Genomic DNA, 55,232 nt, shown 5'->3' with positions numbered 1-55,232 from the left:
GCGGCTACTGCGCCCTGAAGATCGCCCTGCACCATCCGGGGCAGTTCGCGGCGGGCGCCGGACTGTCCGCGTACTACAAGGCCGCCGAGGACCCGACGACGGGCGACCTCTTCCACGGCGACAACCGGGCCCGGCAGCGGGCGAACCTGCTGTGGAGCCTGGACCATCTGCCGCAGGGCAGGTCGTCGTTCCTGGTCACGACGTCCCGGCAGGGGGAGGGCAATCTGAAGGGGACCCGGGACTTCATCGAGAAGGTGAAGGCGCCCGCGCGGGTGTCGTCGATCGTGCTCGACAGCGGCGGGCACAACTTCACCACGTGGCGGCGTGAGATCCCGCCGGCCCTGGAGTGGCTGAGCGGCCGGCTCAGCGCGACGTGACCCCTGCGCGGCGCTCCCGGGGCGCGCCCGCCGCCGTCAGGGCTTGTCCACGGACAGGGACGCCGGAACCGTGCCGATCGACTCCAGGGCGACGTCGGCCCGCGCGATGTCGTGGGCGTCCGCGTCGATCGAGCGGCGCAGCGCCTCGTGCAGCCGGGCCGGGGTCAGCACCCCGAGGAACCGGCCCGTCTCCTCCTTGTCGATCACCGCGATCCAGCCCGCGTCGTGCTGGAGCATGGTGGCGAACGCCTGCTTGAGCGAGGCGCCGACCGGTAGCCACGCCTCCATACGGCGGGCGTGCTCGCCCACCGAACCGCTGCGCCGCGCCTGTTCTGCGGAGATCCAGCCGTGCAGATTGTCCTCCCCGTCCAGGACCACGGCCCAGCGCGAGCCGAGTTCGCGGGGCAGGGGGTCGTCGAGGTGCACCACCGGGGGCTGCTCCAGGTCGCCTTCCTCGATGGGCGTGACCGAGAGCCGCTTGAGCCCGCGGTCGGCCCCGACGAAGTCGGCCACGTAGTCGTTGGCGGGGGCGCCCAGCACGACGGCGGGAGCGTCGAACTGCTCGATCCTGCCCTGGCCGTAGACGGCGATACGGTCCCCGAGGCGCACGGCCTCCTCGATGTCGTGCGTGACGAACAGGACCGTCTTGCGCACCTGCGACTGGAGCCTGAGGAACTCGTTCTGGAGGTGCTCGCGCACCACCGGGTCGACCGCGCCGAAGGGCTCGTCCATCAGCAGCACGGGCGGGTCGGCGGCGAGCGCGCGGGCGACGCCGACGCGCTGGCGCTGGCCGCCGGACAGCTGCTCGGGGTAGCGGCCGCCGTAGACGGACGGGTCGAGGCCGACGAGGTCGAGCAGTTCGGCGGCGCGTGCACGGGCCTTGGCGCGGCCGGTTCCGAGGAGATGGGGAACGGTGGCCGTGTTGTCGAGGACGGTCCTGTGCGGGAAGAGGCCGACCTGCTGGATCACATAGCCGATACGGCGGCGCAGTGCGACGGGATCGACGGTGGAGATGTCCTGTCCGTCCACGAATATGCGCCCGCTGCTCGGTTCTATGAGGCGGTTGACCATCTTCATCGTGGTCGTCTTGCCGCACCCCGAGGGGCCCACGAGTGTCACCAGCTCGCCCTCGGCGACCTCGAAGGAGAGGTCGTCCACGGCGGTGGTGCCGTCCGCGTACCGCTTGGTGACATTGTCGAAACGGATCATGGCTCCCCATTGTGACGGCTGCTGTATGAAAGCCATGTTGCTGCAATGTGCCGGTCCTCGGCGATTGTCGGTGGCGGGAGTTAGGGTCGAAACCGTCGATCGTCAGACATGCGTTCGGCATGACGGGGGAGGCGGGGAGGGATGAGTACGGAACGGGCCGCGGGCAGCTGCCTCGCGGCGAACGACTGGTTCTGCGCGGAGTATCTGCGCAGCCGCAGCGGCGAGTTGACCGACGCGACGGTCCAGCACGTCTGGATCACCGTGGCCTCGGTGCTGATCGGCCTCGCGGTCGCGCTGCCCCTCGCGCTGCTCGTGCGCGCCCGGCCGCGCTTCGCCGGCCCGGTGCTCGGCCTGACGACCCTGCTCTACACGATCCCCTCGCTGGCGATGTTCTCGCTCCTGCTGCCCTTCTTCGGACTGTCCGCGGCACTGGTTGTGACGGGCCTCGTGCTCTACTCCCTCACCATCCTCGTGCGGAACATCCTGGCCGGGCTCCAGGCGGTGCCCGCCGAGGCACGTGAGGCCGCCCGGGGCATGGGCTACGGACCCGTCCGCCTGCTGTGGGAGGTCGAACTGCCCTTGGCCCTCCCTGCGTTGATGGCGGGGGTGCGCATAGCCACGGTGTCGACGATCGCGCTGACCACCGTCGGTGCCCTCGTCGGCAAGGGCGGCCTGGGCAACCTCATCGACGACGGGGTGCAGACCACCTTCAAGGCGCAGGTGCTGACCGCCTCCGTGCTGTGCGTGCTGCTGGCGGCGCTCGCCGACCTGCTGCTCCTCGGCGCCCAGCGGCTGCTCACCCCCTGGACCCGCATACGCACGGCGGAGGCGACGGCCTGATGGGAGTGCTGGCCGACGCGTGGACCTGGCTCGCCACCGGGTCCAACTGGTCGGGGGAGAGCGGCGCGTGGCACCGGCTCGGCGAGCATGTGTACGTCAGTGGCGTGGCGCTGGCCCTGGCCTGCCTGATCGCTCTGCCGGTCGCCCTGTGGCTGGGGCACATCGGCAAGGGCGGCGCCCTGGCGGTCAACATCTCGAATGCCGGCCGGGCGATCCCCGTCTTCGCCGTCCTCGCGCTCTTCATGCTCACGCCGCTGAGAAGCGCCGGCTATGTGCCGACGATCATCGCCCTGGTGCTGTTCGCCGTGCCCCCGCTGCTGACCAACGCGTACGTGGGGATGCGGGAGGTGGACCGGGCGGTGGTCGAGGCCGCGCGGGGGATGGGCATGTCGGGCGGCCAGCTCTTCGTCCGCGTGGAACTTCCCCTCGCCTACCCGCTGCTGATGACCGGGCTGCGGTCGGCCGCCGTCCAGGTGGTGGCCACGGCGACCATCGCGTCGATGGTCGGCCAGGGCGGTCTGGGCCGGATCATCACCGCCGGATTCAACACGTACAACACCCCGCAGGTCGTCGCGGGCGCGCTGCTCGCCGCCCTGCTCGCGCTCCTCGTGGAGGGGCTGCTGGTCGCCGCCGACCGGCTGCTGAACCCGCTGCGCAAGGCCGCGGTGCCGTCGGGCGGCTGACGCGGGGCGGAGCGGATGAACCCTTTTGTTCGATGTGTCGGTTGCAAGGACGGAGACCCTGATGAACAAGACCTCCCGCGTCGCGGGCGCGGTACTCGGTGTGGTGACGCTCGTGGGCTCTCTTGCCGCGTGCGGCGGTGACAGCCTGGAGAAGGAGAAGGGCGGCTCCGCCTCGGCCGGCGGATCCGGGGAGAAGGGCACGCTCGTCGTCGGTGCGGCGGCCTTCACCGAGTCCAAGGTGCTCGCCGAGCTCTATGCCCAGCTGCTCGCCGACGCCGGATACAAGACGTCGGTCACCACGGTGAAGAACCGCGAGCTGTACGAACCGTCCCTGGAGAAGGGCGAGATAGACGTCGTACCGGAATACGCCGCCACCGTCGCCGAATTCCTCAACGCGAAGGTGAACGGGCCGAAGGCGCCCGAGGAGAAGCCCGTCGCCTCCAGCGATGTCGACGCCACCGTCGCCGCGCTCACCAAGCTTGCCGAGCCGCGCGGACTGAAGGTCCTCGACGCGGGCAAGGCCGTCGACCAGAACGCGTTCGCGGTCTCCCGGGAATTCGCCGAGAAGAACAAGCTCAAGACGCTTTCGGATCTTGGTGAGTCGAAGCTGAAGGTGAAGATCGCGGCGGGCGACGAGTGCGAGGTCCGGCCCTTCTGCGCCCCCGGCCTGAAGAAGACGTACGGCATCGACGTCGCGGGCGTGGACCCCAAGGGCGTCGGTACGCCGCAGGCCAAGCAGGCGGTCAAGGACGGTGAGGACCAGCTCGTCCTGACCACCACCACCGACGCCACTCTGGAAAGCTTCGGACTCGTCCTGCTGGAGGACGACAAGAAGCTCCAGAACGCCGACAACGTCCTTCCGGTGGTCAATGCGCGGGACGCCGGCGACAAGGAGATAGCCGAAGTCCTCGGCAAGCTCACCGACGTGCTGACGACCGCGGATCTCGCCGAGTTGAACCGCACGGTGGATGCCGAGCGCGCGAAGCCCGAGGACGCGGCGAAGGAGTATCTCCGGTCCAAGGGGCTGATCGAGAAGTAGGGACGCACCGGCCCGGCGTTCTCGTCCAGAGATTTGCCGGGCCGACACCCCATAGGACCTCTACGCACGGTAAATTTCAGGCCATGCCACGTGGACGCCACCGCCATTCCCCACCCCTGCACAAGCTGCTGCCGCCCTCGGCCGTGGCCGGAGCGTCGGTTCTGTGCGCCTCCGGCGCGTGGTTCGTCGGGGACGCCGTCGTGCTGCGCACCCTGGTGGCGGCCGCCGCTGCCGCCGCGGTCACCGGCGCGGTCCTCATGCGCAGTTGGGACCGGAGCGCGGGCCGCCGGGTCGCGGAGCTCACGCGCGCCCGCTCCAGCGATCAGTGGAAGACCGAGGAGCGCATAGCCGAGCTCGAGGCGGACGTCGAGGAGTCGCGCGAGCTGCGCATCAAGCTCGACGCCAAGCTGCGCGCCAAGCGGGTCGAGCTCGCCGCGCTCCGCGGCGAACACGCCGCCCTGCTGCGGCGCTACGCGAACGCCGAGACGGAGCGGGCCAGCGCCCTGGAGGGCCGCAGGCAGCTCGCGATCGAGGCGGCCGCGCCCTCCAAGGCCCTGCCGCCGGCCGGTTCGACGCCCACCCCGGCCACGTTCCTGCGGGCCGCCAAGGCGCTGGAGGACCTGTCCCGCAACGCCGCGGCCCAGGAGGCCAGGCGTACCGTCGAGGAGGCCCGCGCCCGGGACCTGGCCGAGCGGTCCCAGGAGGCGGACGAACCGCAGGGGAAGCACGCGGCGGGCGCCGGGACCGGGCAGCACGCCCGTCCGGCGTCCGCCCTGCCCGCGCGCCGTCCCGTCCCCGCCGCATCGGCGATCGTCCCCTACGGCGCACAGCGTGCGCGTGCCAAGCGCCCCGAAGGCGGCTTCGACTTCTTCGGCACGGGCGCGGGCGCGGGAGCGGGTGCCGGCACGGGGACGGGCGCGAGCGCGGCCTCCGCGCCGGCGGACCCGCAGCCCGTACAGAAGGCGATCGAGGCGGTGCAGAACGAGGACCTCGCCGACGTGGTGGGCCAAGAGGCCCTGGCGGCCGTGCGCATGAAGGACACCCGCGCGATCGGCAAGGTCATCGACCTGACCGCGCACGACGAGACGGAGCAGCTGGACGTGGCCCAGCTGCGCAACGCCGTCTCGTAGGAACGCCCTGGCAGAAGGCGCAGCCGTTTTGCAGAACGCCTGGCAGAAGGCCGCTCGCGCGGAAGCACCCCGCGCAGGGCGGCCTTCCGCGACTACTTGTCGATGTCGCCGACGACGAAGAACAGTGAACCGAGGATCGCCACCATGTCGGCGACGAGCGTCCCCGGCAGCAGCACGGTCAGCGCCTGGATGTTGTTGTAGGACGCCGAGCGGAGCTTGAGCCGGTACGGGGTCTTCTCGCCCTTGGACACCAGGTAGTAGCCGTTGATGCCGAGCGGGTTCTCGGTCCAGGCGTAGGTGTGGCCCTCGGGTGCCTTCAGCACCTTGGGCAGCCGCTGGTTGATCGGGCCCGGCGGCAGTTCCGCGATGCGGTCGAGGCAGGCGTCGGCCAGGTCCAGCGCGTTGTGCGTCTGCTCCAGCAGCACCTCGAAACGGGCCAGGCAGTCGCCGTCGGCGCGGGTGACCACCGTGAGCGTGTCCTGGAGCTCCCCGTACGCGAGGTACGGCTCGTCCCGGCGCAGATCGAAGTCGACGCCCGACGCCCGGGCGATGGGCCCGCTGACCCCGTACGCGTGCACGGCCTCCGCCGACAGGACGCCCACACCGCGGGTACGGCCGCGGAAGATCTCGTTGCCGAGGACGAGGCGGTCGTAGATGTCCATCCGGGAGCGGACGTCCGCCACCGCGTGCCGGGCCCGGCCGAGCCAGCCGGCCGGAAGGTCCTCCTTGAGGCCGCCGACCCGGTTGAACATGTAGTGCATCCGGCCGCCGGAGACCTCCTCCATGACGGCCTGGAGCTCCTCGCGCTCGCGGAAGGCGTGGAACACCGGGGTGATTCCGCCCAGTTCGAGCGGATACGACCCGAGGAACATCAGGTGGTTGAGGACCCGGTTGAGCTCGGCGAGCAGTGTGCGGGTCCACACCGCGCGCTCCGGGACCTCCATGCCGAGCATGCGCTCGACGGCCATCACGACGCCGAGCTCGTTGGAGAAGGCGGAGAGCCAGTCGTGCCGGTTGGCCAGCACGACGATCTGGCGGTAGTCGCGCGCCTCGAAGAGCTTCTCGGCGCCGCGGTGCATGTAGCCGACGACCGGCTCCGCGTGCCGGATGCGCTCGCCGTCCAGCACGAGACGCAGCCGCAGCACACCGTGGGTGGAGGGATGCTGGGGACCGATGTTGAGCACCATGTCGGTGCTCTCCGCCGCTCCGCCGATGCCGACCGTGGTCTCCGTCATGGTCACCAGTCTGACAGAGGCCCCGCGAGCCGTTCCGGCCCGATCCGCTGCACCAGCCAGACGAAGTCGCCCAGGCCGCCCGTCGCCGTCAGCTCCGCCGCCTCGCCGGTCCGCGACAGGGCGCGGACGTACGCCGCCGGGTCGGACGACGCCAGGGACAGAGGCGGGCGTCCGGCCGTCACGCCCAGCCGGCGCAGGGCCTCGCGCTGCGTCAGCAGCTGTGCCCCGGGCGCCGCGGCGGCGCACGCGTCCAGCGCCACATGCGCCGTGACGTCGCAGCTGCCGTCCGGGACCGGGCGCACCTCCCGGCCGTCCCTGAACCCGGTCAGCGTGCCGAAGGGGGGCCTGGCGCCGGCCGTGTGCGCGTAGTCCACCGCCACGGCGAGGCCCGATGCCACCTGGCCGGCCGCCCGTGCCCACGCCTCGTCGCGCGGCCGGCCGATCTCCGCCCGGCAGCCCGGATCCGTCAGCGGCCACCAGCGGGCCAGCCACGCGGCGTCGGCGCCGTCGACTTCGTCGCCGAGCCGCTCCTCGCCCGCGGCGTCCACCAGAACCCTGCGCACCACGCCCCGGTCGTCGGCCTCGGCGACGTCCACGGGGACGTTGTCCAGCCACTCGTTGGCGAACAGCAGTCCGCGGATCCCTTCGGGGGGCGTGTCCGTCCACGCGATACGCGGATCGAGTCCTTCGGGCCGCGCCGCCCGCTCCACGGCACAGGCGCGCACCGGGTAGCCGGGCGGCAGCGCGGCCAGCACGCCCGTGAGCAGTTCGCCGCGGCCCGCCCCCATGTCCACGAGCGCGGGCTCGTCGATTCCGTACGCGGCCGCCACGTCGAGCAGCAGCCGGGCGACCGCCGAGGCGAACAGCGGGGAGGCGTGCACGGACGTACGGAAGTGCCCGGCCGGTCCCTCGGGCCGCAGGTAGAAGCCGTCCGGCCCGTACAGCGCGGCCTCGGTCGCGGCCCGCCACCCGCGCGGGCCGGAGCCCACGACAGGGGGCCCGGCAGAGGTTTCATACGTCACGCGCACCAGTCTCCACCTTGCGGAGTACGCCTCCGCCGACCGGATCGCCCCTCCGGTTGACTCCGGCACCTATCTCCCTTCCTTACGCTTGGTGACGTGCAGCGCCTCTACGACTTCCTCCGCAGACACCCGACGGGCGTCGACTGCTCCTGGGCCGTCGTGCTCTTCGGGTTCGCCATGTTGTGGGCGGTCCAGGACCCCGTCGGTACGGCGGCCCGCCTCACGGCGGTCGGGGTCGTGCTGGTGCTGAGCGTCGTGGTGGCGCTGCGCCGCCGTATGCCGGAGAAGATGCTGGTCCTCGCGGCGCTCACGGGCGTCGCGCAGCTGGTGCTGGACGTCGAGGTCAACCCGGCCGACTTCGCGATGATGGTCATCATCTACACGGTCGCCGCGCACGACGGTCCGCGCTGGGCCTCCCGGCTCGCCCTGGCCGGCGGCCTGTCGGCGGCCACGCTGGCGCAGATCCGGTGGCCCGCGGAGGAGCAGAGCGGCCTCGGCCGGATCTTCGTCACCGTGATCATGAGCCTGCCGTTCGCCCTCGCGTGGGTCCTCGGCGACTCGATACGCACCCGGCGCGCGTACTTCGCCCAGCTCGAAGAGCGGGCCACCCGGCTCGAGAAGGAGCGCGAGGCGCAGGCGAAGGTCGCGGTCGCGGCCGAACGCGCCCGTATCGCCCGCGAGCTCCACGACGTCGTCGCCCACAACGTCTCCGTCATGGTGGTCCAGGCGGACGGCGCCGCCTATGTACTGGACGCCGCGCCCGACCAGGCCAAGCAGGCGCTGGAGACCATCTCCAGCACCGGCCGGCAGGCGCTCGCGGAGATGCGGCGGCTGCTCGGCGTGCTGCGCACCGGGGACGCCCCGGAGAGCGGCGAGTACGTCCCGCAGCCCGACGTCGAGCAGATCGAGGAGCTGGTCGAGCAGGTCCGCGGCTCCGGACTGACCGTCGACTTCAGGATCGAGGGCACCCCGCGGCCGCTGCCGAGCGGCGTCGAGCTCACCGCGTACCGCATCGTTCAGGAAGCCCTCACCAACACCCGTAAGCACGGCGGCCCGGAGGCCGGCGCCAGCGTGCGGCTCGTCTACTTCGACGACGGACTCGGCCTGCTCGTCGAGGACGACGGGCGCGGCTCGTCGCACGAGCTGTACGAGGACGGCGGCGCGGACGGCCGCGGCCACGGACTGATCGGCATGCGCGAGCGCGTCGGTATGGTCGGCGGCACGCTGGACGCGGGGCCGCGCCCGGGCGGCGGTTTCCGGATCAGTGCTCTGCTGCCGCTCAAGCCCGCCCACTAGGACTCTCGACCACCGCAGCCCCTCCAGCCCTCCTACAGACCGAGGATGCCGACCGTGATGCCCATCCGAGTGATGCTCGTCGACGACCAGGTGCTCCTGCGCACCGGATTCCGCATGGTGCTCGCCGCCCAGCCGGACATGGAGGTCGTCGCCGAGGCCGGGGACGGCGCGGAGGCGATCGAGAACCTGCGCTCCACCGCGGTGGACGTCGTGCTGATGGACGTCCGCATGCCGCGCCTCGACGGCGTCGAGGCGACCCGCCGCATCTGCGCCGAGCCGGACGCACCGAAGGTGCTGATCCTGACCACCTTCGACCTCGACGAGTACGCCTTCTCCGGACTCAAGGCCGGTGCCAGCGGCTTCATGCTCAAGGACGTGCCGCCCGGCGAACTGCTCGGCGCCATCCGCTCCGTGCACAGCGGCGACGCGGTCGTCGCGCCGTCCACCACGCGGCGGCTGCTGGACCGGTTCTCGCCGATGCTGCCGAGCACCGGCGCGGAGCCGCAGCACAAGGAGATCCAGCGGCTCACCGAGCGCGAGCGCGAGGTCATGATGCTCGTCGCGCAGGGCATGTCGAACGGCGAGATCGCCGCCCGGCTGGTGCTCTCCGAGGCCACCGTGAAGACCCATGTGGGCCGGATCCTGACCAAGCTCGGCCTGCGCGACCGGGTCCAGGTCGTGGTGCTCGCCTACGAGACGGGGCTCGTGCGCGCGGGCGGCGGCGGACAGGTCTGAGCGCCGTGCCGCTGTGGATCAACGGGCCGCTGAGGGACCGGCTGCGCAAGGCGTGGACGGGCGTGCGGCACATCCGCTTCGGCTGATCCGGCTGATCCGGCCGATCTAGCGCAGCACGGTCTCCAGGAAGTCGCTGCCGAGGCGGGCCACCGCCGGTACGTCAAGCTGGTGCAGCACGTAACGACCGCGCCTGCGGGTGGAGATGAGCCCCGCCTTCTTCAGCACGGCGAGGTGCCGGGACACCTCGGGCGCCGTGATGCCGAAGCCGTCCGCGAGTTCGCTCGTCGTGTACGCGGCCCGCGCGAGGTTGCGGCACAGCCGCATCCGCATGGGGTGGGCCAGGGCCTCCATGCGCAGCTTGAGCAGCTCGACGGAGGCCGGGCCCGGCAGATCCGGGGCGCCGACGGGATAGTGGACGACCGGCCGCCAGCCCGGGGCGTGCAGCACCATCAGATGCGGCCAGCCGAAGCTGGACGGCAGGAAGGTGAGGCCCCCGCCCACCGCCGGGTCGACGGCGGTCGTCCGGCCGTCCGCCAGCTTGTCCGCGCTGATCCTCCCCCGCGCCTCGTCCAGCGTCAGGGCCGGGGAGACGGCGTGCAGCGCCTCGGCGAGACCCTTGCGGCGCAGCACCTCGGTCTTGTGGCGGGCGTCGGCCGCGAGCTGCGGGGAGACGCGGCGCCAGGTGTCGGCGAAGAACGCCTCGTCGCAGTCCTCCAGCAGCCGCCGCAACCAGGCCCGCATGGAGACGGGGTCGTCCAGCAGCCGCCGGGTGAAGTCGAGCTGGCGCGGCCCCCGGGTGGCGGCGAGGTCGAGCGCGCGCTCGCGGCGGGCCGGATCGGTGAGCGGGGAGGGGGCGCCGGTCCCGTACGTGGAGGCGCAGGTGAACTCCAGGGCCGAGGCGACGAAGCGCTCGTCGTCCAGCCGGTCGAGCAGGTCCAGTTCCTCGGCGACGGTCGCGCCGGTACGGCCGGCGCCGCCGGGCAGCCCCGCGAAGGGCATGAACACGTCCGAGAACGTGGACCGCCACAGGAAGTCGGCGTCGTGCAGCCGGTCGGCGAGATCGGGCTTGAGCGAGGCGGCGGTCGCGGTGGCCCAGCCGTGCAGCCCGGGATGGTGGCCGGGCTCGGCGAGCGCGTGCAGCGCCACGCCCAGCTCGGCGAGGGGGGAGATCTCGAAGACGATGCGTTCGGCGGGCAGCCCCGCGATGTCGATGGTCACGCTCACGCACCCATGGTGCGCTGCCCGCGGGCGTGTCCCGCGCCGTTTGACGGGGCTCGTCAATCGGCGCGACGCGGGCCGGGGCCCGGACGCAGCGTGAAGCCATGAACGCGATGCACCAGCACATGATCGACAACTACCGCGCCGCCGTGCACGGCGATCAGGCCCCGCCCCAGCCGGGCCGCCACGACTGGCAGGTGATCCGCGAGGTCGCCGACTACCGGCGGTTCCGACGAGTGGTGGCGGCCCGTCCCGCGGCCGGGCCCCTGCGCCGCGCACTCGCCACGGTGCGTGCCGCGCTGCGGGGGGACCGCCGCCCGCGGACGGCCGGCGCGCGCCCGGCGGGCCGGGGGCGCCCCGCGGGCTGCGGCTGAGGGGCGTGGTGGCCTGCCGGGGCTCACGGCCGCACCGCGGATACGGGCCGCACCGGGGATACGGGCCGCACCGGGGATACGGGCCGCACCGGGGATACGGGTGGCGGCGCTGCGGCGGTCACGGGCGGATGCGCGCCGTCACCCCACCCTGCGGGCGAACTCCGCCGTCGCCTCCCGCACGTCGTCCGCCGTCCACGCGAGGCCCTCCGACGACACGGTCATCTCCGTCACCGAGACCCCCGGCGGACAGCCCTCCGAGAACCAGCGGCGGAAGAGCGTCACCCCCGTCTCCTCCGACTGCGCCAGCGCCGCCTCGTTCAGTACGTCCGTCTCGTACGGCAGCCACACCTGGAACTGGTGCGTGTGCGGGACCTGCGGATGGACGCGCGACCACGGGACGCCCGCCGCGCCGAGCGCGTCCGTCAGCGCCGCGGCGACCACCTTCGCGTGGGCGACGTACGACGGCAGCCGCGGCAGCTCCCGCTCCAGGCCGATCAGGGCCGACAGTACCGCCGGGTACTGCTGGAACAGCTGCCCGCCGTACCGGTGGCGCCAGGCGCGTGCCTCGTCCGCGAGCGACTCGGGCCCCGCCAGCACGGCACCCGCCAGGCCGCCCAGGGACTTGTAGAAGGACACGTACACGCTGTCCGCGAGCGCCGCGATCTCGTCCAGCGGGCGGCCGAAGTGCGGGGCGCATTCCCACAGGCGCGCGCCGTCGACGTGCACCACCGCATCACGTGCCCGGGCAGCCTCGACGGCGGCCACCAGGTCGTCCCACGACGGCAGGACGAAACCGGCGTCCCGCAGCGGCAGTTCCAGCATCAGGGTGCCGAAGGGCTCGTCGCACTCGGCCACCTCGTCGGCCGTAGGCAGCCGGGGCAGTTTCGTCGGATGGATCGTGCGCAGGCCGCTGACCACGGAGAGCGCCGAGCGCTCGTGCACCTCGGGATGCGCCTGCGGATGCAGCGCGACCGTCGGGTTGCCGATGCGGCCCGCCCAGCAGCGCAGGGCCACCTGCTGCGCCATCGTCCCGGTCGGGAAGTACACCGCCGCCGGGAGGCCAAGGAGGTCGGCCGTGCGCCGCTCCAGCTCCTCGACGATCCCGTCGCCGTACAGGTCGGCCGGCTCGTCGAGGTCGTACACGGCGGCGGCACCCGAGGCCAGAGCCGCGAGGCCGTCGCGCATGCGCAGTTCGGCGGAGGTCCGCCACAGCACGCGCTCCGACGTACGCCACGCGGCGAGTCTGCGCCGCCGTTCACTGTGCTCGTCGTGCCCGCTCGTATCCGTCACGGTCCGATCATCGCCCACAGCCTGTGGACAACTGCGGGGGCGGTGGAAACGCTGGCGTAGCATCGTGACGAGAAATCGTCCGGTACCCCCCGCGGACTGGAACGGAAGGCACCGCCGCGTGAACGCCACACCACCACAGGAACCGCTCGACCCGCGGGACCGCCCCGCCCGGCTGACCGTGGGCGTGGTCGGGGCGGGCCGTGTCGGCCCCGCCCTCGCCGCCTCGCTCCAGCTGGCCGGGCACCGGCCGGTGGCCGTCTCGGGCGTCTCGGACGCCTCCGTGCGCCGGGCCGCCGAGCTGCTCCCGGACGTGCCCCTCGTGCCGCCCGCCGAGGTGCTGGCCCGCGCCGAGCTCGTGCTGCTGACGGTTCCCGACGACGCGCTGCCCGGCCTCGTGGAGGGCCTGGTCGGCACCGGCGCCGTGCGGCCGGGGCAGCTGCTCGTGCACACCTCGGGCCGGTTCGGCGCCACGGTGCTCGACCCGGCGACCCGCGTGGGGGCGCTGCCGCTCGCGCTGCACCCGGCGATGACGTTCACCGGGACGGCCGTGGACGTACAGCGGCTCGCGGGCTGCTCGTTCGGCGTCACCGCGCCCGAGGAGCTGCGGCTCGCGGCCGAGGCGCTGGTCATCGAGATGGGCGGCGAGCCCGAGTGGATCGAGGAGACGGCCCGCCCGCTGTACCACGCGGCCCTCGCGCTCGGCGCGAACCACCTCGTCACCCTGGTCGCCCAGTCCATGGAGCTGCTGCGCGCGGCCGGGGTCGCGGCCCCCGACCGGATGCTCGGCCCGCTCCTCGGCGCCGCCCTGGACAACGCGCTGCGCTCGGGGGACGCCGCCCTGACCGGCCCGGTCGCCCGCGGCGACGCGGGCACCGTCGCGGCGCACGTCGCCGAGCTGCGCAAGCACGCCCCCGGCGCCGTCGCCGGCTACCTGGCCATGGCCCGTACGACGGCGGACCGGGCACTCGCACACGGCCTGCTCAAGCCGGAGCTCGCCGAAGACCTGCTGGGCGTCCTCGCGGAGGGGGACCTGCGATGAGCCGTCAGACCAGGCACGACGTCGAGCTGGTGCCCACGCGCGAGGACCTCCGGTACGTCGTCGGGCACCGCGCAGTCCCCGGCCGCACCGCCGTCGTGATGACCATGGGAGCCCTCCACGAAGGCCACGCCGCGCTCGTCCGGGCCGCCCGTGAGCACGTCGGCGACGAGGGCTTCGTCATCGTCACCGTCTTCGTCAACCCGCTGCAGTTCGGAGCGGGCGAGGACCTCGACCGCTACCCGCGCACGCTCGACGCCGACCTCGCGGTGGCCCGGGACGCTGGCGCCGACGTGGTGTTCGCCCCCTCGGTCGACGAGGTCTACCCGGGCGGCGAGCCGCAGGTGCGCATCAGCGCCGGTCCCATGGGGGAGGTGCTGGAGGGCAGGACGCGCCCCGGCCACTTCGACGGCATGCTCACCGTCGTCGCCAAACTGCTGCACCTCACCTCGCCGGACGTCGCGCTGTTCGGCCAGAAGGACGCCCAGCAGCTCGCCCTGATCCGCCGCATGGTCCGCGACCTGAACTTCCCCGTGGAGATCGTGGGCGTGCCGACCGTCCGCGAGGACAGCGGCCTCGCCCTCTCCAGCCGCAACGCGTACCTGTCGCACGCCGAGCGCCGGACAGCCCTCGCACTGTCCCGCGCGCTGTTCGCCGCCGGCGACCGCCTCGCCGCGCAGCAGGCGCTGCACGCGCGCGCCGAGGCCGTTCCCGCCGCACCCGCCCGCGCCGCCGCCCTGTCCGCGATGGGCGAGGCCAGGGCCGCCGCCGACGCCCACGCGGTGGCCCTGTCCGCCCCGCCGGGCGGTGCGGACGCCGTGCGGGCCGCGGCCCGCACCGTGCTGGACGAGGCCGCGCAGGCCGATCCGCCGCTCCAGCTGGACTACTTGGCGCTCGTCGACCCCGCCACCTTCACCGAGGTCCCCGACGACCACACCGGTGAGGCGGTCCTCGCCGTCGCCGCGAAGGTCGGCACGACCCGCCTCATCGACAACATCCCGCTGACCTTCGGAGCCCAGCAGTGACCGGAATACGGCTGACCGCCCCCGCCCCCGGCTGGGCCATCGAGGCCGACGTCGTCGTGGTCGGCTCCGGCGTCGCGGGCCTCACCGCCGCCCTGCGGTGCGCCGCCACCGGTCTGAGCACCGTCGTGGTCACCAAGGCGCGCCTCGACGACGGCTCCACCCGCTGGGCGCAGGGCGGCATCGCCGCCGCGCTCGGCGAGGGCGACACCCCCGGGCAGCACCTCGACGACACCCTCGTCGCGGGGGCGGGGCTGTGCGACGAGGAGGCGGTGCGCACTCTGGTCACCGAGGGACCGGACGCCGTGCGGCGGCTGATCGCCACCGGCGCCCGCTTCGACAAGAACCCCGCGTCGGGCGAGATAGAGCTCACCCGCGAGGGCGGCCACCACCGCCGCCGCATCGCCCACGCGGGCGGCGACGCGACCGGGGCCGAGATCTCCCGCGCCCTGGTCGACGCGGTCCGCGACCAGGGACTGCGCGCCATCGAGAACGCCCTGGTCCTCGACCTGCTCACCGACGCCGACGGCCGCACGGCCGGCATCACGCTGCACGTCATGGGCGAGGGCCAGCACGACGGCGTCGGCGCCGTCCACGCCCCCACCGTCGTGCTCGCCACCGGCGGCATGGGCCAGGTCTTCTCGGCGACCACCAACCCCGCCGTCTCCACCGGCGACGGCGTGGCGCTGGCGCTGCGCGCCGGGGCCGAGGTGTCGGACCTGGAGTTCGTGCAGTTCCACCCCACCGTGCTGTTCCTCGGCGCGGACAGCGAGGGCCAGCAGCCGCTGGTGTCCGAGGCGGTACGGGGCGAGGGCGCGTATCTCGTGGACGCGGCCGGCACGCGCTTCATGGTCGGGCAGCACGAGCTGGCCGAGCTCGCCCCGCGCGACATCGTCGCCAAGGGCATCATGCGCCGGATGCAGGAGCAGGGCGCCGCGCACATGTACCTGGACGCCCGCCACTTCGGCGCCGAGATGTGGGAGCAGCGCTTCCCCACCATCCTCGCGTCCTGCCGCGCGCACGGCATCGACCCCGTCACCGAGCCGATCCCCGTCGCGCCCGCCGCGCACTACGCCTCCGGCGGCGTGCGCACCGATCTGCACGGCCGCACCACCGTCCCCGGCCTCTACGCCTGCGGCGAGGTCGCCTGCACCGGCGTCCACGGCGCCAACCGGCTCGCGTCCAACTCGCTCCTGGAGGGCCTCGTCTTCGCCGAGCGGATCGCGGCCGACATCGCCTCCCGCGAGGCCGGCCCCGCCGGCGCGCCCCGGGAGGCGACCGGCGACACCGTCCCGCTGCTCGCGCCCGAGGAGCGCCACGAGATCCAGCGGATCATGACGCACGGCGCCGGCGTGATCAGGACCGCGGCCAGCCTCGACGGCGCGGCCGGCGCCCTGGAGGAGCTGTCGCTCACCGCGGCCCACGACGCCGACGGTCCCAAGGCGGCCGAGCCCGGCGTCGAGTCCTGGGAGTCCACCAACCTGCTCCTCGTCTCCCGGGTCCTCGTCGCCGCGGCCCGCGAGCGCGCCGAGACCCGCGGGTGCCACTGGCGCGAGGACCACCCCGACCGCGACGACACCGGCTGGCGCCGCCACATCACGGTGCGGCTCACCCCCGACCGCCGCCTCGTCGTCCGGCGCACCGACGACGAGGCCCTTCCGCCCGTACCGCCCATCGCCCCCAGGGAGCCGCAATCGTGACCACGCCCGAAGAACGTCCGGAGCCCGTGGACGTACCGCTGATCCAGATCGGCGCACCCGCCGCGTCCGACGCGGGCTGCGGCGACGGCTGCGGCTGTGCCGACGAGACGTACGAGAGCGGCCTCGACCCCGCCCTCGCCGAGCTGCTGGCGGCCGCCGGACTCGACCCCGTGCAGGTCGAGGACATCGCCCACCTCGCCATCGAGGAGGACCTCGACGGCGGTGTGGACGTCACCAGCGTGGCGACCGTCCCGCAGGACGCCGTCGCCACCGGCGACTTCACGGCCCGCGAGGCGGGCACGGTCGCGGGGCTGCGGGTCGCCGAGGCCGTCCTGTCGATCGTGTGCACCTCCGACTTCGAGGTCGAGCGGCACGTCGAGGACGGCGACCGCGTCGAGGCGGGCCAGAAGCTGCTCTCGGTCACGGCGGGCACGCGCGACCTGCTCACCGGCGAGCGCAGCGCGCTGAACATCCTGTGCCGCCTCTCGGGCATCGCGACCGCCACCCGCGCCTGGGCCGACGCACTCGAAGGCACCAAGGCCAAGGTCCGCGACACCCGCAAGACGACGCCCGGCCTGCGCGCCCTGGAGAAGTACGCGGTGCGCTGCGGCGGCGGCGTCAACCACCGGATGTCGCTGTCCGACGCGGCGCTGGTCAAGGACAACCACGTGGTGGCGGCGGGCGGGGTCGCCGAGGCGTTCAAGGCCGTGCGCGACCGCTTCCCCGACCTCCCGATCGAGGTCGAGGTCGACACGCTGCACCAGGTCCGCGAGGTGATCGACGCGGGCGCCGACCTGATCCTGCTGGACAACTTCACCCCGACCGAGACCGAGGAGGCCGTCACGCTGGTGGCGGGCCGCGCGATCCTGGAGTCCTCCGGCCGCCTCACCCTGGCCAACGCCCGCGCGTACGCCGAGACGGGCGTCGACTACCTGGCGGTGGGCGCGCTCACGCACTCGTCCCCGATCCTCGACATCGGCCTCGACCTCCGCGAGGTCGACGCCTGATGCTGCTCACCATCGACGTCGGCAACACCCACACCGTGCTGGGCCTCTTCGACGGCGAGGAGATCGTCGAGCACTGGCGCATCTCCACCGACGCGCGCCGCACCGCGGACGAGCTGGCCGTCCTGCTCCAGGGGCTGATGAGCATGCATCCCCTGCTCGGGGAGGAACTGGGCGACGGCATCGAGGGCATCGCGATCTGCTCCACCGTCCCCTCGGTGCTGCACGAGCTGCGCGAGGTCACCCGTCGTTACTACGGCGACGTCCCGGCGGTCCTCGTCGAGCCCGGCATCAAGACCGGCGTCCCGGTCCTCACGGACAACCCCAAGGAGGTCGGCGCCGACCGCATCATCAACGCGGCCGCGGCGGTCGACCTGTACGGGGGCCCCGCGATCGTCGTCGACTTCGGCACGGCGACGACGTTCGACGCGGTGAGCGCACGGGGCGAGTACGTGGGTGGCGTGATCGCCCCCGGCATCGAGATCTCCGTCGACGCGCTCGGCGTCAAGGGCGCCCAGCTCCGCAAGATCGAGGTCGTCCGCCCGCGGAGCGTGATCGGCAAGAACACGGTCGAGGCGATGCAGGCGGGCATCGTGTACGGCTTCGCCGGCCAGGTGGACGGGGTGGTCCACCGGATGAAGCGGGAGCTGGCGGAGGACCCGGACGAGGTGACGGTGATCGCGACGGGCGGTCTGGCGCCGATGGTGCTGGGCGAGTCGTCGGCGATCGACGAGCACGAGCCGTGGCTGACGCTGATCGGGCTGCGCCTGGTCTACGAGCGGAACGTCTCGCGCATGTGACGCCCGGGCGGCGGCCCGGGCGTTCCCTCGGGGCGCAACGCCCGCGTTCGTACCATTAAGTGGAATTTGTGCCGTCGGCTCGTATGGTCGGGCCATGCCCACGCCATACGGATCCCACGGCGGCATGGCGTTCGGCGCTGACGAGCTGCGTGTGCTCCGACGCGCCCTCGCCGCCGCCCTCCATCCCGTCCCCCTCGCCGACGAGGACGTCAGGGAGTGCCTGAGACTGGCCGACTCCGTCGACGAGGCCGTACGCGAGGGGGGCCGCCTGCGGGACTTCCTCGTCGCGGATCTCGCCCGCTACCGCGCCGCCCTGCCCGGCTCCGCCACCGGCTATCTGGAGCTCCTCCAGGAAGCGCTGGCCGCCGGCCACGAGCCCCTGACCGACGATCTCGCCGCGCTGCGCGCCCTGCGGGACAACCCGGTGGCCGCCGCCGTGCTCCGGCGCTGTCTGGCGCTCGCCGAACAGTCCGTGCGGGCCCGGCTCGCCGGGCGGACCGTACCCGCACCGGCGGTGCACGTGCCGGCGCCCGCCGGCGCCCGCCGCGCCCGGCTCATGGCGCTGCCCGGCGGACGCGCCGCCGAGGACCCGAAGAGCAAGCCCCAGCCGCAGCCGCAGAAGCCGAAGCCCACACCGCCCGCCCCGGACGAGCGGCCCGTGCCGAAGCCCTCGGAGGTCTTCCCGCCACGCCGCAAGCCGGCGCCCCCACCGGAGCAGCGCGCCGCCGGATAGCTACTCTGGAGGGCATGGACTACGTTTCCGCGCTCGTGCCCCCGGTGGTGATGGCCGCCTTCTTCATCGGTCTGGTCGTGACGATCGTCAAGAGCCAGGGCGGTTCGAACAAGGCCAAGGAGGACGCGGCCGTGGACGCCGCGCTCGCCCGCGCCGAGTCGGCCCGGCAGGCCGGGCCCGACGCCTGACCCCAGCAGCACAACGCAGCAGCACAACGAGGACGTACGGCAGATTCCAGGCCGTACGTCCTTTTTGCTCCGTCAATAGGCGATGACTCCTGGATCTCCCACTATGGTGGCAATGTGCCCCGTCAATTGGGAGAGCTCGAAGACGCCGTCATGACCCGGGTCTGGCAATGGAACCGGCCGGTCACGGTCAGGGAAGTCCTGGAAGACCTCCAGCAGGAACGGTCCATCGCCTACACCACCGTCATGACGGTAATGGACAATCTCCATCAGAAGGGCTGGGTGCGCAGGGAAGTCGAGGGCCGCGCCTATCGATATACGGCCGTCTCCACCCGGGCCGCCTACGCGGCCGCTCTGATGAACGAAGCCTGGTCCAAGAGCGACAACCCCGCCGCCGCACTCGTCGCCTTCTTCGGCATGATGTCGCCCGAGCAGCGCGAGCAGCTGCAAGCCGCCATGCGCATCGTTCAGGGCGGCGAGGCCGCCGAGGGCCCGGGCCCCGCAGGGCGATAGCGTCGGGCCATGTCTTATGCCGCAGCAAATGCCATCACCGTCCGGCGGGCCCGGACCAGCGATGTACCGGACGTCCGCCGTCTCGTGGATCCGTACATGAGTGAAGGCATCCTGCTCGACAAAGCAACGGTCACCCTTTACGAAGCCATCCAGGAGTTCTGGGTCGCGGAACGCGACGCGGACGCCCGGGTTGTCGGCTGCGGCGCCCTCCACGTGATGTGGGAAGACCTCGCCGAAGTGCGCACACTCGCCGTGGACCCGGCCTTCCAGGGGCACGGCATCGGGCACCAGGTACTGGGCAAGCTGTTGCAGACCGCCCGCTGGCTGGGAGTGCGCCGGGTTTTCTGCCTCACCTTCGAAGTGGACTTCTTCTCCAAGCACGGCTTCGTCGAGATCGGCGAGACGCAGACCCCGGTGGACACGGATGTCTACGCCGAGCTGCTGCGCTCCTATGACGAGGGTGTCGCCGAGTTCCTGGGTCTCGAACGAGTGAAGCCGAACACCTTGGGCAACAGCCGGATGCTTCTGCACCTGTGATCGCCCCAAGGACACGGATCTCTATGTCCGAATCGCGCACGTTTCCCGTGTTCTCGCGGATCTGAACCTCTGCCGAGGGTTTGTGTTTTTCCGGGAAAAGCGGTTTCCTTTCCGCGTACTGCATTTTCGATGAAAGGAAATCCGGTGGCACAGAAGGTTCAGGTCCTTCTTGTCGACGACCTCGACGGCGGCGAGGCGGACGAGACGGTGACGTTCGCTCTGGACGGCAAGACCTACGAGATCGACCTCACCACCGCCAATGCGGACAAGCTCCGGAGCCTCCTCGAGCCCTACGCGAAGAACGGCCGGCGCACCGGCGGTCGCGCGGCGACCGGCCGTGGCAAGGGCCGTGCGGCGGCGGGTGGCAACAAGGACACCGCCGAGATCCGCGCCTGGGCAAAGGCGAACGGCTTCGAGGTGAACGACCGTGGCCGCGTCCCGGCGACCGTCCGTGAGGCCTACGAGAAGGCCAACGGCTGAGTTTCCGTCCGCTGCACCCGCGCGCGTCCGACACGCAGCAGCCGGACGCGGTGGCACTCCGTTGCCGCCGTGTCCACCAGCCGCACGAGATCGGGGGCATGTCCGATGTCCCCGAATCCGGCGAGAGCCGGCAGCCGGCTCCCGCGTCCGGGAGGGCGCAGCCAGCGGGCGGCTCCCCGGACGTGGTCACGTCCGGGCGGTGGCGGGGCGGTCATCCGCCCGCCCTCGCCGACGGCGGTCAGGTCGAGAGCGACTCCGCCCCATTCGAGCCAGTCGAGCAGCCCCGGCAGCTCCTCGGCGCTCCCCGCGGCCACCAGCAGCCGCATTCTGCGGCCCTGCACGGCCACGGGCCCGGTCCGCTCCGTGCGCCGCAGCACAGCGGCCCCGGCGTCCGCCGGCAGCTCCAGTACGTCGAAATCCCGCCCCGTCAGCAGCTGCGCGGGCGAGCCGTCGGCCACCGCCCAGCCGAGTGCGCTGCGATACCAGTACGCGGCGTCGCCTTCGAGGGGTACACGGGGATGCGGGACGGCCAGGACCATGCCCGGGGAACTGCGCACCGGCGCCAAGGGTTACGCAGGGTGTGATGTTCGTCGCACAGGGTGCCGGAATCGGGAGCGCCCCGGCTCGTGGAACGGCGCAAGGTTGTTCGCCCGTAGCTGAGGGAACGGGTGCGCGCGGCATGGAGTGTCAGTGCTTACGGGTAAGACATTCCTAGTGGGGAGGGGCGACACGCTCGCCGGGCCGTCTCGCGTTCGCCATCGGCGTACTGATGGTGAGGGTAACTGCCTGGCCTGCGGGAACATCGTCTCGCACCATCGGGTTGGAGCAGTTGTCGGCGTTCAGGGGTCAGGAGGCCACAGACGGGTGTCGGCAGTTGGAATGAGCGGTCCCCGCTTGCGGGACTAAGCTGCGGAAGGACAGGGAGGGGACCGACCCCTTACTGCCTGACCGCTCTGAGGAGCGATTAACGATGTTCGAGAGGTTCACCGACCGCGCGCGGCGGGTTGTCGTCCTGGCTCAGGAAGAAGCCCGGATGCTCAACCACAACTACATCGGCACCGAGCACATCCTCCTGGGCCTTATCCACGAGGGTGAGGGTGTCGCCGCTAAGGCCCTGGAGAGCCTCGGGATTTCGCTCGAGGCGGTCCGCCAGCAGGTGGAGGAGATCATCGGCCAGGGCCAGCAGGCCCCGTCCGGGCACATCCCCTTCACGCCCCGTGCCAAGAAGGTCCTGGAGCTGTCGCTCCGGGAGGCTCTTCAGCTGGGCCACAACTACATCGGCACCGAGCACATCCTGCTCGGCCTGATCCGCGAGGGCGAGGGCGTCGCCGCCCAGGTCCTCGTGAAGCTGGGCGCCGATCTCAACCGGGTGCGGCAGCAGGTCATCCAGCTGCTCTCCGGCTACCAGGGCAAGGAGGCCGCCACGGCAGGCGGCCCGGCCGAGGGCACCCCCTCGACCTCCCTCGTCCTCGACCAGTTCGGCCGGAACCTCACCCAGGCCGCTCGTGAGTCCAAGCTCGACCCGGTCATCGGGCGCGAGAAGGAGATCGAGCGGGTCATGCAGGTGCTGTCCCGCCGTACCAAGAACAACCCTGTGCTCATCGGCGAGCCCGGCGTCGGAAAGACGGCGGTCGTCGAGGGCCTGGCACAGGCCATCGTCAAGGGCGAGGTGCCCGAGACCCTCAAGGACAAGCACCTCTACACCCTCGACCTGGGTGCGCTGGTCGCCGGCTCCCGCTACCGCGGTGACTTCGAGGAGCGCCTGAAGAAGGTCCTCAAGGAGATCCGCACCCGCGGCGACATCATCCTGTTCATCGACGAGCTCCACACCCTGGTGGGTGCGGGTGCCGCCGAGGGCGCGATCGACGCGGCTTCGATCCTGAAGCCGATGCTCGCCCGTGGTGAGCTGCAGACCATCGGCGCCACCACGCTCGACGAGTACCGCAAGCACCTGGAGAAGGACGCGGCCCTCGAGCGCCGCTTCCAGCCCATCCAGGTCGCCGAGCCGTCGCTGCCGCACACGATCGAGATCCTCAAGGGTCTGCGCGACCGCTACGAGGCCCACCACCGGGTCTCCATCACGGACGAGGCGCTGGTCCAGGCCGCCACCCTGGCCGACCGGTACATCTCGGACCGCTTCCTGCCGGACAAGGCGATCGACCTGATCGACGAGGCCGGTTCCCGGATGCGCATCCGCCGGATGACCGCGCCGCCGGACCTGCGCGAGTTCGACGAGAAGATCGCCGGTGTGCGCCGGGACAAGGAGTCCGCGATCGACTCCCAGGACTTCGAGAAGGCGGCCTCTCTCCGCGACAAGGAGAAGCAGCTGCTGGCGGCGAAGGCCAAGCGGGAGAAGGAGTGGAAGGCCGGCGACATGGACGTCGTCGCCGAGGTCGACGGCGAGCTGATCGCCGAGGTCCTCGCGACCGCCACCGGCATCCCGGTCTTCAAGCTGACCGAGGAGGAGTCCTCGCGTCTGCTGCGCATGGAGGACGAGCTCCACAAGCGCGTCATCGGGCAGAAGGACGCCATCAAGGCCCTCTCGCAGGCCATCCGCCGTACGCGAGCCGGTCTGAAGGACCCGAAGCGCCCCGGTGGCTCGTTCATCTTCGCCGGCCCCTCGGGTGTCGGTAAGACCGAGCTCTCCAAGACGCTCGCCGAATTCCTCTTCGGCGACGAGGACGCGCTGATCTCCCTCGACATGTCGGAGTTCAGCGAGAAGCACACGGTTTCCCGTCTCTTCGGTTCCCCGCCCGGATACGTGGGTTACGAAGAGGGCGGCCAGCTCACCGAGAAGGTGCGCCGGAAGCCGTTCTCCGTCGTCCTCTTCGACGAGGTCGAGAAGGCCCACCCCGATATCTTCAATTCCCTTCTGCAGATCCTGGAGGACGGTCGTCTGACCGACTCCCAGGGCCGCGTCGTGGACTTCAAGAACACGGTCATCATCATGACGACCAACCTCGGGACCCGGGACATCTCCAAGGGCTTCAACCTGGGCTTCGCCGCCCAGGGTGACGTCAAGACCGGATACGAGCGGATGAAGGCGAAGGTCAACGAGGAGCTCAAGCAGCACTTCCGGCCGGAGTTCCTCAACCGTGTCGACGACACGGTCGTCTTCCACCAGCTCACCGAGGACGACATCATCCAGATCGTCGACCTCATGATCGCCAAGGTGGACGAGCGTCTGAAGGACCGGGACATGGGCATCGAGCTCAGCTCCACGGCCAAGTCGCTCCTCGCCAAGAAGGGCTACGACCCGGTCCTGGGCGCCCGGCCGCTGCGCCGGACGATCCAGCGCGAGATCGAGGACATCCTGTCGGAGAAGATCCTCTTCGGCGAGCTGCGCCCCGGTCACATCGTGGTCGTGGACACCGAGGGCGAGGGCGAGCAGCAGAAGTTCACCTTCCGCGGCGAGGAGAAGTCGGCTCTGCCGGACGTCCCGCCCATCGAGCAGGCGGCCGGCGGCGGCAAGGGGCCGAACCTGTCGAAGGACGCGTGACGGTCCCCCGGGCCGGTTGACGCACCAGGGCCGGGCCCCGGATCCGTAAAGGATCCGGGGCCCGGCCCTTTGCGTGCCCGCGGCCCTGCCCCGAGTCCCGTGCCGGGACCGGATCCGGTGGCCGGCGGCCGATGCGGGCGGGGTCAGCAGTGGGCGGGCTTGCGCCAGGAGCATTCGAGGGCGGTGTCCGGTTCCGCCGTGCGGGCGCGGGGCGGCCGTGCGGCCGTGATCGTGCCCTTCGCGGTGTCCGAGGACGCCAGCGTCACGACGATCGCGTCCTCGATGCTCTTGACCGAGGAAGCCAGGTAGTTGTTCAGGACGACGCTGTAGACGAGTTCCCGGCCGCCCGCGTCGGTGACGTACCCCGACAGTGCCGAGGCGCCGGTGAGCGAGCCCGTCTTGGCGCGGGCGTTGAGCGCCGCGGGGGTGGAGCACATCCGGGAGCGCAGGGTGCCGCCCACCGCGCGGTCAGGGGCGCAGGCCACGGGCAGCGACGCGTACCAGTCCTGGTACCAGGGCTCGTCGCGCACGGAGAGCAGCAGGGTGGTCAGCTCCTCGGCGGGGAAGAGGTTCATCCGGGACAGGCCGGAGCCGTCGACCTGGCGCAGGGACCCGGTCCGTACGCCCTCCTTCGCCAGATGGCGGGCGACGGCCGCAAGGCCCGCGTCCCATGTGCCGCGGCCCGAGGCCCGGTGGCCGATCGTCTTCGTCAGGGCTTCGGCGTGCATGTTGTTCGAGAGCTTCATGAAGGGGCGCATCAGCTCCTTGAGCGGCATGGAGCGGTGCGAGGCGAGCGTGCGGGCGCCGGGCGGGGCGGGACGGCCCAGACGCGGGCTGCCGGCGATCCGTACGCCGTGGGAGGCGAGCGCGTCCGCGAAGACGGCGGCGGCGTAGCCGGTGGGCTCCCAGACGGTGATCCACTCCTTGGTGGGGCTCGCGCCGAGGGGGATGTCGCCGCTGACGGTGATCGTGTTGGTGCCGTGGCGGCGTTCCACGGCCAGCGTGTCGGGGCGGCCCTGCTCCACGGTCGTGCCCTGGATGTCGAGGCGTACGTAGTCGTTCGGCGGGGTCAGTTTCACCGTCGGCCGGTCGCCGGGGCGGGCGCCGGGCGTCGCCTCGACGACGACGGTGCCGGAGTCGTAGTCGGTGTCGGGGGCGAGGGTGAGCGCCGAGATCTGCGCCGAGTAGTACGAGGACTCGTCGTCGGCCGCCCAGGAGCGGCCGAGGCGCTGGTCGTCGAAGCGGGTGTCGTCGGCGACGAGGCGTCCGGTGACCCGCTCGATCCCGCTCGCGGCGAGGTCTGCGGCGAGGCGGTCGTAGTCCTTGGCGAGCATCGTGGGGTCGCCGCTGCCGCGCAGGTAGAGGTCGCCGTGCAGGGTGGAGCCGCGGCGCGCGCCGGTGGCCAGGACGTCGGTGGTGTAGCGGTGGTCCGGGCCGAGGAGGGCCATGGCGGCGACGGACGTGGGGAGCTTGGTGTTGGAGGCGGGCATCAGGCGGTCGGCCGCGTCGCGCCGGTAGAGGCGCTCGCCGGTGGTGGCGTCGGCGACGACGACGCTCGCGGAGCCGCCGTCGAGGCGGGCGTCGGCGAGGATCGTGTCGATCGCGTCGCCCAGGCCGGTGTCCGAGGGGCCGGCCCCCGCGGGGGAGCTCAGGGTGAGGGTGCAGGCGAGTCCGGCGACGGCGGTCCAGATCCATCCGCGGCGGTGGCCGCGGCGGCGGTTCACGGGATTCACGGGTCTGCTCATGCCCGGGAGGATCCCGTAAGCGCATCCGCTCCGGAAGGACGCCTGACGGCCGTGTCGTGTGGCCCCGGTCACCGCGAAATGCCGCATTCCGGGCGCTTGTCGCCGGGCCGCGACGGCGCCGCGCCCGTGGCCTGGGTCACGATTCCGGGGCCCTGGACGGGCCCTGCCCGTGACAAGGCGCACAGGACGAATCGGACCTACTAGACGCAATAGTGTCGTGGCGGCACTCGGGGCCGGGACGTTCGGTCCGGTGTCGGGCGGGACTTTGGTCCCTTGGCCGGTCCCTGCGCCCAGCGGCGCGGCGCGCAACGCGTGGGCGTGGCCGGGACGTGCGGCTAAACACCTCCGTGGGGGCATTTGTCGGCCTTGTTTCGACGATCCGTCGGATGCGTCCCGACGGCGTCAAGAGTCCGATTCCCAGGACCTCTCCTACGACGTGATGTCGTAGTTAGGGCATTTGAGGCGACTTGGGGGGCCGGGTTACCAATGTGGAGCCAGCCCGGCGAGCACGCCGGGTCCATTCATGCCCGGAGGTTCTCCCGTATGTCGAAGCGCACCATGATCCACCGACTCCGCCCGTCCGTGCTCCGTACCCGTGGGGCCGTCGTGGCCGCCGGAATGGGTGCCGTGATGGTCGTCGGAGCCGGTGCGGGTGTCGCCTCCGCCGATGCGGGCAAGGCCCCGGCCGTCGTGGACGCCGCGTCCGCCGTCGCCGCGCAGGCCGACGCCCAGGCGAAGGTCGCCGCGCAGGCGAAGGCCGAGGCCGCGGCGAAGAAGGCCGATGCCGCCAAGAAGGCCGCCGCGAAGAAGGTCGCCAAGAAGCCGGCCGCGTGGGTCAAGCCCGTCAACAAGTACACGCTGACCGCGAGCTTCGCCCAGGGCGGCGCCATGTGGTCCGCCAAGCACTCCGGCCAGGACTTCGCCGTTCCGATCGGCACCCCCGTCAAGGCCGCCGGCGCCGGCACCGTCGTCAAGGCCGGCCCGAACGGCGGCGGCGACGGCCCCGCGTACGGCAACGCCATCGTGGTCAAGCACGCCAACGGCAAGTACTCGCAGTACGCCCACCTGTCGAAGATCAACGTCTCCATCGGCTCGACCGTGAAGGCCGGCCAGACGATCGCGAAGTCCGGCAACACCGGCAACTCGTCCGGCCCGCACCTGCACTTCGAGATCCGTACGACCCCGAACTACGGCTCGGCGCTCAACCCGGTGTCCTTCCTGCGCACCGTCGGCGTCACCATCTGACGCACCCGGAACACCACCCGGAACACCACCCGGGACCGCACCCCGAAGGGCTCAGCCCCGGGCGTGGTGCGCCTGGGCGATCAGATCGAGGGCGACCTCGAGGGCGGCATCACGCTTCTCCTCGGGGTCGCCCTCGATGTCTTTCAGGGCGAACATCGCCGCGTGCAGCGTGAACAGCGCGGAGACGCAGCGGACCTGGTCCTTCAGCTCCGTGTCGGGCTCCCTGAGCAGCCCGAGCATGGTGATCATGCGGTCCTTGAAGGACTCGCCGATGCTGAGCTCGCGCATCGTCGCCTGGTTCTCCTGCATGAAGCGGAACAGCGGTGCCGCGGCGGTCAGCGCGTCGTTGTAGCGCCGCAGCACCTGCTCCTTCGTCTCCAGCGTGCGCGGCTGTCCCTGCGCCCATTCGATCAGCTCGTCCATGGGCCGCGTCAGGTCCTGGAAGAGGCTGACGACGATGTCTTCCTTGGTCTTGAAGTGGTAGTAGAGCGCGGCCTTGGTGACGTCGAGGGCCTCGGCGATCTCGCGCAGCGACGTCTTCTCGTACCCCTGCTCGGCGAACAGCTCCAGGGCCACGTCCTGGATGCGCTGCCGTGTGTTGCTCCGGCGCGGCTGCCGTGTGCTGCCCATGCTGTCTCTCCGCTCCCGAAAAACTTACTTGACGCCCGGCTAGTTAGCGGTCTACCGTCCCCCAGTGTAGTAACTAGCCGGGCGGCAAGTAAGTCACAGGGGAGCGGAAGAGATGGCGGACACGGTGAAACAGCAGGCGGCCTCGCGGGCCGTGGCGGGGGAGAAGGGGGCGCGTCCCGAGCGAAGCGTGCGCGTGGTGATGCTCGCGCTCATGATCGCGATGCTTCTGGCGATGCTGGACAACATGATCGTGGGCACCGCGATGCCCACCATCGTCGGAGAACTCGGCGGACTGGAGCACCTGTCCTGGGTGGTCACGTCCTACACCCTCGCGACGGCGGCCTCCACCCCGATCTGGGGCAAGCTCGGCGACCTGTACGGCCGCAAGGGCGTCTTCCTCACCGCGATCGTGATCTTTCTGATCGGCTCCGTGCTCAGCGGCATGGCCCAGGACATGGGCCAGCTGATCGGCTTCCGCGCGGTGCAGGGACTGGGCGCAGGCGGTCTGATGGTCGGCGTGATGGCGATCATCGGCGACCTCGTGCCGCCGCGGGAGCGCGGCCGGTACCAGGGCATGATGGCCGCCGTCATGGCCATCGCCATGATCGGCGGACCGCTGGTCGGCGGCACGATCACCGACCACCTCGGCTGGCGCTGGAGCTTCTACATCAACGTGCCGCTCGGCGCGGTCGCCCTCGCCATGGTCACCGCGGTGCTCCACCTGCCCGGCAAGCCGCGCAGCACGGCCCGCGTCGACTACCTGGGCGCCGCGCTGCTGACGATCGGCATCACCGCGATCGTGCTGGTCACCACCTGGGGCGGTACGGAGTACGCCTGGGACTCGGCCGTGATCATGGAGCTGGCGGCCATCGGCGTCGCCTCGCTCGTGGGCTTCCTGTTCGTGGAGGCGCGGGCCGCCGAGCCGATCATGCCGCTGCACATCTTCCGCAGCCGCAACTTCACGCTGATGTCCGTGATCGGCTTCTTCACCGGTTTCGTGATGTTCGGCGCGGTGCTCTTCCTGCCGCTGTTCCAGCAGTCGGTCCAGGGCGCGTCCGCGACCAACTCCGGACTGCTCCTGCTGCCGCTCCTGCTGTCGATGCTCGCCGTCTCGATGGTCGCGGGCCGGGTCACGACCAACACCGGCCGGTACCGCGTCTTCCCCATCATCGGCGGCGCCCTGATGGTCGCCGGCCTGTTCCTGCTGGCCACCATGGACACCGGCACCTCGCGGCTGACCGCCGGGCTCTACATGGCCGTCCTCGGCGCCGGCATGGGCTTCCTGATGCAGATCACCATGCTCGTCGCGCAGAACAGCGTCGAGATGAAGGACATGGGCGTCGCCTCCTCCGCCGCGACACTCTTCCGCACGCTCGGCAGCTCCTTCGGCGTCGCCATCATGGGGGCGCTGTTCACCAGCAGGGTCCAGGACGAGATGGCCGCACGGGGCGGGGCGCAGGCGACCGCCGGCTCCGCCCAGCTGGACGCGGCGAGCCTCGCGAAGCTGCCGGACCCGGTCCGGGAGGCGTACGAGTTCGCGGTCGCGTCGGGCACGCACGCCGCCTTCCTGGTCGGCGGGGCCGTCGCGGTGATCGGGCTGGTGGCCGCCTTCTTCGTCGAGGAGGTCCCGCTGCGGGGCGCGGCCCCGGCCCCGTCCCCCGCCGAGGAGTCCGCGGAGTCGGACGGTGCGGAGGAGAAGCTCACCGAGCGGGTCTGAGCACTGCGCACACAGGAATGCCGATGGCCCGGGGCAACGCCCCGGGCCATCGGCCGTGTACGCCGCGGGGTCTGTGCCGTCAGTCGTCCAGCGGCAGCATCGGGAAGCTGCCCGTGTTCGTCGGGGCGTGCTCCGGCAGCCACAGCACCGCGATCGCCCCGCCCGACGCGCCCAGCGGGGTCGAGCCCTGCGGTGCCGCGTTGCGGAAGGTCAGGCGGGCGCCGAGCACCCGCGCCTGTCCGGCCGCGATCGTCAGCCCCAGGCCGTGGCCCGTCCCGGCCCGGTCGCTCGCGCCCGTGCGGAACCGGCTCGGCCCCTCGCGCAGCAGCGCCTCGGGGAACCCGGGCCCGTGGTCCCGTACGCGCACCACCCGGCCCTCGACGGTCACCTCGACGGGCCCCTTGCCGTACTTCATGGCATTGGTCAGCAGATTGCCCAGGATGCGCTCCAGGCGGCGCGGATCGGTGTTGACCCAGGACTCGTGGACGACCCGGATCTCCGCCTCGGGGTGCAGCGCGGCCACCCGCCGGCCGACGAACTCCGCGAGCTGGATCTCCTGGAGCTCGGCCCGCTCCGACGCGCTGTCGAGCCGCGCGACCTCCAGGACGTCCTCCACCAGCGTGCGCATCGCCTGGGCCCGGTCCCGCACGAGCTCGGTCGGGCGCCCGGGCGGCAGCAGCTCCGCCGCGGTCAGCAGACCGGTCACGGGCGTGCGCAGCTCGTGCGCGATGTCGGCCGTCACCCGGCGTTCCGCCTCGATACGGGACTGCAGCGCGTCCGTCAGGGCGTCCACCGCGCGGGCCAGCTCGTCCGTCTCGTCGCGTACGAGCCCGCCGATGGCGTCCCTGACGCGTACGTCGGTGTTGCCCTGCGCCACGTTGCCCGCGGCCGCCGCCGCCTTGCGCAGCCGGCGCGAGAGCTGGCCGCCGATGAGCACGCCGAGCGCGGAGCCGCACAGCACGACGGACACCGAGCCGATGATCAGGGCCCGGTCGAGGTCCTTCATCACGGTGGCGCTGCGGCCGGCGAACTCGGTGTGCAGGGACAGCACGTCGCCGTTGGCCAGCGGTACGGCGGCCCAGATCTCGGGCGTCTCGCCGTGGTCGTCGACGTAGCTGCCGCGCCGGTTCTCGCGCATCAGCTTCTGCAGCTCGTCGGGGAGGGCCGGATCGTTGATCTTGCTGTTGAAGCGCGGGTCGCGGTTCTTGGAGGTCTCGAACCAGCGCTGGGCGAGCAGGATGCGGTCCATCTGCACGTCGCGGGCGTTGTCGAGCATGGACACGCGCGCCGCGTTGTGCACGACCAGGCTCAGCGCCATGGCGATGAGCGCGCCGACGGCGGCGATGGCGATGCTGATCTTCCACCGGACGCCGGTGCGCAGGGTGCCGATGCGCAGGGTGGGGCGTCTCATCCGACGGGGTCCTGTCCGACGTTCATACGGCCTGCGTCACGCCTTCAGCTTGTAACCGAAGCCACGGACCGTCTCGATGCGGTCCTGGCCGATCTTCGTCCGCAGCCGCTGCACATGGACGTCCACGACGCGGGTGTCGCCGCCCCAGCCGTAGTCCCAGACCCGCTCCAGGAGTTTGTCGCGCGAGAGCACCGTCCCGGGCGTGGACGAGAACTCCAGCAGCAGCCGCATCTCCGTGGGCGTCAGACCGACCGGCGTGCCGCCCTTGCGGACCTCCATGCCCTCGGTGTCGATCTCCAGGTCGCCGAAGACCAGCACGCCGCCCTGGTCCTGCTGCCCGGCGGCCGCCTCGGTCGCACCGCCGCTCGCGTGCCCGAAGCGGCGCAGCACCGCGCGGATGCGGGCCACGAGGACCGCGCCGTCGAACGGCTTCGTCACGTAGTCGTCGGCGCCCGCCTCCAGACCGAGCACCACGTCGATGGAGTCCGCGCGCGCCGACAGCATGATCACCGGAACCGTCGACTCGTCGCGGATGCGGCGGCACAGGCTCACACCGTCAAGGCCGGGCACCATCACGTCGAGCAGCGCGATGTCCGGCCGGTTCGCCCGGAACGCCTCCAGGCCCTGGAGTCCGTCGGGCATGGCCGTGACCGTGAAGCCGTCGCGCTCCAGCGCGAGCTGGGTGGCCTCGCGGATGACATCGTCGTCTTCGACGAACAGGACATGGGTCTCGGCCATCCGTCAGCTCTCAGCTCTCGTTTCTCGTCGGGATCGATTCTCTGTGGGCGGGGGTGGGGTCAGTTGTCGCTGGGGGCGGGTGCCTCCGAGGCCACGACCTCCCCCTCGCCGACCGACCGGCTGTACTCGTTGCGCACCCAGAACTGCTGGGCGAACTTCCCGGCCGACCAGCGGTAGGTGGTGACCTCCTCGCCGGACGGCTCGGCCACCGGATCGCCCTTGGCGTACACCTGCTTGGTCACCACCAGGTCGCCCCGGTCGATCGCCGAGTACACCGCGGGCTCTTCGACGGCGAAGACATTCTCGTACCCCGAGCCGTTCTCCCGGTACACGTACGTGCCCATGCCGACGGCGTCGGCGCAGGTCATCACGTTGACCACGACATCGGGGGCCGAGCTGCCGGTGAGAACGCCGTACGAGGTGTCCACCGGGTACGAGTCCTTGGCGCACGGCCGCAGGTCCGCCTTGACCCGGGCACTGACCTTCGGGTCGTTCTTGAGCAGCTCCACCGCGTCGACGGCCTTCGTGAACGGCCCGCCGCTGCCGGACGGCGCCGGGGAGGGCGTGGCCTTCGCCGCGTGGTCGGACGGGGCCGCCCCCTCGTCCTGGAGCCCCGAGCCCCCGGTGGAACAGCCCGCGGCCAACAGGGCAAAGGCGACCAGCCCGGCCGTCGCCGTGCTGCCCGCCACCCGTGTCCCGCTGCCGCCTCTGCCTGTCAGGCCGCGCACCGCTCCCGCTCCCGTTCGCCCTGCTGGTGGGTACGCCGCGACTCGTCGCGCTCCAGGGCGCGGGCGTCCAGGTCCCGCGACTGGAGCTCCTGGCGGAGCTTGGCGAGCGCCCGGTGCAGCGTGCTCTTCACCGTACCCGCCGACATGCCCAGCGCGGCGGCCGTCTCCTCGGTGCTCATCTGCTCCCAGTGCCGCAGCACGACCACGCTGCGCTGCTTGGGCGCGAGCACCTTGAGAACGTCCATCAGCAGGGCGCGGTCGGCGCGCTGCTCGCTGCCGTCCTCGACGCTCGCGTCGGGCAGCTGCTCGGTGGGGACCTCTTCGAGCTTGCGGGCACGCCACCACTCGGTGCGCGTATTGATCATCACCCGGCGAAGGTACGCGTCCGCGAGCGACTTGTCCGCGATTCCGTCCCAGCGGCCGTAGGTGCGCACCAGTGCCGTCTGGAGCAGGTCCTGTGCCTCGACGGGGTCGGGGACGAGACGCCGGGCGCTGCGCAGCAGCGCCTCCTGCCGGGTGCGTACGTACTCCTCGAAGTCGAGCACCTCGCCGTGCGCCATTCCAACCGCCTCCGTCCCCGTGAAACCCCGTGTGTCCTTGCCCGAGAGAAGCTACGGACGGGTTGTCACGGCGCTGTGCGGAGCAGCCGTCGGGCGGCGCACGGCCGTCCATCGGTTGTGTAACGGCTTACGGGACCGTGGTTGACCAGGGCAGGGGCCGTTGGTGGTTGCTGCCGGTGGTCGCTTCAGTCGTGGTGAACCGTGACCGGGTCGTGGTCGGTCCAGGCGGGGCCGTCGGCGGCCCACCCGGACCGGTTCAGCCGAGCGGCAGCCGGTAGAGGCCGCCGTCCAGGGGCTCGACGAGACCGTCGGCGACGAGCCCGTCCAGTGCCCGGCCCCGCTGCACCGGCTCGTCCCAGACCGCGTCCAGCACCGACTGGGGCACGGGTGTCATGGCCTCCCTCAGAACCGCCAGCAGCCGGCCGCGCACCTGGCGGTCCGTGCCGGCGTACGTCTGGCCGCGGCGCGCCGGCCCCTCGTGCGCGGGTTTCCCCGCGAGCCGCCAGGCGCACCGCGCGGCGATCGGGCAGCGGCCGCAGTCCTCGTTCCGGGCGGTGCAGACCAGCGCGCCGAGCTCCATGGACGCCGCCGCCCAGCGGGCCGCGGTGCCCTCCTCGTCGGGGAGCAGCGCGCGGGCCAGGCGTCGCTCGGCGGCGGTTGTCGCGTTCGGCGGGTACTGGATGCCGGTCGCGGCGCGGGCGAAGACCCGCCGCACATTGGTGTCCAGCACCGCGTGGCGCTGGCCGTACGCGAAGGAGGCGACCGCCGCCGCCGTGTACTCGCCGATGCCCGGCAGGGCGAGCAGCTGCGCGTGGTCGCGCGGCACCTCGCCGCCGTGCCGCTCCGCTATGGCCTGTGCGGCGCCGTGCAGGCGCAGCGCACGGCGCGGGTAGCCGAGCCGCCCCCAGGCGCGGACGGCCTCGCCGGGCGCCTCCGCCGCGAGGTCGGCGGGGCGCGGCCAGCGGGCCAGCCACTCCTCGTACACCGGGAGGACCCGGGAGACCGGGGTCTGCTGCAGCATGAACTCGCTGACCATCACGCCCCACGCGCCGGCCTCCGGGCGGCGCCAGGGCAGATCACGGGCGTGCTGGTCGAACCAGGCGATGACGGGGACGTGGAGGGCTTCGGGGTCGAGGGCGTCGGGCGTCTGGGAATCGTGAGTGACAGTCATGGCAGCACGATCCTGGCACGCCCCGGCGGCCACGCGCCGCATGCAGCCGCCACCGGGCGGGTGCGGCGGGGTCGGCACCGGCGGGCGCCGCCCGGCCGGAACCGCGTCACCTGTGGTGGGAGACCTCGGTGGGGCGGGCAGCGCCGGGGGCTGCGGGGCCGGGGCCGGCGAACCAGAGCACGACGCCCGCCCCGCTCGTGCGCATGGTGCCGATCAGTGCCTGGGCCGGGCGCCGCAGTGCCGCCGTGCAGACCGCCGCGACAAGCGCGCCGATCACCAGGCCGGCCAGGACGTCGTGCGGATAGTGCACACCGACGAAGACGCGGGAGAAGGCCATCAGCAGTGCCATCGGCACCGTCAGCACGGCGATCCGGGGCCAGGCGATCGCGAGCGCCACGGCCGCCGCCCCGGCGATGGCCGCGTGGTTGCTCGGGAAGGACCAGTCGCCGGTCGGCGGACAGGGCACCAGGGACGCGGCCGCCTCAGTGACCGTGCGGCACGGACGCTCCTCGTCCACAAGGGACTTGAGGGATTCGCCCGCCACGTACCCGACCGCCGTCACGAGCGGCGCGAGGACCGCGAGGGCTATCGCGCGCAGGTCCCCGGTGCGAGACCGCCACCAGGCGACGAGGAACAGCACGCCGAAGAGCAACAGCCCTGCCTCCGTCCACAGTTCGGCGAGGTGCTGCACCCACGAGGGCGTGGTGTGGGCGAAGTCGGTGATGTCGCGGTAGAGATCGCGCGTGATGCTGCTGTCCATGGTCACGGACCGTATCGTCTCCGGGCGGACTGGTCACGCTTTGCGACCGTCCGGGGCCACCCCCGAAGGCAACTGCCCTGCGAGAAGCGGCCCGTGATGACGGCCCGTGATGATGATCTACAGAACTTCGCGCTCAGGGCGGCGGGTGGGGCGGGAGTTGGGCACGATCTCTCGTAGAGTTCGGTCCGTGGGATCTCTGCGCAATCCGATCGGGCCGCTTCCCTCCTCCATCTACTGGCGACGGAGGGCAGTCGCGGCGTCACTGGTCGCGCTGCTCGCGGTGCTGATCGTGTGGGCCGTCACGTCCGGCGGGGACGGCGACGGCACGAACACGGCGGACGGCAAGGGCCCGGCCCCCGCACCCTCGATCACGCCCGGACCCGACCAGTCCGGCCCCGCGATCAGCCAACAGCCCGGCGGACGCGACGAGTCGGGGGACGGCGCGACCGGTTCCGGCGGCGCGGGAGGCTCCGGCGACGGCTCCGCGAGCCCCGGCGGTACGGACAGCGCGGGCAGCACCACCGGCGCCACCTCGGGTGGCTCCGGCACCACGGGCGGTACGTCCGGCGGCGCCCCCGGCGTACAGGTCCCGGCCGGCTCCGCGCTCCCCAACTGCGCACCCGGCTCACTGAAGTTGACTCTCGGCACCACCAAGGTGTCCTACGCGCCGGGTGAGAAGCCCGCGTTCAGGCTCGTCGTCGCCAACTCCTCGCCCACGACGTGCAAGGCGGACTTCGGCCCGAAGGCCGCCGTGTTCACCGTCGCCGACAGCGAGGACAAGGACGTGTGGTCCTCGGCCCACTGCCCGCGCACGGCCCCGGCGCGGTTCCTGCGCGTCCCCGCAAACGGGACGATCACGCACACCGTCGAGTGGGACAGGAAGCGCAGCGCGCCGCAGTGCCCGACGCCGGCACCGGGCAGTGCGGGGCCGGGCACCTACCTGGTCGAGGCGTCGTTCCCGGGCGCCACGGTGCTGCCCGCGTCGTTCCGCCTGGACAAGGACTGACCGGTCAGGGCCGGGTCGCGGCAAGCGGCCGACCGGTCGCGGACCCGGCAGTTGCCCGACCGGTCACGGACCCTGCATACGGGTGAGGGGCCTCATGACCAGGTCATGAGGCCCCTCACCCGTATGCCGTCTCAGACGTACCGCTCCAGGATCGACGACTCCGCGAGCCGCGACAGGCCCTCGCGCACGCTGCGCGCCCGCGCCTCGCCGACGCCGTCCACGGCCTGGAGGTCGTCCACGCTGGCGGCCAGCAGCTTCTGCAGCCCGCCGAAGTGCTCCACGAGCCGCTCGATGATCGCGCCCGGCAGCCGGGGCACCTTCGCCAGCAGGCGGTAACCGCGGGGCGAGACCGCGGAGTCCAGCGTCTCGGGCGAGCCGCTGTAGCCCAGCGCGCGTGCCACGACGGGCAGTTCGAGCAGCTCGGTGTGGGTGAGGGCGTCGAGCTCCGCCAGCGCCTCGTCCACGGTGCGTGAGCGCTGGGGGCCCCTCCCAGGCGAAGCTCTGGGGGACGTCGGCTCGGGCACGTAGTCGCGGACGACCAGCTCGCGCTCGGGCTCCACGCCCGCGATCAGCTCGTCGAGCTGGAGCGCGAGGAGGCGGCCGTCGGTGCCCAGCTCCACCACGTACTCGGCGATCTCGGTGGCGATCCGGCGCACCATCTCCAGGCGCTGCGCCACCGCCGTGACGTCCCGGACGGTGACCAGGTCCTCGATCTCCAGCGCCGACAGCGTGCCCGCGACCTCGTCGAGGCGGAGCTTGTAGCGCTCCAGGGTGGCCAGCGCCTGGTTGGCCCGCGACAGGATCGCGGCGGACTCCTCCAGGACGCGGCGCTCGCCGTCCACGTACAGCGCGATCAGCCGCATCGACTGGGACACGGACACCACCGGGAAGCCGCACTGGCGCGAGACCCGGTCGGCGGTGCGGTGCCGGGTGCCGGTCTCCTCGGTCGGGATGGAGGCGTCCGGGACGAGCTGGACGCCGGCCCGGTGGATCTTGGAGATGTCCTTGTCGAGGATCAGGGCACCGTCGAGCTTGCACAGCTCGCGCAGCCGGGTCGCGGTGAACTCCACGTCCAGCACGAAGCCGCCGGTGCACATCGACTCGACGGTCTTGTCCATGCCGAGAACGATCAGTCCACCGGTGTTCCCCCTCAGGATGCGCTCCAGGCCGTCGCGCAGGGCGGTGCCCGGGGCGACCGCGCTCAGGGCGGCGCGGATCAGCGCTTCGTTGCCCGTGCCTTGGCCGGACTTTCCGGGTGCTGCTGCCCCGTCCTTGGCTGCCACTGCACTCCTCCGGCTCGTACGGGTGGGCGAGACCAGGGCAAAGTCTACCGGCGAGCCTCGTCGCCCCGTGGGGCGTACGCCTCAGGCGCCGTCGGGAGCCTTCCGGCGGGCGCGGGGGAGCACCCGAAGAGCATCCCCCATGTCGGCCACTTCCGTGACCTTCATGCCCGCCGGGATCCTGCCCGGATCGGACGGCACCAGGGCGTGGGTGAAGCCCAGCCGGTGCGCCTCGGCGAGCCGCCGCTGCACGCCCGTCACCCGTCTGACCTCGCCGGCGAGCCCCACCTCGCCGATCGCGACCAGGTTCTTCGGCAGCGGGGTGTCGCTGGCCGCCGACGCCAGCGCGAGCGCGATCGCGAGGTCGGCCGCGGGCTCGGAGAGCTTCACGCCGCCGACCGTCGCGCTGTAGATGTCGCGCTTGCCGAGCGCGGAGATACGGCCGCGCTGCTCCAGCACCGCGAGCATCATCGACACCCGCGAGGTCTCCAGACCGGAGGTGGTGCGCCGGGGGGAGGGGATCTGCGAGTCGACCGTCAGCGCCTGCACCTCGGCGACGAGCGGACGGCGGCCCTCCAGCGTGACCGTCAGACAGGTGCCGGGCACGGGCGCGGCGCGGCGCGTCAGGAACAGGCCCGAGGGGTCGGCGAGGCCGGTGATGCCCTCGTCGTGCAGCTCGAAGCAGCCGACCTCGTCCGTCGCCCCGTACCTGTTCTTCACGCCGCGGACGAGGCGGAGGCGGGCGTGCCGGTCGCCCTCGAAGTGCAGCACCACGTCGACGAGATGCTCCAGCAGCCGCGGGCCCGCGATCGCGCCGTCCTTCGTCACGTGGCCCACCAGCAGCGTGGACATGCCGCGCTCCTTGGAGGCGCGGATCAGGGCGCCCGCGACCTCGCGGACCTGGGCCATGCCGCCGGGCGCGCCGTCGATCTCGGGGGAGGCCACCGTCTGCACGGAGTCGAGGACCAGCAGGGACGGCTTGACCGCGTCCAGATGGCCGAGGACCGCGGACAGGTCCGTCTCCGCCGCGAGGTAGAGGTGGTCGTGCAGGGCGTTGATCCGGTCGGCGCGCAGCCTGACCTGGCTCGCGGACTCCTCGCCCGTCACATACAGCGTGCGGTGGTCGTCGCTCGCCGCCTTGGCCGCGACGTCGAGCAGCAGCGTCGACTTGCCGACGCCGGGCTCGCCCGCGAGCAGCACGACGGCCCCCGGCACCAGACCGCCGCCGAGGACCCGGTCGAGCTCGTCCACGCCCGTGGAACGCGCGGTCGCCTGCCGGCCGTCGACCTGGCCGATGGGCACAGCGGCGGTGGAGACCCGGCCCGCGGCCGTGGTGCGGACGGCGGGTGTGCCGTACTCCTCGACCGTGCCCCAGGCCTGGCACTCGGGGCAGCGGCCGAGCCACTTGGCGGTGGTCCAGCCGCACTCGGTGCAGCGGTAGGACGGCCGGTCCTTCGCGGATTTCGTACGGGCAGCCATGCGCAAACCGTAGCGGGGGCCACTGACAGGCCGGACCGGCGGCCGCCCAGGGAGGCGCGCGGCCCGGCGCACAGCGCGAAAGCGTCGGCACCCAGGGCGCGGAACGTGTCCTTCCTGTCTCCCTTCGAGGGAACGGTTCACCCGTAGGGATTAAAAGTGTTCAAGCGGTACGAACAGGGTCCGGTGCTGCCCCTACGGTCACGGAGTGACGAGCAGCAGGCTGGAACCCCCTACCCACATCACCGGCGTACCCCGGGCGCACCGTCGCGCGCCCCGTCCTTCCGCCGAGCGACCGCCCGCGCGCTACGAGCCGTACCTCGACGGCCTGTTCACCTACTGCCTCTCCGTGCTGTGCGACCACGACGCGGCGACGGCGGTCCTCGGTGACGTCCTCGCCATCGCCGAACGGCAGCACGGACGCTGCCCGTCCGGCGAGGCCGAGAGGAAGGCCTGGATGTACGCGCTCGCGCGCTGGGCCTGTCTGCGCCGGCTCACCGAGCAGCGCCGAAGGCGCCAGGGCGCCCACACCGGGCGGCTCGCCGCCGGCGAGGAGCCCGCTCCCCGCGTCGCCCCCGAGGCCGCCGAGCGCCGCCGCGCCGAACTGGCCCTGCTGGCCTGGCCCGAGGCCGCCGGCACCACCCCCGAGCAGCGCGAGGCCCTCGAACTGGCCGTGCGCCACGGCCTCGGAGCGGCGGCCGTCGCCTCCGTGCTCGGTCTCGGTGCGGCCGCGGCCCGCGAGCTGCTGGCCGCGGCGGCCTGCGAGGTGGAGCGCACCCGGGCCGCGCTGGCTGTCGTCGAGACCGGCCACTGCCCGGCCGTCGCCCGGCTCACCGGCGACAACCGCGTCCTGCTCTCGGCCGCGCTGCGCCAGGAGCTCGTGCGCCATGTCGACGACTGCCCGCGCTGCCGCCGCGCCGCCGAGCGCGCCGGCGCCCGGGGCCCCTGGCCCGGCTCGTGCGTCACACCGGCCGCGCTGCCCCTGGTCGAGGCGCCGCGCGCCGCCGCGTACGTCGCGATGCGGCACGTCCCGCGCGCCCGCGCCGGCGGCCCGCGCTTCGGCCCGGGCGGCTTCCCGCTCGACCCCAAGGACCACGCGGCCCGACGGGACCGGATGCGCGCCCGCGCGGTGACCACCACGGTCGTGGCCACGGTCGTGGCCGCGCCGGTGCTCGCCCTCTGGGCGGCGTACCGCGGGGCGCCGCTGACCGGCGAGGGCCACCGCGGGCCGTCCGTCAGCGCCGGTGACCAGGACGGCCCGGGCGAGGGCGACCCGTACGGCCACTACGAGAACGCGGGCAACGCGAGTGCGAAGCCCGACCCCCGTTTCACGGCCGACCGCCACTCGCCCGACGTCTCCGTCGAGGTGGTCAGCACGGGCACGCCCGCCCCGCCCTCCGCCGCCGGGCGGGGCCCGGGCAGGCTCACGGTCGAGGCGCAGCCCGCCGGGGACACCACCCTCATCACGCTCACGGCGTCCGGCGGCGCCCCGGTCGACTGGTCGCTGTGGACGGACGCGGCCTGGCTGCGTCCGACCCGCTCCTCCGGCACCCTGTACCCCGGCGAAACGATCACTCTCTACATCACCGTCGACTCCTCGCGTGAGCCGTCCGGCTACTGGCGCGCACAGGTCGGCATCGAGCCGTCCGGCGCGGTCGTGGCGATCCACGGCCGCGGGGCGACCAGCCCGCCGCCCTCCTCACCGGACCCGGACCCGACCCCCACACCGCCGTCGAGTCCGCCGCCCACCAGTCCGCCGCCGTCCTCGCCGGACCCGACGCCGCCGACCTCTCCGCCGCCGTCCTCGTCCGACCCGTCCGGTCCGCCCACGTCCCCGCCCGCGTCGCAGCCGCCGTCCGAGCCGGCGACCCCGCCGCCTTCGGACTGACCCGGCGGAAACGGTCCTCCGCGCCGCCCGCCCGGCCGGCCCGGCCCCTCAGCGGGGCTTCGGGTCCGCCGGGTGGGGCGCCACCAGCGGAAGCGACGACGCCAGACGCGCCTCGCACAGCTCCACCAGCACGTCGTACGCCGCCTTGCCCATCAGCTCCGTGAGCTCCGGGCGGTAGGTCACGTACACCGGCTCGCCCGCGCCGTGCGCCGACGTCGCCGACGTGCACCACCAGTGCAGATCGTGCCCGCCCGGGCCCCAGCCCCGGCGGTCGTACTCACCGATCGACACCTGCAGCACGCGGGTGTCGTCGGGTCGGTCGATCCACTCGTACGTACGCCGCACCGGCAGCTGCCAGCACACGTCCGGCTTGGTCTCCAGCGGCTCCCGGCCCTCGCGCAGCGCGAGGATGTGCAGCGAGCAGCCCGCGCCGCCCGCGAAACCGGGACGGTTCTGGAAGATGCAGGAACCCTCCCAGCGGCGCGTCTGGCGATCACCGTCCTCGTCCTGCTGCACCCAGCCCGTCGCGGTCCCGACGTCGTGGAACTGCCACAGATCCGGCGTCAGGCGTGCCACGTGCTCGGCCACGCGCTGCTCGTCCTCCTCGTCGGAGAAGTGCGCGCCCAGCGTGCAGCAGCCGTCGTCGGCCCGCCCGGCCTGGATCCCCTGGCAGCCGCTGCCGAAGATGCAGCTCCAGCGTGAGGTGAGCCACGTCAGGTCGCACCGGAAGACCTGCTCGTCGTCGGCGGGGTCGGGGAACTCCACCCAGGCACGGGGGAAGTCCAGGCCCTTCTCGTCGGGCTCGGCCTTCTTCGCGGATTGCTTCTCGGGCGGCGCGGAATGCTTCTCGGGCTGTTCCGGCCTCGTCACGGGCGCGGCTTTGCCCGGCTTCGCCTTTTTCGTCTTTGGCACGGCTCCAGCGTATGCGCGTGACCGCAGTAGCGTTCCGTCCATGAGACTCGGAGTCCTCGACGTCGGTTCGAACACGGTTCACCTGCTGGCGGTGGACGCCCACCCAGGCGCCCGCCCGCTGCCCGCGCACTCGCACAAGGCGGAGCTGCGCCTCGCCGAGCTGCTCGACGGCGGCGGCGCCATCGGCGAAGAGGGCATCGAGCGGCTCGTCCACACCGTCGCCGACGCGCTCCAGGCCGCCGAGGACAAGGGCTGCGAGGAGGTCCTGTCCTTCGCCACCTCCGCCGTGCGCGAGGCGACCAACGCCGACATGGTCCTGTCCCGCGTGAAAGCCGAGACCGGGGTCGAGCTGACCGTTCTCACCGGCGAGGAGGAAGCGCGTCTGACCTTCCTCGCCGCCCGCCGCTGGTTCGGCTGGTCCGCCGGGAAGCTGCTGGTCCTCGACATCGGCGGCGGCTCGCTGGAGATCGCGTTCGGCATCGATGAGGAGCCCGACGCCGCCGTCTCCCTGCCGCTCGGCGCGAGCCGGCTGACCGCGGGGCTGCTGCCCGGCGACCCGCCCGACCCACAGGACGTGAAGGCGCTGCGACGCCATGTGCGCGCCGAGATCGCCCGGGTCGTCGGCGAGTTCAGCCGGCTCGGCCCGCCGGACCACATCGTCGCCACCTCCAAGACCTTCAAGCAGCTGGCCCGGATCGCCGGAGCGGCCCGTTCCGGCGACGGCCTGTACGTCCAGCGCGTACTGAGTCGTTCATCACTCGTCGGCTGGGTGCCCAAGCTCGCCGCGATGACCGTGGAGCAGCGCGCGGGCCTGCCCGGCGTCTCACCCGGCCGGGCCCGTCAGCTGCTGGCGGGAGCCCTGGTCGCGGAGGGCGCGATGGACCTCTTCGACGCCGAGGAGCTGGAGATCTGCCCCTGGGCGCTGCGCGAGGGCGTCATCCTGCGGCGCCTGGACCATCTGCCGACCCCCTAGGAGGTGCCTTTAGGCTGTCTCCGTGGCAGAACCAGTGGTGCGCATCCCGGATGCGAAGGTTGTCCTCTCGACGGCTTCCGTCTATCCGGAGTCGACGGCGACGGCGTTCGAGATCGCCGCGCGCCTCGGCTACGACGGCGTCGAGATCATGGTCTGGACGGACCCCGTCAGCCAGGACATCGAGGCCCTGCGCAGGCTCTCCGACTACCACCAGGTCCCCATCCACGCCGTCCACGCCCCCTGCCTGCTGATCACCCAGCGGGTCTGGTCCACCGACCCGTGGGTCAAGCTCCAGCGGGCGCAGGCCGCCGCCGAGAAGCTGGGGGCCTCCACGGTGGTCGTGCACCCGCCGTTCCGCTGGCAGCGGCAGTACGCGCGCGACTTCGTCAGCGGCATCTGGCGCATGGCGGACGAGACGGATGTCCGGTTCGCCGTGGAAAACATGTACCCCTGGCGCTACCGGGACCGCGAGATGCTCGCGTACGCCCCCGACTGGGACGTCACCAAGGACGACTACCGGCACTTCACCATCGACCTGTCGCACACGGCCACCTCGCGCATCGACACGATGGCGATGGTGGACCGGATGGGCGACCGTCTCGGCCATGTGCATCTGGCCGACGGCAAGGGGTCCGCGAAGGACGAGCACCTGGTGCCCGGCCGCGGCGACCAGCCCTGCGCCGAGCTGCTGGAGCGCCTGGCCCGCAACGGCTTCGACGGCCACGTCGTCGTCGAGGTCAACACGCGGCGCGCCATGTCCGCCGCCGAACGCGAGGCCGACCTGGCGGAGGCGCTGGCCTTCACGCGGCTGCACCTGGCCTCGGTGAACGCTCCCGCGCGGGGCGCGGCGGGATCATGACCGCCGCGACGCCCCGGCGGCGCGGCCGTCCTGCCCGTACGGGGGCGGAGACCGGCCCCGGCGCCCGCGAGCGGATCCTTCAGGCGGCGCGCACCGAGTTCTCGGAGCGCGGCTACGACAAGACGACGATGCGCGGGATCGCGCGCGCGGCCGGGGTCGACGCGGCGCTCGTGCACCACTACTTCGGCACCAAGGACGACGTCTTCGCCGCCGCGATCGAGGTCTCCTTCGAGCCCGCGCTGGCCATCCCGGTGATCCTCGGCGCGGGCACCGAGGGCATCGGCGAGCGGCTCGCCCGCTACTTCATCGGCGTCTGGGAGAACCCGGCGACCCGCGCCCCGCTGCTCGCCATCCTCCGTTCCGCGCTGACCTACGAGGCGGCGGCGAAGGTGCTGCGCGGGTTCGTCCTGCGGCGGCTGCTGGAGCGGGTCGCGAGCGAGCTCGACGTACCGGACCCGACCTTCCGTGCCGAGCTCGCCGCGTCCCACATGATCGGCATCGCGATCCTGCGTTATGTGATCAAGGCCGAGCCGCTGGCCTCCGTGGACACGGAGGAGATCGTGCGGATGGTGGCCCCCACGCTGCAGCGCTACCTCACGGAACCGGGTCCGGCCGGGGACTGAGCCGGGGCCGACCGAGGACTGAGCCGGGCATCCCGCATTCCGGACATGCTGTCCAGGTCTTGGAGCCGCGGCGTACGCTCGATGCAGGTACATCCATCACGACGAGGAGCGAGCGACGATGCCCGAGCTGAGGTCCCGCACTGTCACCCACGGCCGCAACATGGCGGGCGCCCGCGCCCTTATGCGGGCCTCCGGTGTACCGGGCGCGGACATCGGGCGCAAGCCGATCATCGCCGTCGCCAACTCCTTCACCGAGTTCGTGCCGGGCCACACCCACCTCGCACCGGTCGGCCGGATCGTCTCCGAGGCGATCACGCAGGCGGGCGGCATCGCGCGCGAGTTCAACACGATCGCCGTCGACGACGGCATCGCCATGGGCCACGGCGGCATGCTCTACTCGCTGCCCTCCCGCGACCTGATCGCGGACAGTGTCGAGTACATGGTCGAGGCGCACTGCGCCGACGCCCTGATCTGCATCTCCAACTGCGACAAGATCACCCCCGGCATGCTGATGGCCGCCCTGCGCCTCAACATCCCGGCGGTCTTCGTCTCCGGCGGCCCGATGGAGGCCGGCAAGGCCACCCTCGTGGACGGCACCGTCCGCACGCTCGACCTCGTCGACGCGATCTCGGACGCCGTGAACGACAAGATCTCGGACGAGGACATCCTCCGTATCGAGGAGAACGCCTGCCCGACCTGCGGCTCGTGTTCCGGCATGTTCACCGCCAACTCGATGAACTGCCTGACCGAGGCCATCGGCCTGTCCCTCCCCGGCAACGGCTCGACCCTCGCCACCCACACGGCCCGCCGCGCCCTCTACGAGAACGCCGCCCGGACGGTCGTCGAGCTGACCGACCGCTACTACGCGCAGGACGACGAGTCCGTCCTGCCGCGCAACATCGCCACCATGGCGGCCTTCGAGAACGCCATGGCCCTCGACATCGCCATGGGCGGCTCCACCAACACGATCCTGCACCTGCTGGCCGCCGCCCAGGAGGCGGGCGTCCCGTTCGGCCTGGAGGCGATCGACGCCGTCTCGCGCCGCGTGCCCTGCCTGGCCAAGGTCGCACCGAACGTCGCGAAGAACCGCACGTACTACATGGAGGACGTGCACCGCGCCGGCGGCATCCCCGCCCTCCTCGGCGAGCTGCACCGCGCCGGCCTGCTCAACGAGGACGTGCACAGCGTCCACAGCCCCTCGCTCGCCGACTGGCTCAAGACGTGGGACGTGCGTGGCGGCTCGCCGTCGCCCGAGGCCGTCGAGCTGTGGCACGCCGCCCCGGGCTGCGTCCGCTCCGCCGAGGCGTTCTCGCAGTCCGAGCGCTGGGAGACCCTGGACACGGACGCCGCCGAGGGCTGCATCCGCTCCGCCGAGCACGCGTACTCCAAGGACGGCGGCCTCGCCGTGCTCAAGGGCAACCTGGCGGTCGACGGCTGCGTCGTGAAGACGGCCGGTGTCGACGAGTCGATCTGGACCTTCGAGGGCCCGGCGGTCGTCTGCGAGTCGCAGGAGGAGGCCGTCGAGAAGATCCTCAACAAGCAGATCACCGACGGCGACGTCGTCGTCATCCGGTACGAGGGCCCCAAGGGCGGCCCGGGCATGCAGGAGATGCTCTACCCGACGTCGTTCCTCAAGGGCCGGGGTCTGGGCAAGACCTGCGCGCTGGTCACGGACGGCCGCTTCTCCGGCGGTACGTCGGGCCTGTCGATCGGCCACGCGTCGCCGGAGGCGGCGAGCGGCGGCACGATCGCGCTGGTCGAGGACGGCGACCGGATCCGTATCGACATCCCCGGCCGCTCCATCGAGCTGCTGGTCGACGACGTCACCCTGGCGGCACGCCGCGAGGCCTTCGGCGGCGCGTACGCGCCGAAGAACCGCGACCGCAAGGTTTCGGCGGCGCTGCGGGCGTACGCCGCGATGGCGACGAGCGCGGACAAGGGCGCCGTGCGGGACGTCTCCAAGCTGGGCTGACCGCCCGCGCACGACTCACCGGGGCCCGGCACGCTCACCAGCGCGCCGGGTCCCTCGCGTCCACGGCGAAGACGGACCCGTCGGGTGCTGTGGCGAAGACCTTGCCCGGGGCGGTGACCGGTGCGGGCAGCAGGGACGCGTAGGTGAAACGCCCGTCGTCCATCCGGGGCCGGGTCTGGCCGCTGAGCGTGCCGCGGCCGATGTCGACGGCCAGCAGCCGCCCGTCACCGGCCGAGACGTACACCGCGTGGGCATCGGCGACCGGACGCGACAGGTGGGTCACGGCGGTCTCCAGACGCCACAGCTGCGCGTCCCCGGCCGCCCGGGACGTGTCGACGGCGAGGAGCGAACCGCCCGCGCCGGACAGGTAGGCGACGGTCCCGGCGACCGTGGCCTGCGCCTGGTCGACCGGGACGGCCAGTGGTACGCGCCGGACGACACGGTCCGCGGCCGAGGTGTCCACACGGACCACCGCGTCGGTGAAGCCGTCAGTGCCGGACGAGAGCAGATACAGCGAGCCGTCCACGACCTGGACCGGGGTCAGTGATCCCCGGAGCCGCTCGCTCCAGAGTTGCCGGCCGCTCGCCGGGTCGATCGCGCCGACGCGTGTGGTCGTACCGTCCGCGGAGACGGTCGCGGCGAACGCGGGACCGTCGCCGTCCGCGTCCCTGGCCCATTGCGTGCCCGGCCCGCCGAGCGGTCCGCGCCAGCGGTCCGCGCCCGTCGCGGCCTCGACGGCCCGCACCTGCCCGCCGTCCGTGACCAGCAGCACGACGTCGCCGAGGGTGTGCACCGTCGCGTACGCGGAGATGTCGAGGTCCCACCGCACCGTGCCGGTAGCGGGGTCGAGCGCCTCGTAGCGGTCGTGCCCCGCCGTCACGACGTGCAGCAGACCGGCCGCGAGGACGGGTTCTCGACCCGCCTCGTCCTGCGCCGCGGCCGTGCGCGGCCCCGTGGCCCCCGCCGACCAGTCGGTGCTGCCGTCGGCCGGGTCCAGACGGGCGGTTCCGGCGCCGGGAGCCGTACAGAAGAGGCCCTGCCCCGCGCCGGTGCAGACCGGGGTCCGCATCTCGCCGTCGCCGTGGTGCAGCGCCACGCTCCAGGGGCGGAAGGTCTGCTCGGCGCGCGGCGCCTCTCGGGCCGCCCCGGGGTCGCCGCCCGACGTGGCGGCGACCGCCACGACCGCACCGGTGGCCAGCGCGGCGAGGCCGGCGGCGACGGCCGTCCACCGGGAGGCCCGGCCGCGGCGCCTCTCCCCGGCCGCGGGGGCCGCCTCGGCGGACTCCTCCGCCGCGCGGGGCCGCCGCTCCGACGGGTCCGGTCCGCGCTGCGCCGGTATGTAGGCCTGTGTGTCGCACGCCGAGGACGGCGACGACGCGCGCAGCGCCACCATCAGCTCGTACGGCGTGGGCCGCTCCCGCGGGTCCTTCGCCAGGCACCTGCGCAGCAGCGGTACGAGATCCTCCGGAACCCCCGCCAGATCGGGCTCGTTGTGCACGACCTGGTACGCCACGATGTAGGGGCTGTCGGAGTCGAACGGCCCCCGCCCGGTCGCCGCGTGGACCAGCACGGCGCCGAGGGCGAACACATCGGCCTCGGGGCCGACCTCGCGCGGGCGCTGGAACTGCTCGGGAGCCATGAACGGCGGCGTACCGATCAGCTTCCCGGTCTCAGTGCGCAGATCGCTGTCCGCCGGCCGGGAGATCCCGAAGTCGATGACTTTCGGCCCGTCCGGAGCCAGCAGCACATTGCTGGGTTTGAGATCACGGTGCACCACGCCGGCGCGATGGATGTCCCGCAGCGCCTCGGCGAGCCCCGCGCCGAACCGGCGCAGCTCCGGCGCATCGAGCGGGCCGTTCCGCTTGACCCTGTCCGCCAGGGTCGGCCCGTCGATGAAGAGCGTGGCCATCCAAGGGCGTTCGGCCTCGGGATCGGCGTCGACGACCGGCGCGGTGAACGCGCCGCTGACCCGGCGGGCCGCGGCGACCTCCTGGCGGAAACGCGCCCTGAACTCGGCGTCCGAGGCGTGCTCGGCGTGAATGACCTTGACCGCGAGCCGCAGGCCCGATGCGGAGGTGGCGAGGTGGACGACGCCCATGCCGCCATTGCCCAGGCAGGCTTCCAGGCGGTACTGACCGGCATATTCCGGATGCTCCGCTTCCGGGAACGACCCGGTACTGCGCAGCGGTGGCATCTCCCACCCCCGTCTGATGGTGCGCACGCGCGACGCTCGGAGCCTAGTCGATGGTGCGTGCGATCCAGCCATGGCTTGCTAGCCTGCGCGCGGCGAGCCACGCCGCTTCACGAGAAGTTCATCAACGGGGGAGAGCCCAATGGCTGTTGAAGAAGTGCAGGGCGAACAGGCCGGGACCGAGGCCGTGGAGACCTACACGGTCAAGCGCTACCCGGTCGCACCGGGCGTGCGGCTCAACGTGCGCTCCGGCCCCGGTACCCAGTACCGGCTGATCCGGGTGCTGCCGTACGGCGCGAGCGTCCCGATCAACTGCCAGAAGCCGGGCGAGACGATCACCGGCCCCTACGGCACCACCAACATCTGGGACAACATCGCCAACGGCGAGTTCGTCTCCGACGCCTACGTCCAGACGGGCAGCGACGGCTACGTCACCATCCGCTGCTCCTGACCGTGCCCTCGCCACGGGGATAATCGACCCGTGAGCGAGCACACCGAGAAGACCGAGAAGACCGAGAACACCGGCAGCACCAGCGCCACCGGCACCGGCCCGCGGCCCGAGCCCATCCGTTACTTCGGCACCACCTGGGTCGAGCACAACGGGGGCTACGGGCTGCGCCGGGCCGCCGTCGGTGCCGGGGCGCTCGTCACCGCCTTCGCCGCCGCGCTCGTCCTGCGCTTCGCCTACCAGGGCCTGGCCATCGCCGAGGTCGGCGGCTTCGTGAACGTCCTCGTCGTCGTCATGTTCGCCGTCTGCAGCGCCATCGCCTTCCGCAAGACCTGGGAGAGCTTCGGCCGGCGCCCCTCCGGCTCCGCGGCCGAGGACTCGCTGCGCAGCCTCAAGGCGATCGGCTTCATCGGCTCCCTCATCGCCTACTCCCTGCGCTGCCTCGTGGAGGCCCCCGGCGAGAAGCTGCGCCGCACCGAGTACGAGACGGCGCTCAAGCAGTACGAGAAGCGCCGCGGCACCCGCTCCGGCAACCCCGCGGCCCGCGGCCGCAAGAACGGCAGGCCCCGGCGCGGCTAGGGGCTGTCCGGCGGATCAGGCCCCGCCGATCACGCGTTGCCGGCGTCGGGTCCCCGCTCCGCCGCGGCGTCGTAGGCGGCGCGGGCCTCGGCGATGGCGGACCGGTGACGCTCGGCCCAGCCCACCAGTCCGGTCAGCGAGGTGTGCAGCTCCCGGGCCATGGGCGTGAGGCTGTACTCGACCTTGGGCGGCACGGTCGGGTACACGGTGCGTACGAGCAGCCCGTCCCGCTCCAGCCTTCGCAGGGTGAGGGTGAGCATCCGCCGGCTGATGCCGTTGATGGCGCGTTCGAGTTCGGTGAAGCGGACCGGGCCGTGCGCGGCGGCGATCAGGATCCCGATGCTCCACTTGCCGGCCACGCGGTCGAGCACCTCGGTGACCGGGCAGGCCTCGTCCCTCAGCGCTTCGGCAACACGGATGTGACTGCGTGACATGAAAGTGCCTCCTTCCGCCGAGCCGGAAGGTTACCGACGATGGCTGCTGTAACACATCGTGGACCAAGGGAAGTTGACATGTCCGTTCGTGCTCTCGTCGTCGATCCGTCCGCAGCCGCCGCCGTCCGTCTCGCCGAGGTCGCCGACCCCGTGCCCGGCCCCGGCCAGGTCCTGGTGGACGTCTCCCACGCCTCGTTGAACTACGGCGACCTCAACGACGCCCGCTCCGGTCGCGTCCCCGTGGGCGCGGTGCTCGGTTCGGACGCCGCCGGAGTGGTGGTCCGTGCCGCCGCCGACGGCACCGGCCCGGCGGTGGGGACCCAGGTGGTGGCCCTGACCTCGGGGGCGTTCGCCGAGCGCGTCGCGATCGATGTCGGGGCGCTCGCCGAGGTGCCGCACGGCTTGGCCCCGGCCCACGCGGTCGCCCTGCCGGTCGCCGGAGTGGCCGCACTGCGCTCGCTGCGGGCCGCGGGGCTCGGGCCGGACAAGAGGGTGCTGATCACCGGCGCCTCCGGCGGAGTCGGCCGGTTCGCCGTCCAGCTGGCGGCCCGGGCCGGCGCCCACGTGATCGCGTCCGTGGGCTCGACGGCGCGCGGGAAGGGGCTGGTCGAGCTCGGCGCCGACGAGGTGCTGATCGGCCTGGAGGGACTCGACCGATCCGTCGACGTGGTCATCGACAGCGTCGGCGGCCCCCAGCTGGTCGAGGCGTGGAACCTGCTGGCTCCCGGTGGCAGCGTGCAGAGCGTCGGCTGGACCTCCGGGCAACCGGCGGTCTTTCCTCCGTACGCGACCGTCGGACCGGCCCGTTCGCTGACGTCCTTCGTCATCGAGGGCGCCGCCGGCGCGGACCTGGCCGTCCTCACGGACCTGGCCGCTCGGGGCGCCCTCACCGCCGAGATCGGCTGGCAGGGATCCTGGAGCCGCTTCGCCGAGGCCGCCGAGGCCCTGCGCGGGCGGCGGGTCCCCGGAAAGGCGGTCCTGAACGTGTCGCGCGACGAGCGGTAGGCGCACGTTCCGGGGGTATGGATGAGGCGCATGACGGATTCCGCTCAGGCCAGGCGCGCCCTTTCCTTCGACAGCGCGGCGGACCAGTACGACTCCGCCCGCCCCGGCTATCCGCCCGCCCTCTTCGACGCCGTCGAGGAACTGGCCGGCCGCCCGCTCACCGGCGCCCGGACCGTGGACGTCGGCGCCGGCACCGGTATCGCCACGCGGCTGCTGCGCGAGCGCGGCGCCCGCGTGACCGCCGTGGAGCCGGGCGCAGGGATGGCCGCGCGGTTCCGCCGGTCGCTGCCCGGCGTGCCCCTCGTCCGCGGCCTCGGCGACGCCCTCCCCCTCGCCGACGCGAGCGCCGACTTCATCACGTATGCCCAGTCCTTTCACTGGACGGCCCCCGCCCGCTCCCTCCCCGAGGCCCTGCGCGTCCTGCGGCCCGGCGGCGCCCTCGCCCTGTGGTGGAACATCGCCGACGGGGACGTCCCCTGGATCGCCGCCCAGGCGGAGCGGCTGAGGCGCGACTTCGGCGGCGCGGCACACGGGGCACGCGACGACCGGGCCCTGCCCGACGGCGTTCCCTGCGCCGAACGCCGCCTGCACTGGACCCGGCGCGTCCCCCTCGACACCCACCTCGCCAACCTCGGCAGCCACTCGCTGTTCCTGGTGGCGGGCAAGGACGCGGCGCGCGCCTTCCTCGACCGCGAGCGGGCCGAGCTGCTGAGGCTGTTCCCGGACGGAACGGTCGAGGAGGCGTACGCCGTCGACCTCACGGTCACCCGCCGCCCCGGCTGACCTCCGCCCGGCCTGACCCCGCCCGCACGGCCGCCCCTGCTTCTTGACGCCCCGGCCCCACCAGGCGCATTATTCATCACATGATGAATTCCTCTGGCGTCGCCGTCCTGGCCCGCGGCCTCACCGTCGTACGAGGAGACCGCACCGTCCTGCGCGGCCTCGACTTCACCGTCCTGCCCGGCCGCATCACCGGACTCCTCGGCCCCTCCGGCTGCGGCAAATCGACCCTCATGCGCGCCGTCGTCGGTACCCAGGCCAAGGTCACCGGGACGCTGGAGGTCCTCGGCCGACCGGCCGGCGACGCCGGGCTCCGCTCCCGGATCGGCTACGTCACCCAGGCCCCCTCCGTCTACGACGACCTCACCGTCCGCCAGAACCTCGACTACTTCGCCTCCGTCCTGCTCCCCGGCCGGGCCCACCAGGACGAGCGCGAGCAGTACGTCGCCCGCGCCATCGCCGACGTCGACCTCGCCTCGCACGCCGACGCCCTCGCCGGACGGCTCTCCGGCGGCCAGCGCAGTCGCGTCTCCCTGGCCGTGGCCCTGCTCGGCACCCCCGAGGTCCTCGTGCTCGACGAACCCACCGTCGGCCTGGACCCCGTCCTGCGCCGCGACCTGTGGGACCTCTTCCACCGGCTCGCCGACGAACGCGGCGCGACGATCCTCGTCTCGTCCCACGTCATGGACGAGGCCGAGCGCTGCCACCGGCTCATCCTCATGCGCGACGGCGAGATCCTCGCCGAGGACACCCCCGACGACCTGCGCACCCGCACCCGCTCCGAGACCGTCGAAGAGGCGTTCCTCCGCCTGGTCGACGAGGCCGACGCCCTTCAGGAGAACGCCCGATGAGCACCGCCCGCACCCTCGCCACCGCCGCCCGCGTCCTGCGCCAGCTCCGCCACGACCCGCGCTCCATCGCCCTGATGCTGCTCGTGCCGTGCGTGATGCTCCTGCTGCTGCGCTACGTCTTCGACGCCAACCCGCGCACCTTCGACTCCATCGGCGCCTCGCTGCTCGGCATCTTCCCGCTGATCACGATGTTCCTGGTGTCCTCCATCGCCACCCTGCGGGAACGCACCTCCGGCACCCTGGAACGCCTGCTCGCCATGCCCCTCGGCAAGGGCGACCTGATCGGCGGATACGCCATCGCCTTCGGCCTCGTCGCCGTCGTCCAGTCCCTGCTCGCCACCGCGCTCGCCCTGTGGGTCCTCGGCCTCGACGTCGTCGGCTCGCCCTGGCTGCTGCTGCTCGTCGCCCTCCTCGACGCGCTGCTCGGCACGGCACTCGGCCTGTTCGTCTCCGCCTTCGCCGCCTCCGAGTTCCAGGCCGTCCAGTTCATGCCGGCCGTGATCTTCCCGCAGCTGCTGCTGTGCGGCCTGTTCACCGCACGCGACCGGATGCAGCCCGCACTCGAAGCCGTCTCGAACGTGCTGCCCATGTCGTACGCCGTCGACGCCATGAACGAGGTCCTGCTCCACGCCGACACCACCGCCGACTTCCTCCGCGACGTCCTGGTCGTCGCCGTCTGCGCCGTCCTCGTCCTCGCCCTCGGCGCGGCCACCCTGCGCCGCCGCACCGCCTGAACCGTCCGGCGGTGCCCGCCACGTGGACCCCCACGGCACGCGACCGCCCCCGGTGCAAGGATGTGAGCGCACGCATCCCGACCGGCGAGGTGAACAGAGCCATGACCCAGACAGTCGCAGTCCTCGGTACGGGCAAGATCGGCGAAGCCCTGCTCAGCGGCATGATCCGCGCAGGCTGGCACGCCGCCGACCTGCTGGTCACCACTCGCCGCCCCGAGCGCGCCGAGGAACTCCGCACCCGTTACGGGGTCGAGCCCGTCACCAACGCCGAGGCGGCCAAGCGTGCCGACACCCTGATCCTGGCCGTCAAGCCCCAGGACATGGGCAAGCTCCTCGACGAGCTCGCCCCGCACCTCACCGCCGACCGGCTCGTGATCAGCGCCGCGGCCGGCATCACCTCCGGCTTCATCGAGGAGCGCCTGGCCGTGGGCACCCCGGTCGTGCGCGTCATGCCCAACACCCCCGTCCTCGTCGACGAAGGCATGTCCGTCATCTCCGCCGGCAGCCACGCCACCACCGAACACGTCGTCCACGCCGAGGAGATCTTCGGCGGCGTCGGCAAGACCCTGCGCGTCCCCGAGTCCCAGCAGGACGCGGCCACCGCGCTCTCCGGCTCCGGCCCGGCCTACTTCTACTTCCTCGTCGAGGCCATGACCGACGCCGGCATCCTCCTCGGCCTGCCGCGCGCACAGGCCCACGACCTCATCGTCCAGGCCGCCATCGGCGCCGCCGTGATGCTCCGCGACAGCGGCGAGCACCCCGTCAAGCTCCGTGAGGCCGTCACGTCCCCGGCCGGCACCACGATCAGTGCCATCCGCGAACTGGAGAACCACGGCGTCCGCGCGGCCCTCATCGCCGCCCTCGAAGCCGCCCGCGACCGCAGCCGCGAGCTCGCCTCCGGCAACGGCTGACCTTTTCGGACGCGGCCCGCCGCCGTTCACAGCGGCGGGCCGCGCTCCCCGCTTCAGGCCGGGAGCAACCCGATCGCGCGATAGGCGGCATCGACCGTCGGACGCGCCATCCCCCTGGCCCGGTCGGCGCCCTTCCGCAGCACCTCGTCGAGGTACGCCGGGTCGGCCGCGAGCTCGGCGTGCCGCTCCCTGACCGGCCGCAGCACCTCCACCACCGCGTCGGCGACGTCCTTCTTCAACGTGCCGTACGAGGCGTACGCCCCGGCCAGCTCCTTCGGATCGCGCCCGGTGCAGGCCGCCAGGATCTCCAGCAGATTGGTGACACCCGGCCGCTCCTCACGGTCGTACGCGACCTCGTGTCCGCTGTCCGTGACCGCGCGCATCACCTTCTTGCGCACCACGTCCGCGTCATCCAGCAGGTAGACGATCCCGGCCCCCACCGCATTCGACTTCCCCATCTTCGACGCGGGGTCCTGCAGATCCATGACCCGCGCCGCCACCGGCGGATGCGTCACCCGCGGCACGGTGAAGGTGTGCCCGTACCGCTGGTTGAACCGCACGGCGAGATCCCTGGTCAGCTCCACGTGCTGGGTCTGGTCTTCCCCGACCGGCACCTCCTCGGTCCGGTACGCCAGGATGTCCGCCGCCATCAGCGCCGGATACGTGAGCAGGGACAGCCGCACGCTCTGCCCGGACTCGCGAGCCTGCGCGCTCTTCTCCTTGTACTGGATCATGCGCCGCATCTCGCCGTCGGTGGCCGTGCACTCGAGGAGGTACGAAAGCCGTGCGTGCTCGTCGACGTGGCTCTGCACGAAGAGCGTGCACCGGTCCGGGTCCAGCCCAGAGGCAAGCAACAGCGTCGCCGCCTGCCGGCTGAGCCTGCGGACCCGCGCCGGATCGTGCTCCACGGTCAGCGCGTGCAGGTCGACGACGCTGAACAGGGCGTCCGACCGGTGCTGGTCGACCTCTGCCCACCGCCGCATGGCCCCGAGGTAGTTGCCGAGCGTCAGGTGTCCCGTCGGCTTGACGCCGCTGAAGATCCGCTTCATTCCGTACTCCACTCCGTGTCCGGGTCGGAGCCGCCGCTCTCAGCGGCCGGACCCCCGGAGTGGGGATACGCGAACGGCCGCCGAAGCGGCGGCCGTTGAAGAGCATGCGCAGGTGCCGGCCGCCGTCAGGCGGCCCACCAGAGGTTGAGGCACGTGCGCGTGGTCATGAGCCTCAGGCTACGCCCCCAGGGGCCGGGTTGACATCGGATTCCCCCATCCGTAGTGTTCTCCGAGTTGTCCGACGTGAGCACCGGCTCAGGCTGGTCCCCGGACACCATTCCGCAAGACCCACTCGAACGAGCGACAGAATTTCTGGCGCCCGTCTTCTGCGTGCGTTTTCGCGAAATGAGGAATCGTCGTTCGATCTTCGAACGGGCGTGACCCCGATTAGCGTCGGGGCCCGGGATTCCGCTAAAGTCTCACCTCGTCGGAACGGCCCAACAGCCGTGAAGACAACTCCCGCTGACCGGGAATCAGGCCCGAAAGGATCTGATAGAGTCGGAACCGCCGGAAAGGGAAGCGCGAAAGCGAAGAACTGGAAAGCACCGAGGAAATCGGGTCGGAAAGATCTGATAGAGTCGGAAACGCAAGACCGAAGG

The 55,232-nt window shown here is 72.3% G+C and carries 55 protein-coding genes (1 of these 55 running past the window's edge); 34 read left to right on the top strand and 21 right to left on the bottom strand.

Annotation, left to right across the window (positions count from 1 at the left end):
- Positions 1 to 377, top strand: the final stretch of a protein-coding gene (locus tag ACF08N_RS18905) for an alpha/beta hydrolase (RefSeq protein WP_392325759.1). 733 nt of this gene lie to the left of the window's left edge; 377 of the gene's 1,110 nt are visible here — the last part of the coding sequence; the start codon falls outside the window, past its left edge; its stop codon occupies positions 375 to 377.
- Between the two features lie 36 nt (positions 378 to 413).
- Here ACF08N_RS18905 and ACF08N_RS18900 read toward each other — a convergent pair whose 3' ends face one another.
- Positions 414 to 1,586, bottom strand: coding sequence for an ABC transporter ATP-binding protein (locus ACF08N_RS18900; RefSeq protein WP_392325758.1), 1,173 nt, complete (start codon positions 1,584 to 1,586; stop codon positions 414 to 416).
- A 141-nt stretch (positions 1,587 to 1,727) separates the two neighbouring features.
- Here ACF08N_RS18900 and ACF08N_RS18895 point away from each other — a divergent pair, with 141 nt between their 5' ends.
- From ACF08N_RS18895 to ACF08N_RS18880, 4 genes are all read left to right on the top strand, one after another.
- Positions 1,728 to 2,426 (top strand): ABC transporter permease, encoded by a 699-nt coding sequence (locus tag ACF08N_RS18895; RefSeq protein WP_392325757.1) that lies wholly within the window; start codon positions 1,728 to 1,730, stop codon positions 2,424 to 2,426.
- Positions 2,426 to 3,109, top strand: a complete 684-nt coding sequence (locus ACF08N_RS18890) for an ABC transporter permease (RefSeq protein WP_392325756.1) — start codon at positions 2,426 to 2,428, stop codon at positions 3,107 to 3,109. Before ACF08N_RS18895 ends, ACF08N_RS18890 begins: the two co-directional genes overlap by 1 nt.
- Before the next feature lie 61 nt (positions 3,110 to 3,170).
- Positions 3,171 to 4,148 (top strand): glycine betaine ABC transporter substrate-binding protein, encoded by a 978-nt coding sequence (locus ACF08N_RS18885; RefSeq protein ID WP_392325755.1) that lies wholly within the window; start codon positions 3,171 to 3,173, stop codon positions 4,146 to 4,148.
- A gap of 83 nt (positions 4,149 to 4,231) precedes the next feature.
- Positions 4,232 to 5,278: a hypothetical protein gene (locus ACF08N_RS18880; protein ID WP_392325754.1), complete on the top strand. Its 1,047-nt coding sequence runs from the start codon at positions 4,232 to 4,234 to the stop codon at positions 5,276 to 5,278.
- 92 nt (positions 5,279 to 5,370) lie between these two features.
- Here the strand turns inward: ACF08N_RS18880 and ACF08N_RS18875 are convergent, their stop codons facing one another.
- Positions 5,371 to 6,513, bottom strand: a complete 1,143-nt coding sequence (locus tag ACF08N_RS18875; RefSeq protein WP_392325753.1) for an NADH-quinone oxidoreductase subunit D — start codon at positions 6,511 to 6,513, stop codon at positions 5,371 to 5,373.
- 2 nt (positions 6,514 to 6,515) lie between these two features.
- Positions 6,516 to 7,535, bottom strand: coding sequence for an SAM-dependent methyltransferase (locus ACF08N_RS18870; RefSeq protein WP_392325752.1), 1,020 nt, complete (start codon positions 7,533 to 7,535; stop codon positions 6,516 to 6,518).
- A 96-nt stretch (positions 7,536 to 7,631) separates the two neighbouring features.
- On the opposite strand from ACF08N_RS18870, the gene ACF08N_RS18865 reads away from it, so the two are divergent.
- Together ACF08N_RS18865 and ACF08N_RS18860 are read left to right on the top strand one after the other, a co-directional pair.
- Positions 7,632 to 8,831 carry a sensor histidine kinase gene (locus tag ACF08N_RS18865; protein WP_392325751.1) on the top strand — a complete coding sequence of 400 codons (1,200 nt, stop codon included), beginning with the start codon at positions 7,632 to 7,634 and terminating at the stop codon, positions 8,829 to 8,831.
- A 57-nt stretch (positions 8,832 to 8,888) separates the two neighbouring features.
- A complete protein-coding gene (locus ACF08N_RS18860; RefSeq protein WP_392325750.1) occupies positions 8,889 to 9,566 on the top strand; it encodes a response regulator in 678 nt (225 codons plus the stop codon).
- Between the two features lie 105 nt (positions 9,567 to 9,671).
- Here ACF08N_RS18860 and ACF08N_RS18855 read toward each other — a convergent pair whose 3' ends face one another.
- Complete coding sequence (locus ACF08N_RS18855; RefSeq protein WP_392326003.1) at positions 9,672 to 10,784, bottom strand: DUF5937 family protein; 1,113 nt, start codon at positions 10,782 to 10,784, stop codon at positions 9,672 to 9,674.
- 104 nt (positions 10,785 to 10,888) lie between these two features.
- Between ACF08N_RS18855 and ACF08N_RS18850 the strand changes: the two genes are divergently transcribed.
- On the top strand, positions 10,889 to 11,158 hold the full coding sequence (locus ACF08N_RS18850; RefSeq protein WP_392325749.1) for a hypothetical protein: 270 nt from the start codon (positions 10,889 to 10,891) through the stop codon (positions 11,156 to 11,158).
- A gap of 138 nt (positions 11,159 to 11,296) precedes the next feature.
- Here ACF08N_RS18850 and ACF08N_RS18845 read toward each other — a convergent pair whose 3' ends face one another.
- Positions 11,297 to 12,448 (bottom strand): threonine aldolase family protein, encoded by a 1,152-nt coding sequence (locus ACF08N_RS18845; RefSeq protein ID WP_392325748.1) that lies wholly within the window; start codon positions 12,446 to 12,448, stop codon positions 11,297 to 11,299.
- Positions 12,449 to 12,566: 118 nt separating this feature from the next.
- Here ACF08N_RS18845 and ACF08N_RS18840 point away from each other — a divergent pair, with 118 nt between their 5' ends.
- From ACF08N_RS18840 to ACF08N_RS18795, 10 genes are all read left to right on the top strand, one after another.
- A complete protein-coding gene (locus ACF08N_RS18840) occupies positions 12,567 to 13,487 on the top strand; it encodes a Rossmann-like and DUF2520 domain-containing protein (protein WP_392325747.1) in 921 nt (306 codons plus the stop codon).
- The gene (panC, locus tag ACF08N_RS18835) at positions 13,484 to 14,509 is read left to right on the top strand and encodes a pantoate--beta-alanine ligase (protein WP_392325746.1); all 1,026 of its coding nucleotides are present in this window, start codon (positions 13,484 to 13,486) and stop codon (positions 14,507 to 14,509) included. The genes ACF08N_RS18840 and panC overlap by 4 nt, the downstream gene beginning before the upstream one ends.
- Positions 14,506 to 16,206, top strand: a complete 1,701-nt coding sequence (locus ACF08N_RS18830) for an L-aspartate oxidase (protein ID WP_392325745.1) — start codon at positions 14,506 to 14,508, stop codon at positions 16,204 to 16,206. Before panC ends, ACF08N_RS18830 begins: the two co-directional genes overlap by 4 nt.
- The gene (gene nadC, locus ACF08N_RS18825; RefSeq protein ID WP_392325744.1) at positions 16,203 to 17,213 is read left to right on the top strand and encodes a carboxylating nicotinate-nucleotide diphosphorylase; all 1,011 of its coding nucleotides are present in this window, start codon (positions 16,203 to 16,205) and stop codon (positions 17,211 to 17,213) included. Before ACF08N_RS18830 ends, nadC begins: the two co-directional genes overlap by 4 nt.
- On the top strand, positions 17,213 to 18,010 hold the full coding sequence (locus tag ACF08N_RS18820; protein ID WP_392325743.1) for a type III pantothenate kinase: 798 nt from the start codon (positions 17,213 to 17,215) through the stop codon (positions 18,008 to 18,010). The genes nadC and ACF08N_RS18820 overlap by 1 nt, the downstream gene beginning before the upstream one ends.
- Positions 18,011 to 18,134: 124 nt before the next feature.
- Entirely contained in the window at positions 18,135 to 18,743 is a 609-nt protein-coding gene (locus ACF08N_RS18815; protein ID WP_392326002.1) for a hypothetical protein, read from the top strand.
- Between the two features lie 14 nt (positions 18,744 to 18,757).
- Complete coding sequence (locus ACF08N_RS18810) at positions 18,758 to 18,931, top strand: hypothetical protein (protein ID WP_392325742.1); 174 nt, start codon at positions 18,758 to 18,760, stop codon at positions 18,929 to 18,931.
- Between the two features lie 114 nt (positions 18,932 to 19,045).
- The gene (locus ACF08N_RS18805; RefSeq protein ID WP_392325741.1) at positions 19,046 to 19,441 is read left to right on the top strand and encodes a BlaI/MecI/CopY family transcriptional regulator; all 396 of its coding nucleotides are present in this window, start codon (positions 19,046 to 19,048) and stop codon (positions 19,439 to 19,441) included.
- A 9-nt stretch (positions 19,442 to 19,450) separates the two neighbouring features.
- Positions 19,451 to 19,978 (top strand): amino-acid N-acetyltransferase, encoded by a 528-nt coding sequence (locus tag ACF08N_RS18800; RefSeq protein ID WP_392325740.1) that lies wholly within the window; start codon positions 19,451 to 19,453, stop codon positions 19,976 to 19,978.
- 144 nt (positions 19,979 to 20,122) lie between these two features.
- Positions 20,123 to 20,458: an Lsr2 family protein gene (locus ACF08N_RS18795; RefSeq protein ID WP_392325739.1), complete on the top strand. Its 336-nt coding sequence runs from the start codon at positions 20,123 to 20,125 to the stop codon at positions 20,456 to 20,458.
- On the opposite strand, the gene ACF08N_RS18790 is transcribed toward ACF08N_RS18795, so the two are convergent.
- Complete coding sequence (locus ACF08N_RS18790) at positions 20,437 to 20,997, bottom strand: SCO3374 family protein (RefSeq protein ID WP_392326001.1); 561 nt, start codon at positions 20,995 to 20,997, stop codon at positions 20,437 to 20,439. The two genes, ACF08N_RS18795 and ACF08N_RS18790, sit on opposite strands and share 22 nt — an antisense overlap.
- Before the next feature lie 431 nt (positions 20,998 to 21,428).
- Here ACF08N_RS18790 and ACF08N_RS18785 point away from each other — a divergent pair, with 431 nt between their 5' ends.
- The gene (locus ACF08N_RS18785) at positions 21,429 to 23,957 is read left to right on the top strand and encodes an ATP-dependent Clp protease ATP-binding subunit (protein ID WP_392325738.1); all 2,529 of its coding nucleotides are present in this window, start codon (positions 21,429 to 21,431) and stop codon (positions 23,955 to 23,957) included.
- Positions 23,958 to 24,100: 143 nt separating this feature from the next.
- Here ACF08N_RS18785 and dacB read toward each other — a convergent pair whose 3' ends face one another.
- A complete protein-coding gene (gene dacB / locus ACF08N_RS18780) occupies positions 24,101 to 25,702 on the bottom strand; it encodes a D-alanyl-D-alanine carboxypeptidase/D-alanyl-D-alanine-endopeptidase (protein WP_392325737.1) in 1,602 nt (533 codons plus the stop codon).
- A gap of 543 nt (positions 25,703 to 26,245) precedes the next feature.
- Between dacB and ACF08N_RS18775 the strand changes: the two genes are divergently transcribed.
- The gene (locus ACF08N_RS18775) at positions 26,246 to 26,947 is read left to right on the top strand and encodes a M23 family metallopeptidase (RefSeq protein ID WP_392325736.1); all 702 of its coding nucleotides are present in this window, start codon (positions 26,246 to 26,248) and stop codon (positions 26,945 to 26,947) included.
- A gap of 51 nt (positions 26,948 to 26,998) precedes the next feature.
- Here ACF08N_RS18775 and ACF08N_RS18770 read toward each other — a convergent pair whose 3' ends face one another.
- Complete coding sequence (locus ACF08N_RS18770) at positions 26,999 to 27,577, bottom strand: TetR/AcrR family transcriptional regulator (RefSeq protein ID WP_392325735.1); 579 nt, start codon at positions 27,575 to 27,577, stop codon at positions 26,999 to 27,001.
- 112 nt (positions 27,578 to 27,689) lie between these two features.
- Between ACF08N_RS18770 and ACF08N_RS18765 the strand changes: the two genes are divergently transcribed.
- Complete coding sequence (locus ACF08N_RS18765) at positions 27,690 to 29,294, top strand: MDR family MFS transporter (RefSeq protein ID WP_392325734.1); 1,605 nt, start codon at positions 27,690 to 27,692, stop codon at positions 29,292 to 29,294.
- Positions 29,295 to 29,373: 79 nt separating this feature from the next.
- On the opposite strand, the gene cseC is transcribed toward ACF08N_RS18765, so the two are convergent.
- The 6 genes from cseC to ACF08N_RS18735 form a co-directional block, all read right to left on the bottom strand.
- Positions 29,374 to 30,705, bottom strand: coding sequence for a two-component system sensor histidine kinase CseC (gene cseC / locus ACF08N_RS18760; protein ID WP_392325733.1), 1,332 nt, complete (start codon positions 30,703 to 30,705; stop codon positions 29,374 to 29,376).
- Between the two features lie 36 nt (positions 30,706 to 30,741).
- A complete protein-coding gene (gene cseB, locus ACF08N_RS18755; protein ID WP_392325732.1) occupies positions 30,742 to 31,443 on the bottom strand; it encodes a two-component system response regulator CseB in 702 nt (233 codons plus the stop codon).
- A gap of 59 nt (positions 31,444 to 31,502) precedes the next feature.
- A complete protein-coding gene (locus ACF08N_RS18750; protein WP_392325731.1) occupies positions 31,503 to 32,171 on the bottom strand; it encodes a hypothetical protein in 669 nt (222 codons plus the stop codon).
- The gene (locus tag ACF08N_RS18745) at positions 32,159 to 32,731 is read right to left on the bottom strand and encodes a SigE family RNA polymerase sigma factor (RefSeq protein WP_392325730.1); all 573 of its coding nucleotides are present in this window, start codon (positions 32,729 to 32,731) and stop codon (positions 32,159 to 32,161) included. Before ACF08N_RS18745 ends, ACF08N_RS18750 begins: the two co-directional genes overlap by 13 nt.
- A 256-nt stretch (positions 32,732 to 32,987) precedes the next feature.
- Positions 32,988 to 33,902 carry an A/G-specific adenine glycosylase gene (locus tag ACF08N_RS18740; protein WP_392325729.1) on the bottom strand — a complete coding sequence of 305 codons (915 nt, stop codon included), beginning with the start codon at positions 33,900 to 33,902 and terminating at the stop codon, positions 32,988 to 32,990.
- Positions 33,903 to 34,008: 106 nt separating this feature from the next.
- Entirely contained in the window at positions 34,009 to 34,662 is a 654-nt protein-coding gene (locus ACF08N_RS18735) for a phosphatase PAP2 family protein (protein ID WP_392325728.1), read from the bottom strand.
- A 187-nt stretch (positions 34,663 to 34,849) separates the two neighbouring features.
- On the opposite strand from ACF08N_RS18735, the gene ACF08N_RS18730 reads away from it, so the two are divergent.
- Positions 34,850 to 35,668, top strand: a complete 819-nt coding sequence (locus tag ACF08N_RS18730; protein WP_392325727.1) for a hypothetical protein — start codon at positions 34,850 to 34,852, stop codon at positions 35,666 to 35,668.
- 131 nt (positions 35,669 to 35,799) lie between these two features.
- Here ACF08N_RS18730 and disA read toward each other — a convergent pair whose 3' ends face one another.
- Positions 35,800 to 36,951 (bottom strand): DNA integrity scanning diadenylate cyclase DisA, encoded by a 1,152-nt coding sequence (gene disA / locus ACF08N_RS18725; RefSeq protein WP_392325726.1) that lies wholly within the window; start codon positions 36,949 to 36,951, stop codon positions 35,800 to 35,802.
- Between the two features lie 81 nt (positions 36,952 to 37,032).
- Positions 37,033 to 38,427, bottom strand: a complete 1,395-nt coding sequence (radA, locus tag ACF08N_RS18720; RefSeq protein WP_392325725.1) for a DNA repair protein RadA — start codon at positions 38,425 to 38,427, stop codon at positions 37,033 to 37,035.
- 205 nt (positions 38,428 to 38,632) lie between these two features.
- Here radA and ACF08N_RS18715 point away from each other — a divergent pair, with 205 nt between their 5' ends.
- Positions 38,633 to 40,312 (top strand): hypothetical protein, encoded by a 1,680-nt coding sequence (locus ACF08N_RS18715; RefSeq protein ID WP_392325724.1) that lies wholly within the window; start codon positions 38,633 to 38,635, stop codon positions 40,310 to 40,312.
- Positions 40,313 to 40,360: 48 nt separating this feature from the next.
- Here ACF08N_RS18715 and ACF08N_RS18710 read toward each other — a convergent pair whose 3' ends face one another.
- On the bottom strand, positions 40,361 to 41,224 hold the full coding sequence (locus ACF08N_RS18710; RefSeq protein WP_392325723.1) for a hypothetical protein: 864 nt from the start codon (positions 41,222 to 41,224) through the stop codon (positions 40,361 to 40,363).
- Between the two features lie 40 nt (positions 41,225 to 41,264).
- Between ACF08N_RS18710 and ACF08N_RS18705 the strand changes: the two genes are divergently transcribed.
- The 4 genes from ACF08N_RS18705 (at position 41,265) to ilvD (ending at position 45,651) form a co-directional block, all read left to right on the top strand.
- Complete coding sequence (locus ACF08N_RS18705) at positions 41,265 to 42,197, top strand: Ppx/GppA family phosphatase (protein ID WP_392325722.1); 933 nt, start codon at positions 41,265 to 41,267, stop codon at positions 42,195 to 42,197.
- 22 nt (positions 42,198 to 42,219) lie between these two features.
- The gene (locus ACF08N_RS18700; RefSeq protein ID WP_392325721.1) at positions 42,220 to 43,056 is read left to right on the top strand and encodes a sugar phosphate isomerase/epimerase family protein; all 837 of its coding nucleotides are present in this window, start codon (positions 42,220 to 42,222) and stop codon (positions 43,054 to 43,056) included.
- Complete coding sequence (locus ACF08N_RS18695; protein ID WP_392325720.1) at positions 43,053 to 43,679, top strand: TetR family transcriptional regulator; 627 nt, start codon at positions 43,053 to 43,055, stop codon at positions 43,677 to 43,679. The genes ACF08N_RS18700 and ACF08N_RS18695 overlap by 4 nt, the downstream gene beginning before the upstream one ends.
- Positions 43,680 to 43,797: 118 nt before the next feature.
- A complete protein-coding gene (gene ilvD / locus ACF08N_RS18690; RefSeq protein ID WP_392325719.1) occupies positions 43,798 to 45,651 on the top strand; it encodes a dihydroxy-acid dehydratase in 1,854 nt (617 codons plus the stop codon).
- Positions 45,652 to 45,685: 34 nt separating this feature from the next.
- Here the strand turns inward: ilvD and ACF08N_RS18685 are convergent, their stop codons facing one another.
- Positions 45,686 to 47,845 carry a PQQ-binding-like beta-propeller repeat protein gene (locus tag ACF08N_RS18685; RefSeq protein ID WP_392326000.1) on the bottom strand — a complete coding sequence of 720 codons (2,160 nt, stop codon included), beginning with the start codon at positions 47,843 to 47,845 and terminating at the stop codon, positions 45,686 to 45,688.
- Positions 47,846 to 47,984: 139 nt separating this feature from the next.
- Between ACF08N_RS18685 and ACF08N_RS18680 the strand changes: the two genes are divergently transcribed.
- The gene (locus tag ACF08N_RS18680) at positions 47,985 to 48,293 is read left to right on the top strand and encodes a peptidase (RefSeq protein WP_392325718.1); all 309 of its coding nucleotides are present in this window, start codon (positions 47,985 to 47,987) and stop codon (positions 48,291 to 48,293) included.
- 30 nt (positions 48,294 to 48,323) lie between these two features.
- Positions 48,324 to 48,869, top strand: a complete 546-nt coding sequence (locus ACF08N_RS18675) for a hypothetical protein (protein WP_392325717.1) — start codon at positions 48,324 to 48,326, stop codon at positions 48,867 to 48,869.
- Positions 48,870 to 48,898: 29 nt separating this feature from the next.
- On the opposite strand, the gene ACF08N_RS18670 is transcribed toward ACF08N_RS18675, so the two are convergent.
- Positions 48,899 to 49,303, bottom strand: a complete 405-nt coding sequence (locus ACF08N_RS18670) for a winged helix-turn-helix transcriptional regulator (RefSeq protein WP_392325716.1) — start codon at positions 49,301 to 49,303, stop codon at positions 48,899 to 48,901.
- A gap of 78 nt (positions 49,304 to 49,381) precedes the next feature.
- On the opposite strand from ACF08N_RS18670, the gene ACF08N_RS18665 reads away from it, so the two are divergent.
- The 5 genes from ACF08N_RS18665 (at position 49,382) to proC (ending at position 53,584) form a co-directional block, all read left to right on the top strand.
- A complete protein-coding gene (locus tag ACF08N_RS18665; RefSeq protein WP_392325715.1) occupies positions 49,382 to 50,308 on the top strand; it encodes a zinc-binding dehydrogenase in 927 nt (308 codons plus the stop codon).
- 30 nt (positions 50,309 to 50,338) lie between these two features.
- Positions 50,339 to 51,091 (top strand): class I SAM-dependent methyltransferase, encoded by a 753-nt coding sequence (locus ACF08N_RS18660; protein WP_392325714.1) that lies wholly within the window; start codon positions 50,339 to 50,341, stop codon positions 51,089 to 51,091.
- A gap of 80 nt (positions 51,092 to 51,171) precedes the next feature.
- Positions 51,172 to 51,939 (top strand): ABC transporter ATP-binding protein, encoded by a 768-nt coding sequence (locus tag ACF08N_RS18655; protein WP_392325713.1) that lies wholly within the window; start codon positions 51,172 to 51,174, stop codon positions 51,937 to 51,939.
- Positions 51,936 to 52,673, top strand: coding sequence for an ABC transporter permease (locus ACF08N_RS18650; RefSeq protein ID WP_392325712.1), 738 nt, complete (start codon positions 51,936 to 51,938; stop codon positions 52,671 to 52,673). Before ACF08N_RS18655 ends, ACF08N_RS18650 begins: the two co-directional genes overlap by 4 nt.
- A gap of 101 nt (positions 52,674 to 52,774) precedes the next feature.
- Complete coding sequence (gene proC / locus ACF08N_RS18645; protein ID WP_392325711.1) at positions 52,775 to 53,584, top strand: pyrroline-5-carboxylate reductase; 810 nt, start codon at positions 52,775 to 52,777, stop codon at positions 53,582 to 53,584.
- 53 nt (positions 53,585 to 53,637) lie between these two features.
- Here proC and trpS read toward each other — a convergent pair whose 3' ends face one another.
- Both trpS and ACF08N_RS18635 read right to left on the bottom strand, forming a co-directional pair.
- Positions 53,638 to 54,633 (bottom strand): tryptophan--tRNA ligase, encoded by a 996-nt coding sequence (trpS, locus tag ACF08N_RS18640; RefSeq protein WP_392325710.1) that lies wholly within the window; start codon positions 54,631 to 54,633, stop codon positions 53,638 to 53,640.
- A 411-nt stretch (positions 54,634 to 55,044) separates the two neighbouring features.
- Positions 55,045 to 55,232 (bottom strand): hypothetical protein (locus ACF08N_RS18635; protein WP_392325709.1); only part of this gene is annotated, 188 nt, incomplete at its 5' end.

This window comes from Streptomyces sp. NPDC015127 (assembly GCF_043080095.1).
Lineage (GTDB): Bacteria > Actinomycetota > Actinomycetes > Streptomycetales > Streptomycetaceae > Streptomyces.
Note: the sequence above shows the minus strand (reverse complement) of the source record. Positions and strands in the feature narration are given on the sequence as shown.

What these genes read in the sequence shown, in the direction of transcription:
- ACF08N_RS18900 (WP_392325758.1), bottom strand. Translation starts at nt 1,586, where the DNA reads ATGATCCGTTTCGACAATGTCACCAAGCGGTACGCGGACGGCACCACC.
- ACF08N_RS18895 (WP_392325757.1), top strand. Translation starts at nt 1,728, where the DNA reads ATGAGTACGGAACGGGCCGCGGGCAGCTGCCTCGCGGCGAACGACTGG.
- ACF08N_RS18890 (WP_392325756.1), top strand. Translation starts at nt 2,426, where the DNA reads ATGGGAGTGCTGGCCGACGCGTGGACCTGGCTCGCCACCGGGTCCAAC.
- ACF08N_RS18885 (WP_392325755.1), top strand. Translation starts at nt 3,171, where the DNA reads ATGAACAAGACCTCCCGCGTCGCGGGCGCGGTACTCGGTGTGGTGACG.
- ACF08N_RS18880 (WP_392325754.1), top strand. Translation starts at nt 4,232, where the DNA reads ATGCCACGTGGACGCCACCGCCATTCCCCACCCCTGCACAAGCTGCTG.
- ACF08N_RS18875 (WP_392325753.1), bottom strand. Translation starts at nt 6,513, where the DNA reads ATGACGGAGACCACGGTCGGCATCGGCGGAGCGGCGGAGAGCACCGAC.
- ACF08N_RS18860 (WP_392325750.1), top strand. Translation starts at nt 8,889, where the DNA reads ATGCCCATCCGAGTGATGCTCGTCGACGACCAGGTGCTCCTGCGCACC.
- ACF08N_RS18850 (WP_392325749.1), top strand. Translation starts at nt 10,889, where the DNA reads ATGAACGCGATGCACCAGCACATGATCGACAACTACCGCGCCGCCGTG.
- panC (WP_392325746.1), top strand. Translation starts at nt 13,484, where the DNA reads ATGAGCCGTCAGACCAGGCACGACGTCGAGCTGGTGCCCACGCGCGAG.
- ACF08N_RS18820 (WP_392325743.1), top strand. Translation starts at nt 17,213, where the DNA reads ATGCTGCTCACCATCGACGTCGGCAACACCCACACCGTGCTGGGCCTC.
- ACF08N_RS18815 (WP_392326002.1), top strand. Translation starts at nt 18,135, where the DNA reads ATGGCGTTCGGCGCTGACGAGCTGCGTGTGCTCCGACGCGCCCTCGCC.
- ACF08N_RS18810 (WP_392325742.1), top strand. Translation starts at nt 18,758, where the DNA reads ATGGACTACGTTTCCGCGCTCGTGCCCCCGGTGGTGATGGCCGCCTTC.
- ACF08N_RS18800 (WP_392325740.1), top strand. Translation starts at nt 19,451, where the DNA reads ATGTCTTATGCCGCAGCAAATGCCATCACCGTCCGGCGGGCCCGGACC.
- ACF08N_RS18790 (WP_392326001.1), bottom strand. Translation starts at nt 20,997, where the DNA reads ATGGTCCTGGCCGTCCCGCATCCCCGTGTACCCCTCGAAGGCGACGCC.
- ACF08N_RS18785 (WP_392325738.1), top strand. Translation starts at nt 21,429, where the DNA reads ATGTTCGAGAGGTTCACCGACCGCGCGCGGCGGGTTGTCGTCCTGGCT.
- dacB (WP_392325737.1), bottom strand. Translation starts at nt 25,702, where the DNA reads ATGAGCAGACCCGTGAATCCCGTGAACCGCCGCCGCGGCCACCGCCGC.
- ACF08N_RS18775 (WP_392325736.1), top strand. Translation starts at nt 26,246, where the DNA reads ATGTCGAAGCGCACCATGATCCACCGACTCCGCCCGTCCGTGCTCCGT.
- ACF08N_RS18770 (WP_392325735.1), bottom strand. Translation starts at nt 27,577, where the DNA reads ATGGGCAGCACACGGCAGCCGCGCCGGAGCAACACACGGCAGCGCATC.
- ACF08N_RS18765 (WP_392325734.1), top strand. Translation starts at nt 27,690, where the DNA reads ATGGCGGACACGGTGAAACAGCAGGCGGCCTCGCGGGCCGTGGCGGGG.
- cseC (WP_392325733.1), bottom strand. Translation starts at nt 30,705, where the DNA reads ATGAGACGCCCCACCCTGCGCATCGGCACCCTGCGCACCGGCGTCCGG.
- cseB (WP_392325732.1), bottom strand. Translation starts at nt 31,443, where the DNA reads ATGGCCGAGACCCATGTCCTGTTCGTCGAAGACGACGATGTCATCCGC.
- ACF08N_RS18745 (WP_392325730.1), bottom strand. Translation starts at nt 32,731, where the DNA reads ATGGCGCACGGCGAGGTGCTCGACTTCGAGGAGTACGTACGCACCCGG.
- ACF08N_RS18740 (WP_392325729.1), bottom strand. Translation starts at nt 33,902, where the DNA reads ATGACTGTCACTCACGATTCCCAGACGCCCGACGCCCTCGACCCCGAA.
- ACF08N_RS18735 (WP_392325728.1), bottom strand. Translation starts at nt 34,662, where the DNA reads ATGGACAGCAGCATCACGCGCGATCTCTACCGCGACATCACCGACTTC.
- radA (WP_392325725.1), bottom strand. Translation starts at nt 38,427, where the DNA reads ATGGCTGCCCGTACGAAATCCGCGAAGGACCGGCCGTCCTACCGCTGC.
- ACF08N_RS18705 (WP_392325722.1), top strand. Translation starts at nt 41,265, where the DNA reads ATGAGACTCGGAGTCCTCGACGTCGGTTCGAACACGGTTCACCTGCTG.
- ACF08N_RS18695 (WP_392325720.1), top strand. Translation starts at nt 43,053, where the DNA reads ATGACCGCCGCGACGCCCCGGCGGCGCGGCCGTCCTGCCCGTACGGGG.
- ilvD (WP_392325719.1), top strand. Translation starts at nt 43,798, where the DNA reads ATGCCCGAGCTGAGGTCCCGCACTGTCACCCACGGCCGCAACATGGCG.
- ACF08N_RS18685 (WP_392326000.1), bottom strand. Translation starts at nt 47,845, where the DNA reads ATGCCACCGCTGCGCAGTACCGGGTCGTTCCCGGAAGCGGAGCATCCG.
- ACF08N_RS18680 (WP_392325718.1), top strand. Translation starts at nt 47,985, where the DNA reads ATGGCTGTTGAAGAAGTGCAGGGCGAACAGGCCGGGACCGAGGCCGTG.
- ACF08N_RS18670 (WP_392325716.1), bottom strand. Translation starts at nt 49,303, where the DNA reads ATGTCACGCAGTCACATCCGTGTTGCCGAAGCGCTGAGGGACGAGGCC.
- ACF08N_RS18665 (WP_392325715.1), top strand. Translation starts at nt 49,382, where the DNA reads ATGTCCGTTCGTGCTCTCGTCGTCGATCCGTCCGCAGCCGCCGCCGTC.
- ACF08N_RS18660 (WP_392325714.1), top strand. Translation starts at nt 50,339, where the DNA reads ATGACGGATTCCGCTCAGGCCAGGCGCGCCCTTTCCTTCGACAGCGCG.
- ACF08N_RS18655 (WP_392325713.1), top strand. Translation starts at nt 51,172, where the DNA reads ATGATGAATTCCTCTGGCGTCGCCGTCCTGGCCCGCGGCCTCACCGTC.
- ACF08N_RS18650 (WP_392325712.1), top strand. Translation starts at nt 51,936, where the DNA reads ATGAGCACCGCCCGCACCCTCGCCACCGCCGCCCGCGTCCTGCGCCAG.
- proC (WP_392325711.1), top strand. Translation starts at nt 52,775, where the DNA reads ATGACCCAGACAGTCGCAGTCCTCGGTACGGGCAAGATCGGCGAAGCC.
- trpS (WP_392325710.1), bottom strand. Translation starts at nt 54,633, where the DNA reads ATGAAGCGGATCTTCAGCGGCGTCAAGCCGACGGGACACCTGACGCTC.